We start from the raw sequence: 56,180 nt of genomic DNA on the forward strand, positions 1-56,180 counted from the left end.
GCGTCACTCATCGGCGCACCCGGTAGGTTGTGAAGAGAAGGGCAACCAGCATGGTCAGAAGGCAGAGCGCCACGATCACATCGGCGATGAAGCTGGGAACGCCAGTAGCGCGGCTCATCGCATCGGCGCCGACGAAGACGGTGGCCACGAAGACGGCGGCAGCGACCACGCCCGCAGGGTGTAGCGCGGCCAGCATCGCGACGACGATCCCCGCGTAGCCGAAGCCGGGGCTCATGGTGGTGGTGACACCCGCCGTGACGCCCATCACCTCGACCGATCCGGCGAGGCCAGCCAACGCGCCAGAGAGCAGCGCGACGCCCATGATGGTCCGTGGCAGGGAAATGCCCGCGAAGGCCGCGGCAGAGGCATTGAGGCCAGCGGCCCGCGTCTCCGCCCCGAACACCGTGCGCGCCAGCACCAGCCAGACGGCCCCGGCGGCGGCAATGGCGAAGAGGAGCCCGATGTGCAGCCGCGTGCGCGGCACCAGATCGGGCAGGCGGAAATCGCCATCCACCGGCACGGAGGAGGGCCAGCCGAAGGCCAGCGGGTCGCGCAGCGGGCCTTCGATCATCAGGCCCACGAAGAGGATCACGATGAAATTGAGCAGGAGCGTCGTCACCACCTCATCCACCCCGAACCGCAGCCGCAGGAAGGCGGGCCCCGCCAGCAGCGCCGCGCCCGCCGCCATGCCCGCGAGCATCAGAAGCGGCACGCCGATCCAGCCCGGCACGCCAAGGGAATGGCCGATCCACGCAGTGACAAGCGCACCGACGAAGAACTGCCCTTCGCCGCCGATATTCCACAGCCGCGCGCGGAAGGCGACGGCGGCGGCAAGCCCGGTGAAGATCAAGGGCGTTGCCCGCGTCAGCATCTCGGTGATCGAGAGACGAGAGCCGAGCGCGCCGCGCAGCATCTCACCATAGGCGGTCAGCGGGTTCACCTCCGCCGCCGCGATCAGCCCCGCAGCCAGCAAAAGCGCCGCGAAGACGGCCGCCAGCGGCGCGAGGATGACAAGGTGCAGGGGCACATGGGCGCGTCGTTCAAGCCGCATGATCGTCCTCCGTCCAGACACCGGCCATCATCAGGCCCAATCGTTGCGGGTCGGCCTCGTCCGCCGAAATGGGCTCCGACAGGCGGCCTTTCACGATGGCCTGAATGCGGTCCGACAGGGCCACGGCTTCCTCCAGTTCTTCTGATATAAGAAGGATCGCGGCGCCCTCGGCCCGCGCGGCCAGCAATTCCGCATGGACGGCGGCAATCGCGCCCTCGTCGAGGCCCCGCGTCGGCTGGTTGGCCAGCACGAAACGCGGCCCGTTGGACAGGACGCGGCCAAGAATGAGCTTTTGCATATTGCCGCCGGAAAGCAGCCGGATCCGCGTGTCGGGCGCCGCCCCGCGAATGTCGAAGCGCTTGATCAGGTCATTGGTGTAGGCCTTCGCTGCCCCCTGCCGCACGAAGCCCCGGCGCGAAAACTCCGGCGTGCGCAGCCGTTCCAGCACGGCGTTTTCCCAGAGGGACAGCTCGCCCACCACGCCCTCTGCATGGCGGTCCTCCGGCACCCGGCCCGCGCCTGCCCGGATCATGCCGCGCGGGCCCAGATGGCCCACGTCCTGATCCGCCAGCGTCAGCGTCCCCGACGCCGGATGCGCCAGCCCCGACAGAAGCGCGCCAAGCGCGGCCTGCCCGTTGCCGGACACGCCGACGATGCCCAGGATCTCGCCCGCATGAACGGTGAAGGACACGTCATCGAGCCGGGTTTCGCCACCATCCTCCACCCGCACCTTGTCCGCCACCAGCACCGGAGCGCCGATCTGGTGGTCGTGGCGCACGGGCCGTTCCACCTTGCGGCCCACCATCAGTTCCGCGAGTTCACCGGGGGTCGTTTCCCTTGTGCGCCGTTCGGCCACCATCTTGCCACCACGCAGCACAGCGACCCGGTCCGAAGCCGCCATGACCTCGTGCAGCTTGTGGCTGATGAAGATGAGCGACAGGCCTTCCTTGGTCATGTCGCGCAACGTTTCGAAGAGCCGCATCGCCTCCGGCCGGGCCAGAACCGCCGTGGGTTCGTCGAGAATGAGCACCCGCGCATCACGGTAGAGCGCTTTCAGGATCTCCACCCGCTGCCGCTCGCCCACGGATAGCGAACTGATCTTCGCCTCGGGCTTCACCGGCAGGCCGAAGCGGTCGGCGATCGCCATCAGCTTCCTCTTCGCTTCACCCCGCGCCGATTTCAGCCGCGTCAGCGGCTCCGACCCAAGCATCACGTTTTCCAGAACCGTCAGGTTGCCCGCCAGCGTGAAATGCTGGTGCACCATGCCCACGCCCGCCGCGATGGCCGCGCGGGGCAGGCCGGGGGGCAGGTCCTGCCCGAAGACGCGCACGGTGCCCTCGTCGGCGGCGTAATGGCCGAAGAGGATGTTCATCAGCGTCGTTTTCCCGGCGCCATTTTCCCCCAGAAGCGCGAGGATCTCGCCCTGATCGAGCGTCAGGGTCACGTCATCATTGGCGGTCAGCGCGCCGAACCGCTTGGTGATGTTGTGAAGCTCCAGAACCTTGGTCATGCGGGCAGGCCTGCGATTGGGAAGGGGAAGGAAAGGGCGGGGGCGCGGGCCTCGATCATCCGCGCCAGCGAAAGCAGCGCGAAATCCGATCCCGGCGGGCCGATCAGTTGCACGCCAAGAGGCAGGCCATCGGCCAAGCCGAAGGGCAGGGCCATGGCCGGCAGCCCCGCGACATTGGCGAGCGCGGCATTGGGGGCGAAAGCCTCCAGCTTGGCCATATGCGCCTCGGGGTCGCTTCCCGACAGGTCGAGCGCGCCCACGGGCAGGGGGGTAGAAGACAGGACCGGCATCAGCACCGCGTCAGCCGCGACAAAGAGCTTGCGGGACCGGTTCGTCAGGCGCGCCAACTGCCGGGAAGCGGCGAAAAGCGCGGTTGCGGGCGTCGCGCGTCCTTCGGCGGCCATGGCAGCAGCGAGGGGCGGAACGGCGTCATCGGGGATTTTCAGCGCGGCCAGCCACTCGGCCAGCGACACCGCCAAAATGGTGCGGGCGATGGCATGGGCCTCTGCCCCCATTCGGTCGGGTGCGGGCACGTCATGCACTTCGCAACCCGCGTCGCGCAGCGCCTCGGCGGCCTCTTTCGCTGCGCGCTGCTGATCGGGGCCACAGCGCTCGGGCAGGGCGAGGGCAATGCGCGGGCGCTCCGACAGATGGAAGGGCGCGAGAGGCTGGTAGACCGCGCCGAAGGCGGTCTCCACGTCGCGGACAGACCGCGCCAGCACCAGTTCCGACGCGATCCCCATCAGGTGATTGGCGAAATCGGGGCCTCCGGGGATGGCCCCGCGCGAGGGCTTCAATCCGGTCAGACCACAACAGGCGGCGGGCACGCGGATCGACCCGGCGGCATCGGTCGCATGGGCGATGGCGACGATCCCGGCCGCGACCGCCGCCGCCGCGCCGCCCGACGATCCGCCGGGGGTGAGGTCGGGGTTCCACGGGTTGCGGGCGGGCGGCAGGCCCTCGGGTTCGCAGGTCAGCGACAGGCCAAACGGGGGCGTCGCACTGATGCCAAAGGGGATGAGACCCGTGCGCCGCAGGTCTTGCAAGAGGTGACTGTCGGCCTCTGGCATGCGCGCCTGAGCCCGGATCGCGGTGGACCCGGCACCTTGCGGCAGGCCCTTGGCAACCCCGCCCAGGTCCTTCACGAGGAAGGGCACCCCATGAAACGGTCCGCGCTGATCCATTGGCAGCGCATCCGCCGCCGTAGCCCCCGCGCGGGCCATGTCTTCATCCAGATGCACCACGGCCCCCAAAGCCTCCTGCGCATGGCAGGCGGCAAGGCTGGCCTCCATCACGTTAGCGGCGGAGACCCGCCCCTCGGCAATGGCGGCGGCAAGGGCCGTGGCGTCAATCACGTCTGCGTTCCGATCAGGCCGGTTCGCTTTCGTCGATCGGAACATCCCATTCGCCCGCGGCGATGGCCGCCTGCTTGGCCTCCATTGCCGGGATCGCGTCTGCGGGCACCTCGTCGGCCACGTAGATCAGCTCGTTCCCGCCATGGGCCATGAAGGAATATTCGGTGTAGTTCCGGCCTGTTGCGTTGCCCGCCTGCACATCCGCCACGATTGCCGCGATGGTCGGCCCGTAGTTCCAGATCGCGTTGGCGAAGACCGTGCCGGGATAGCGCGGCGTGTAGTCGATGAGCGAACCAATGGCCTTGACGCCACGCGCCTGCGCCGCGTCTGCCGTGCCAATGCGCTCGCCAAAGAGGATATCCGCGCCCGCGTCGATCTGGGCAATCGCGGCTTCCTGTGCGCGGGCCGGGTCGAACCAGGCGCCGATGAAGCCGTTGAGGAAGGTCGCATCGGGGTTCACCTCGCTCACACCCATGCGGAATGCATTGATCAGCAGATTCACCTCGGGGATCGGGTAGCCGCCGACCGAGCCGTAGACATTGCTTTCCGACATATGGCCCGCCAGCATCCCCGCCAGATACGCCGCCTCGTGGTTGCGGGTGCCGAAGACGCCGAAATTGTCGCCATCCGGCCCGCCGGAGGACCCCATCAGGAACGCCGTGTCAGGATAGTCGCCCGCCACTTCGCGCGCCTCGCGTTCCACGGCGTAGGACTCGCCCCAGACGATATCGGCGCCGCCCTCGGCATATTGGCGCATGGCGCGGGGGTAGTCGGTGGCAGCGACGCCTTCGGAGAATTCATACTCGATCAGGCCCGAGGCCGCGGCGTCCTGCATGGCCAGGTGGATGCGGCTGTTCCAGGCGTTTTCAACGGGGCTGGCATGGATACCGGCAATGCGGACCGTCGATTGCGCATTCACGCGGCGCACGAAGGCAGGCGTGGCGAGCGTCGCGGCGGCACCGATCATCAGCTGACGGCGGGTGGTGGTGAGTTTCATGGGGGAATCCTCTCTGTTGGTTCTCGGTTATTTCGGGTCAGTTGCCGATACCGGCGCGTAATCCGCCGGGTCGAGCGTTTCTGGGCGGCCGGGCAGGGACAATTCCGCCAGACGCGGGGCCGTTCGGGCCAGCACCTTGCCGTGTTTCAGAACGGCCAGCCTTGTGGCCTTCATCCGCACCGCCTCGATCGGGTCTTTCGCCTGCAGCACGACCATGCTCGCCGGGCCGCCCTTGCGGATCGTGGGGTCGGGCAGGCCCATGGCCTTGGCGCCGTTCTGCGTGACGGATGTAAAGGCCCATTCCATCGCCTCGCGCGAGGTCATCGGCACCGCATGCACGCCCATATGGGCCACTTCCAGCATGTCGGCGGACCCGAGCGAATACCAAGGATCCATCGTGCAATCCTGCCCGAAGGCCACGTTGACGCCTGCCGCGCGCAGTTCCGGCACGCGGGTCAGGCCGCGACGGCGCGGATAGCTGTCGGAGCGGCCCTGCAGTGTGATGTTGATCAGCGGATTGGGCACCACATTCATGCCGCTTTCGGCGATCAGCGGGATCAGCTTCGACGCATAGTAATTATCATAGGAATGCATTGCGGTGACGTGGCTGGCCGTGACCCGCCCGCCAAGCCCGAGCCGCGTGGTCTCATAGGCCAGCGTTTCCACATGGCGCGACATCGGATCGTCGCTCTCGTCGCAATGCAGGTCCAGCATCAGGCCACGTTCCGCCGCGATTTCGGCCAGCCGCGTGACCGAGCGCGCGCCCTCGGCCATGGTGCGTTCGAAATGCGGGATGCCGCCCACCACATCGACCCCCATATCGAGCGAGCGGATCAGGTTTTCCTCTGCCTTTTCCGCGCGATAGAGCCCGTCCTGCGGGAAGGCCACCAGTTGCAGGTCGATATAGGGCGCAACCTGTCTGCGCACCTCCAGCAGCGCCTCGACCCCCACCAGCGGTGCGGTGGACACGTCTACATGCGACCGGATCGCCAACAGCCCCTGAGACACCGCCAGATCGCAATAGCGCAACGCACGTTCGATCACCGCCTCGGGCGTCAGCAGCGGTTTCAGCTCGCCCCAGAGCGCAATGCCCTCCAGCAGCGTGCCCGAGACATTCATGCGCGGCAGGCCGAGGCTCAGCGTCGCGTCCATGTGGAAATGCGTATCGGTGAAGGGCGGGCAGACGAGGCGGCCCGTCGCCTCGATCTCGTCCCGTGCTTCGGCGTCGATCCGGGGCGCGATCTCTGCGATCTTGTCGCCCTGGATGGCGATATCCACCGGCCCCTGTCCGTCCGGCAGGTTTGCCTGCCTTATGATGATGTCCAGCATCCCCCATCTCCCGATTTTTGACTATATGGTAAATAAATTTCGCAAAATCCCCAAACCTTTCGTGGAATTTGCCCGGAAAAATCGCTTCTGTCACATTTTCCGGCACTTATCAGTGGCGATTGCCTGCAAATAGGTGCCGTTGGGGAAGCTTTGCGCAGCTCGACCCCAGTTGAAAAGCCGAATCAGCTTGGCGGGTGCCCTTTTCTGAAAGGCCCGGATCGGCTATCAATATGCGCAGCTTCGATAGGAATCCTCTATTATGCTCGACAAGCTGGAGATGTTCATCGCGGTGGCGAAAGAGGCCCATTTCGGTCGTGCTGCCCAAACCCTCGGGATCACGCAGCCGACGCTGTCGGCGGGGATCAAACAACTGGAGGAACAGCTCGGTGTTCAGCTGATCTTTCGCGGCTCGCGCTATGGCGGGTTAACGCCGGAGGGGCAGAGCGCGCTGGTCTGGGCGCGCAAGATCGTGGGCGACGCGCGCCAGTTGCGCGAAGAGATGCGGTTTTCGCGCCACGGTCTGGCCGGGCAGTTGCGCATCGCGGTCATTCCCACGGCGCTGACCTGGGCGGGAAAACTGACCACGCGCTTCACCGAAAAGAACCCGAATGTGCGTTTCACAATCCTGTCGCGCACCTCGATCGAGATCCTGACGATGATCGAAAATCTCGATGTGGATGCGGGGATTTCCTATCTCGACAACGAACCCACGGGCCGCGTCAGCACCGAAGCGCTCTATGAAGAACGCTACATGCTGGTCTGCCGCAGCGATTCCCCCTTCGCGGGGCGAAAAGAGGTGCGCTGGCGTGATCTGGAGGGTCAAAAACTGTGCCTTCTGACGCCGGACATGCAGAACCGGCGGATCATCAATAAAAACTTCGAGAGTGCGGGCGTGGTGCCAGAGGCGACGGTGGAGTCGAATTCGACGGTGGTTCTGGTGGCAAACGTGCTGGAAGGGGGCTTTCTGACGGTGCTGCCCGCCGATATGGCGCGCTTCCTGACCGGGGGGAAACCCCTTGAAATCATTCCGCTTTCCGGGGCGGGCAGGGGGCATTCCGTGGGGCTGGTCGCGCCGTGGCGCGAACCCCATACCCCGGTGCTGGATGCACTCTTGTCCGAAGCACGCCGCATGTCGGAGGTATCTTGATAGAAAATTCCTATCAACCAACGGAAAAGCGATATTGAATCACGAAGGTCGCGCGGGTGAATACGGCCCTGACAAGACCGGAGCCAGCCATGTCCCTTTCCCAGCCCGCCCCGAGTGCAGAGGAGATCCGAGAGATCGTCGCCTCTCAACTGCATCTCGAAGGACCGCTTCTTCCCATTTTTCATGCGTTGCAGGATGCGTTCGGTTGTGTGCCGGAAGGCGCGCTGCCGGTGATCGCCGATGCGCTGAACATAACCCGCGCCGAGGTGCACGGGGTAATGAGCTTTTACCACGATTTCCGCGAGGTTCCGGCGGGCCGTCACGTGGTCAAGATTTGCCGCGCCGAAGCCTGCCAGGCCGTGGGCGCCGACGCGCTGGCCGCGCGCACGCTAGAGAAGCTGGGAACAGAATGGCAAGGCACGACCGCCAATGGCGCGGTGACGATCGAGCCGGTCTACTGCCTCGGGCTTTGCGCCTGCGGCCCCGCCGCGATGGTGGACAACAAGGTGGTGGGCCGCGTCGATGACGCGAAAATGGCGAAACTGCTGGCGGAGGCGGGCGCATGAAGATCTACGTTCCCCTCGACAGCGCCGCCAAGGCGCTTGGCGCGGATGAGGTGGCAGAGGCGATTGCCGCTGAGGCCGCTGCCCGCGGCCTTGATGTGCAGGTGATCCGCAACGGCACCCGCGGCATGATCTGGCTGGAACCGCTGGTGGAAGTGGATCAGGACGGCACCCGCGTGGGCTATGGCCCGGTTTCGGTTGAAGACGTGCCCGCGCTGCTCGACGGCAAGCTGGCCTCGCTCGGCCCCGTTGAAGAGATCCCCTTCCTCGCCAAGCAAACCCGCCTGACCTTCGCCCGCGTGGGCGTGATCGACCCGCTGGACCTCGCCGATTACGAGGCCCACGGCGGGCTCGCCGGTCTGCGCCGCGCGATTGCGATGAGCGGTGCAGAGATCGTCAAGGAAGTCACCGAGTCCGGCCTGCGCGGCCGGGGCGGCGCGGGCTTCCCCACGGGGATCAAGTGGAACACGGTTCTGGGCGCGGAAGCTGACCAGAAATACATCGTCTGCAACGCCGATGAGGGCGACAGCGGCACCTTCGCCGACCGCATGGTGATGGAAGGCGACCCCTTCTGCCTGATCGAGGGCATGGCCATCGCGGGCCTCGGTGTCGGCGCGACCAAGGGCTATGTCTACTTGCGCTCCGAATACCCCGACGCGATTGCGGTGATGGAAGAGGCCGTGCGCAGGGCACGGGCGGCGGGCGTTCTGGGCGCGGATGTTCTCGGCTCCGGCAAGGGTTTCGACATGGAAATCCGTGTGGGCGCGGGGGCTTACGTATGCGGCGAGGAAACCTCTCTGCTGAACTCCCTCGAAGGCAAGCGCGGCATCGTGCGCGCCAAGCCGCCGCTGCCTGCGCTCGAAGGCTTCCTCGGCAAGCCCACTGTGGTGAACAACGTGCTGTCGCTCGCGACGGTGCCGGTTATCTTCGAGAAGGGTGCCGCGCATTACGCGGGCTTCGGGCTTGGCCGGTCCAAGGGCACCATGCCGATCCAGATCGCGGGGAATGTGAAGTTTGGCGGGCTGTTTGAAACGGCCTTCGGCATGCCGATTGGCACGCTGGTGAACGACATCGCAGGCGGCACCGCCTCTGGCCGTCCGGTGAAGGCGGTTCAGGTGGGCGGGCCTCTGGGCGCCTATCTGCATCCCGACCAGTTCGACACGCCCTTCGGCTACGAGGAGTTTGACCATGCGGGCGGGCTCATTGGCCATGCGGGTGTGGTGATCTTCGATGAGACCGCCGACATGCTGAAAATGGCGCGCTTCGCCATGGAATTCTGCGCGATTGAGTCTTGCGGGAAATGCACCCCCTGCCGGATCGGTGCGGTGCGCGGCGTCGAGACCATCGACCGGATCGCGGAAGGCGACGCCTCTGCCATCCCGCTGCTGACGGACCTGTGCGAGACCATGAAGGACGGCTCGCTCTGCGCGCTTGGCGGCTTCACGCCCTTCCCGGTGATGTCGGCGCTCACGCATTTCCCCGACGATTTCGCGCGCCAGAAGGAGGCCGCGGAATGAGCCTGTCTATGAGTGGTTTCGCCGCCTTCGGCGTCGATCAGCCGGGGGGCGCTGCCCCCCGGACCCCCCGAGGTATTTTCGCCAAGATGAAGGCGATGGAGGTTGTGGCATGAAAGACCTGATCATTCCCTGGGACGCCGATCGCGATTTCGGCACCCCCGCCAAGGAAGGCAAGCCCGTCACCCTGACGATCGACGGGTTCGACGTGACCGTGCCTGAAGGCACCTCGGTCATGCGCGCGGCCTCCGAGGCCGGGATGCAGATCCCCAAGCTGTGCGCGACCGACAGCCTGGAGGCTTTCGGGTCCTGCCGCCTGTGCGTGGTGGAAATCGAGGGGCGTCGTGGCACGCCTGCCTCCTGCACCACGCCGGTGGCCGAGGGCATGGTGGTTCACACCCAGTCCCAGAAGGTCAAGAAGATCCGCAAGGGGGTGATGGAGCTTTACATCTCCGACCACCCGCTCGACTGCCTGACTTGCGCGGCCAATGGCGATTGCGAGCTGCAGGACATGGCGGGCATGGTCGGCCTGCGCGACGTGCGCTACGAAGAACCCAAATCGGGCGGTTTCGCCAACCATTTCATGGCACGCGACACCAGTGGGCAGGCAAACCCCGAATGGCTGCCCAAGGACGACTCGAACCCCTACTTCACCTATGATCCGTCCAAATGCATCGTCTGCAGCCGCTGCGTGCGTGCCTGCGAGGAAGTGCAGGGCACCTTCGCGCTGACGATTCAGGGCCGGGGCTTCGACAGCCGCGTCTCCGCCGGGGCCGCGACGGATGATTTCCTGACCTCCGATTGCGTCAGCTGCGGCGCCTGCGTGCAGGCCTGCCCGACCGCGACCCTGCAGGAAAAATCGGTGATCGAACTGGGCACGCCCGAACGCTCCGTCATCACCACCTGCGCCTATTGCGGGGTGGGCTGTTCCTTCAAGGCGGAACTGAATGGCGATGACCTCGTCCGCATGGTGCCTTACAAGCACGGCAAGGCGAACCGGGGTCATTCCTGCGTGAAGGGTCGCTTCGCCTATGGCTACGCCACCCACACCGACCGCATCCTGAATCCGATGATCCGCGACAGCATTGATCAGCCGTGGAAGGAAGTCAGCTGGGACGAGGCGCTGAGCTTCGCCGCCACCAAGATGCGCGGTCTGCAGGAGACCTATGGCAAGAAGTCCATCGGCGTCATCACCTCCAGCCGCTGCACCAACGAGGAAACCTACCTCGTGCAGAAACTGGCGCGCGGCGTGTTCGGCAACAACAACACCGATACCTGCGCGCGGGTCTGCCATTCGCCGACTGGCTATGGTCTGGGCCAAACCTTCGGCACCTCGGCGGGCACGCAGGATTTCGACAGCGTCGAACATACCGACGTGGTGATCGTGATCGGCGCGAACCCCACCGATGGCCACCCGGTCTTTGCCTCGCGGCTCAAGAAGCGCCTGCGCGCCGGGGCACAGCTGATCGTCATCGACCCGCGCCGGATTGATCTGGTGAAATCGGCCCATATCAAGGCCGCCCATCACCTGCCGCTGCGTCCGGGCACCAATGTGTCTGTCGTGACCTCGCTCGCCCATGTGATCGTGACCGAAGGGCTGATGGATGAGACCTTCATCCGTGAACGCTGCGATTGGGAGGAATTCCAGGAATACGCGGAATTCGTCTCCGATCCGCGCCACAGCCCCGAGGCCAATGAGATGTTGACCGGCGTCCCGGCCGAGGAACTGCGCAAGGCCGCGCGGCTCTTCGCCACCGGCGGCAATGGCGCGATCTATTACGGTCTGGGCGTAACGGAACATAGCCAGGGCTCCACCACCGTGATGGGCATCGCCAACCTAGCCATGCTGACCGGCAATCTCGGTCGCAAGGGCGTGGGCGTGAACCCGCTGCGCGGGCAGAACAACGTGCAGGGCGCTTGCGATATGGGCAGCTTCCCGCATGAACTGCCGGGCTATCGCCATGTGAAGATGCCCGAAGTGCGCGAGATTTTTGAGAAGGCCTGGGGCGTCGAGATCGACCCCGAACCCGGCCTGCGCATTCCCAACATGCTGGACGCCGCCGTCGATGGCACCTTCAAGGGGCTCTATTGCCAGGGCGAGGACATCCTGCAATCGGACCCCGATACCAAGCATGTGGCGGCGGGTCTGGCGGCGATGGAATGCGTGATCGTGCATGACCTCTTCCTGAACGAGACCGCGAATTACGCCCATGTCTTCCTGCCCGGCTCGACCTTCCTCGAAAAGGACGGGACCTTCACCAATGCCGAACGCCGCATCAACCGCGTGCGCAAGGTGATGGCACCGCGCAACGGCTATGCCGACTGGGAAGTCACCCAGATGCTGGCCAATGCCATGGGCGCGGGCTGGCACTACACCCACCCCTCCCAGATCATGGAAGAGATTGCGGCGACCACCCCCGGTTTCGCCAATGTCACCTACGAGATGCTGGAGGAACGTGGCTCGGTCCAGTGGCCCTGCAATGACAGCGCGCCGGAGGGCACGCCGCTCATGCATGTCGACGGGTTCGTGCGCGGCAAGGGGCGGTTCATCGTCACCGAATACGTGGCGACCGATGAAAAGACCGGCCCGCGCTTCCCGCTGCTGTTGACCACCGGGCGCATCCTGTCCCAGTACAATGTGGGCGCGCAGACCCGGCGGACCGACAACGTGGTGTGGCACGATGAGGATGTGCTGGAAATCCACCCCCATGACGCGGAGAACCGTGGCCTGAAAGACGGCGATTGGGTGCGGCTGGCCTCGCGGTCGGGCGAAACCACCCTGCGCGCGAAGATCACCGACCGGGTCAGCCCCGGCGTGGTCTACACCACCTTCCACCACCCTGACACGCAAGCCAATGTCATCACCACCGATTTCTCGGACTGGGCCACCAACTGCCCGGAATACAAGGTGACGGCGGTGCAGGTCGCGCCCTCGAATGGGCCGTCGGAATGGCAGGAAGACTACAACGCGCAGGCGGCTCAATCGCGCCGCATCCTGCCCGCGGCGGAATAGCGATGGCGCTGCCCCTGTCACGATCTCTGGCGGGCCTCTCGGTCCAGGCGGACGGCCAGCTGGCCGTCCGCCGCAACCTGCCCGAAGAGGTGCCGGTTGCGATGGTCTATGATGGCTCCACCCAGGCCGTGATGATGGCAACCCCCGGCGACATCGCCGATTTCGCCCATGGCTTTTCCCTGACGGAAGGGTTCATCACCCGGCTCGACCAGATCGAGGATTTCGAGGTGGTGGAGCATGAGGCCGGAATCGAAGCCCGGTTCTGGCTTGTGGGCGAGCGGTCGCAGGCGCTGGAAACCCGGCGCCGCCGGATGATGGGGCCTGTGGGTTGCGGCCTCTGCGGCATCGACAGCCTGGAGGAAGCGACCCGCACGCTGCCAGTGGTGCAATCGGATCTCCGGCTTCCTGCCGGGGAAGTTGCGAGTGCGACCGACGCGCTGCGCGGCCTTCAGCCCCTGCATGACCAGACCCATGCGGTTCACGCGGCGGGGTTCATGGTTCCGGGGCAGGGGATCGTTCTGGCCCGCGAAGACGTGGGCCGGCACAATGCGCTCGACAAGCTCATCGGTGCGTTGGCCCTGCAAGGCATCGACCCGGCCAGCGGCGCGTTCGTGCTGACCAGCCGCATATCGGTCGAACTGGTGCAGAAGGCCGCGATGGCCGGTTGCCCCATGCTGATCGCCGTGTCCGCCCCCACGGCCCATGCCCTGACGCTTGCCGACGCCGCTGGCATTACCGTTGCCGCCTTTGCCCGTGGCGGCGGCTTCGATCTCTATTCCCATCCGCATCGCATCATCCCCGAGGCCCAAGATGTCCCCTGAGAAAATGGTCACCATGGCCAACCAGATCGCCACCTTCTTCAAGACCCAACCGGGCACCGATCAGGCCGACCGGATCGCCGCCCATCTGAGCGATTTCTGGGACCCGCGCATGCGCGCACAGCTGCAATCCTATGTCTCCGAAGGTGGCAAGGGTCTGGATGCGCTGGTGCTGGACGCGGCACAGAAGATCTGACATTTCTGACGCCTATCGGCATCAAATTATCCTTTATAGGGCGCAGGTTAACGCCCTGCGCCCTTGCAATGGCTTGAAGCTGCCCACACGTCATGACAGAAGGCGCCACCCGATCCGTGCAGGGGGTCGTCACCTGGAGGGCTGAGATGCTCGATATCACTGCCATGCGCGATAGCCTGACCGAGGCTTATGATCTCGCGCCCAATGCAGACCTGGCCGAAGAGCTGGCCCCGATCTATGCGAAGATGGACCGCGTGGTCAGCCCCATGGACTGGGTACGCCATGCGCCCTATGTGGCCGCGATCAACCGGTTGAAGCGGGAACGGAACGCGGTGATCCTCGCGCATAACTACATGACGCCGGACATCTATCACGGGATTTCTGATTTCGTCGGCGACAGCCTGCAACTGGCGATGGAAGCGCAGCGCACCGATGCCGAGGTGATCGTGCAATGTGGCGTGCATTTCATGGCCGAGACCTCCAAGATCCTCAGCCCCGAAAAGCGTGTGCTGATGCCGGATATGGAAGCGGGCTGTTCTCTGGCTGAAAGCATCACCGCCGAGGGCATCGCGGAAATGCGCGCCAAATACCCCGGCGCGCCGGTCGTGTCCTACGTGAACACCACGGCCGAGGTGAAGGCCGCCTCCGACATCTGCTGCACCTCATCCAATGCTGCGCAGATCGTGGCCGCGATGGACAGCGACACCGTGATCATGACCCCCGACCAGTATCTGGCCCAGAACGTCGCCCGCGACGTGCCGCAGAAAAACGTGGTCTGGTGGGAAGGATCGTGCATCGTGCACGAACAGTTCACGGCGGAAGACATCAGGGATTTCCGCGAATGGAACCCCGGCACCCGCATCATCGCGCATCCCGAATGCCCGCCATCCGTCGTGGATGCCTCCGATTTCTCTGGCTCCACCAAGGGGATCATCGACTACGTCGCGCGCGAAAAGCCCGAAAACGCGATGCTGCTGACGGAATGCTCGATGGCCTCCAACATCGCCGACGCGCTGCCCGAGGTCGAATTCGTCGGCCCCTGCAACATGTGCCCCTACATGAAGAAGATCACGCTGGAAAAGGTGCTCTGGTCGCTTCACACCATGTCGCCCGAGGTGCATGTGGATGAGGAGGTTGCCGTGAAGGCCCGGTTGGCCGTCCAGCGGATGATCGACCTGTCTCGGCAGTTGGGGATCTGAGCCAAGTGATCCGCACCAAGCGTATCGTGATTGTCGGCGCGGGCCTCGGCGCGCTTTATGCCGCGCTGGAACTGGCGCCGCGCCCGGTCCTGATGATCTCGCCGGAGGCCTTGGGCGACGGGGCCTCCAGTGCCTGGGCGCAAGGGGGCGTGGCCGCTGCCATGGCGGTCAGTGACAGCCCCGAGGCGCATGCCGCCGACACGGTGAAGGCCGGGGCAGGGACGGTAGACGCCGAGGTCGCCGCGATGGTCACCCGCGTCGCACGCGACCATATCCTCGACCTCACCAGCCTTGGCACCCCCTTCGACCGCGACGCCGAGGGCGGCTATGTCATGAGCCGCGAGGCCGCCCATTCCGCCGCCCGCGTCGTGCGCGTGCAGGGCGATCAGGCGGGCAAGCAGATCATGGAGACGCTGATCGCCGCGCTGCGCGCCACGCCGTCCGTTCAGGTCATCGAAGGCGCGTTGGTGACACGGCTGGAAACGGAGCGCGATTTGGTCACCGGGGTCTGGATTGCCTCCTCCGGCGCGCCGTCAGGCGAAGTGCTGATAGAGACTCCCGCCGTGCTGCTGGCGGGCGGCGGCTCTGGCGGGCTCTACGCCCATACCACCAACCCGCCGCGTATTCGCGGGCAGGTGATCGGCATGGCGGCGCGTGCCGGTGCGCTGATGGCCGATCCGGAATTCGTGCAGTTCCATCCCACGGGCTTCGATATCGGCGAGGACCCTGCGCCGCTGGCGACCGAGGCCCTGCGTGGCGAAGGTGCCACGCTCATCAACAAGACGGGCGAGCGCTTCATGCTCGACGTGCACCCCGATGCGGAACTTGCCCCCCGCGATATCGTCGCCCGCGCGATCTTTGCTGAAACCCAGGCCGGGAACCGCCCGATGCTGGACACCCGCACAGCGCTCGGGGCGCGTGTGCTGACAATGTTCCCCGCGGTTGCCGAAACCTGCGCCCGCGCCGGGATCGACCCGGTGTCGGAGCCCATCCCGGTGGCCGTGGCTGCCCATTACCACATGGGCGGAATCGCGGCGGATAAGGCCGGTCGGACCAGCCTGCAAGGGCTCTGGGTCTGTGGCGAGGCGTCGTCGACCGGCCTGCATGGTGCCAACCGGCTGGCCTCGAACGGGCTGCTGGAGGCACTGGTCTACGCCCGCAACGCCGCGAGTGACATCGCAGACAGCGTGCCTCTGACCGAAGCGGCACCCGTGGCCATCCGCTTCCCCGATGGCGGCAGCATGCCTGACCCTGACGCGGTGGCGGACCTGCGCCAGACCATGACGACATATGTCGGGGTACGCCGCACCGCCGAGGGACTGAAAACGGCCCTTGCCACCATCGCGCGGCTGGAAGCGGATCACGCGGACGACCCCAGCTTTCTCAACATGACCGCCACCGCCACGCTAATTGCCGCCGCAGCCCTCGCGCGGGAAGAAAGCCGGGGCGGCCACTGGCGAGATGACTTTCCCGAGCCCAACCCCGATCTCGCGCATCGCACCCTGATCCACCTGCCGGACGCCATAGCGATCCGAGATGCCGCCGCAAAGGACACCGCGTAATGCAGCATGCCGACCTGCCCGACCTGATCCTGGAACCGCTGGTGCGCGCCGCGCTGATGGAAGATCTCGGCACCTATGGCGACGTGACCACGCGCGCCGTGATCCCCGCCGATGTCACCTATGATGCCCGGCTGAATGCGCGGGCAGAGGGCGTCGTATCCGGCATGCAGATCGCGCGGCTGGCCTTTCACCTCGTCGACCCGATGCTGGAGGTGGCGGTGCTGCGCCCCGACGGCTCGCCCTGCGCTCCCGGCGACACGCTGATGACGATCAAGGGCAGCGCCGCCTCGATCCTGTCGGGCGAGCGGGTGGCGCTCAATTTCGCGGGCCGGCTGTCGGGGATCGCGACTCTGACCGCACAATTCGTCACGCAAACCAAGGGCACCCAGACCCGCATCACCTGCACGCGCAAGACCACGCCGGGGCTGCGCATCGTCGAAAAACAGGCGGTGCTGCATGGCGGTGGCTTCAACCACCGCTTCAGCCTGTCGGATGCCATTCTTATAAAAGACAACCATATCGCGGCCGCGGGCGGCGTGCGCGCGGTGCTGGAGGCGGCGAAGGCGAGCGCGTCCCACATGATGCGGGTGGAGATCGAGGTCGATACGCTCGACCAGCTGGCCGAGGTGTTGGAGGTCGGCGGGGCTGATGTGGTGCTGCTCGACAATATGGACACGCCAACCCTGCGGCAGGCGGTGAACATGGTTGCAGGCCGCATGGTCACCGAAGCGTCGGGCAACATGACCTTGCCGCGCATCGCAGAGGTCGCCGCGACAGGGGTCGACTACATCTCCTCCGGGGCGCTGACCCATTCCGCCAGGACCCTGGATCTCGGTCTCGATTTCTGATCACCGGAGACGCAGAGAAAAGTTTTCCAGAAAGCTTTTCGAATGCGGGCGCGTCTGGCGCAAAAATCTTCCAGAAGATTTTTCACGCCCTGCTCAGAGGTCGTAAACCAACCGGAATCCCTGATGCGGCGTGGCTGTATCAGGCGCATTCCCGTGGCGGGCCGCGATGCGATATCGGTAGCAATAGGAGATATGGCAGAGGAACGAGCCGCCCTTCTGCAGCTTGTAGCCGTCCTTGCCCCGATGCGCCGCTTGGCTGGCTTTCTTGAGCGACTTCACCCGGAAGGGCTCCGCCGTCCATTCCCAGACATTGCCCACCATGTTGTAAAGCCCGTAACCATTGGGCTGATAGGATCGGGCAGGCGCGGTGGCAAGAAACCCGTCAGCGCCGGTGTTGCGATGCGGGAAGCTGCCTTGCCAGATGTTGCAGGGCATGTAATCGGTGTCGTCGGGCTCCGCGTCGCCCCAGGGAAAGCGCACGTCGCCAAGCCCGCCACGCGCGGCGTGTTCCCATTCCGCCTCGGTTGGCAATCGCCCCCCGGCCCAGGTGGCAAAGGCCTGTGCGTCAGTCCAGCTGACCTGCACGACAGGGTGATCCTCGTGATACGCGTCGGGCACTGATGGCCCATGCGGCAGTCGCCAGCTGGCCCCGTCGACCATGCGCCACCATTCGGTTCCGACCACGCCTTGGGTGGGCGGGGCATCTGGTGGCAGGAAGCTGAAGAAGACGAAGGAGTTCCCAAAACGCTCCGCCTCCGTGACATAGCCGGTTTCGGCGACAAACTGGGCGAAGCGGGCGTTGGTCACAGTGGTCGCGTCGATGGCAAAGGGCTTGATCCGTTTGCGCCGTAGTGGGCTTTCCCCATCCATCGGCAGTCCTGGTCGGGCGGTTCCGACGAGGGCGCTGCCGCCCGGAATGGGCACTGCCTCGGCCTTGCCACTGTCACCCTGACTGCGCGTGATGGCAGGGGCAGGGGATGCCGTCCCGTCTCGGGCCGGGGTGCAGCAGGGCTTTGGGGGGTCGGAGGCGGTCATCGGGGATTTCGTGGTCATGTTTCCGAAGTCATGAAGGGAATCTGCGGCCGCGTCCAGTCCGGCTGTCCCTAGCGTTTGTCGCGTGGCGCCAGCGGGGCGCGGCTCTTGCCATTGCCCGCGTCGGTGGTCTTTTTCAGCAGCGCCAGAAGCTGTGCTTTTTCATCCTCGTCGAGCCCAGAGAGGATATCCCCCTGCAGATCCCGCACCACGGGGCGCACCCGCGCCAGCAGGTCTTGCCCGGACCGTGTGACCGTCAGAACCCGTGCGCGGCGGTCCGTCGGGCTGACCTCGCGCGCGACGAAGCCCTTCTGTTCCAGCCGGTCGATCACGCCGCCAAGCGTCGTCTGGTCATAGGCAATCGCGCCCGCAAGGGCCGCCTGCGCAATGCCGGGACGGGCGTCGATTGCCGACAGCGCCGCGAACTGCACAGGCGTCAGCTCCACACCCTCAGCCGCCATCCGGTCCGCGAAGATCGCCACCGAGATCTGGTTCAGCCTGCGCACAAGATGCCCGGCCATGTTGTAGATTTCGACCATCCCGGCCTCCTGCTTGGATCATCAGGATAGGCGAAACGCGGGAGAGTTGACAAGCATGCTAATAATCAGCATGCTTATTATATCGAATCCAAGGGAGGACGCCATGGGCGAGCAATTGGGCACGTTGGAAGAGCTGCCGCAGGACTATCGCGATGACATGACCGCAGCGGGGGTCGCGCCGCTCTGGCCGATGATGCGCAACGTGTTGCCCCATGGTGCCCCCAACCCGGTCACCAGGCCGGGGCACTGGAGCTATGCCGCCGTCCGCCCGCTGTTGCTGCGCGCGGGCGAGCTGACGCCGGTCGAAAAGGCCGAGCGTCGGGTTCTGGTCCTCTCGGATCCCGGTCGCGGGGCAGGGGCGATGCAGGCGACCGCCTCGATCTATCTCGGGCTGCAACTGCTGCTGCCGGGTGAAACCGCGCCGGCCCATGTCCATACGCCCTCCGCCGTGCGGATCGTGGTGGAAGGCACTGGCGGTTATACCGTGGTGGACGGGGAGAAGCTGCCGATGGAGGAGGGCGATCTGGTGCTGACCCCCGGTGGCGAATGGCATGATCACGGACATGAGGGAACCGAACCCGTTGTCTGGCTCGACGCGCTCGACCTGCCGCTTTTCGTTTATCTCGAAGGCTCCTACGCCACCGAAGGCCCGCTTCAGGCGCAGCGCAACCGCCCCGATGCCAGCCAGGTGGAGTACCTTTCGTCAGGCCTCGCCCCGAGCCGCAAACTTGGCGCAGGCCCGCGCCGCTACCCGATGATGCGCTACCCCTGGGGCCGGACCGAGGCCGCCTTGAACGAAATGGCCGCCTACACCGATGGTGACTGCGCCGAACTGGACTATGTGAACCCCGAAACCGGGGCCGATGTGCTGCCCACCATGGGCTTCACCGCGATGCGGATCGGGGCGGGTCAGCGCCACGCGCCGCCGTTGCGGTCTTCCTCTGCGGCCTTCCATGTGGTCAAGGGACAGGGCAAAACCACCATCAACGGCGAAACCATCGAGTGGGGTCCGAAAGATACCTTCACCGCCCCAGTTTTCGCCGAGATCACCCATGAAGCGGGGGAAGACGCCTATCTGGTGCGCGTCCATGACCGCCCGCTTCAGGAAAAGCTAGGTTACTACGAGGAACGCGCGCGATGACCGATTATCTCTTCGACACCCCTAAGGTGCAGTCCCTTCCGGTGAAGGGCGAGGTGGCCCAATACCCGGTGCACCGCATCTTCTGCGTGGGGCGCAACTACGCCGCCCATGCCGCCGAGATGGGGGTGGAGGTCGACCGCGAGGCGCCCTTCTACTTCACCAAATCGCTACAGGCAGTGCTGGCCAGCGGATCGACCCTGCCTTACCCGCCGGGGACCGAAAACTTTCACTATGAAATGGAGCTGGTGCTGGTCATCGGCAAACCCGTCTTCCGCGCCTCGGTCGCGGACGCGGCATCAGCGATCTACGCCTATGGCTGCGGTCTCGACATGACCCGCCGCGACCTGCAGCTGGCCGCCCGCGCCAAGCAGCGGCCCTGGGATCTGGGCAAGGATGTGGAAGGGTCTGCAGTGCTGACCGGTCTGACCAAAGCCGAGGAGATGGGAGAGATCGGCCCGCAACGCATCCATTTGGAGGTGAATGGAGAGGTCAGGCAGGACGCTTTGCTGTCCGATCTCATCCACGGCGTGGCCGAAATCGTCGCGGACCTGTCGAAATTCTACCACCTCGCCCCCGGCGATGTGATCATGACCGGTACGCCCGCAGGTGTTGGCCCCGTGGTGGCGGGCGACGTGATCACCGGCGGCGTGGATGGGTTGGAGCCGATTTCCCTCACCATCGGCGCACCGGAATGATCCACGTTCACGGATATTTCCGCAGCTCCTCTGCCTACCGGCTGCGCATTGCGCTGAACCTCAAGGGCGTGGCGCATGACTTCACCTCGGTGCATCTGCGCCGGGGCGGGGGGGAGCAGAAAAGCCCTGCCTTCCGCGCGCTGAATCCGCAGGCGCTGGTGCCCGCGTTGGAGGCCGACGGGCTGGTCTTGACGCAATCGCTGGCCATCGTGGAATGGCTGGATGAGACCTATCCCGACCCCGCGCTGCTGCCCTCTGACACGGATCTGCGCGCGCAGGTCCGGGGTTTTGCACAGGTCATCGCCTGTGATGTGCATCCCCTGCAAAATCTGCGCGTGCTGGACTATCTGGAACAGCATTTCGGCGCCGATCAGGCGGTGAAAGACGCCTGGTGCCAGCGCTGGATCGGCGACGGGCTGGAGGCGTGTGAGGCATTGCTTGCCAAGCAGACCCATGGCGGCAGCTTCTGCTTTGGCGACACGCCGGGGCTCGCTGATATCTGCCTTGTCCCGCAGGTCTTTTCAGCGGCGCGGTTCAAGCTTGATATCAGCCATCTCAAACGGGTGAACGCGGTCTATGACGCCTGTCAGCGGCTCACCGCCTTCGCCGACGCGGCCCCCGGCCTGCAACCCGACGCGGAGCCGTAGGGCCCCGCAACAGATCACATCAGTTTCCCGAAACGGAAACCATCCCGCCCAAACTGTCAGTTTACTTGGGCGAACGGGAAAGTCATGCTTCGAGAAGGAGTGCACGACATGGCACAAGACAGGATCATCATCGCCGGCGGCGGCATTGGCGGGCTGGCGACGGCCATTGGGCTGGCGCAGAAGGGCATCCGCTCGCTGGTGCTGGAAAAGGCCCCGGAGCTGGGAGAGATCGGCGCGGGCATTCAGCTTGGCCCTAATGCCTTTCATGCCTTCGACTACCTGGGCGTTGGCGACGCGGCCCGCAACATGGCGGTCTATATCGACAACCTGCGCCTGATGGATGCGATCAGCGGGAATGAGATCACCCGCATCCCGCTGGACGATGCCTTCCGCACCCGCTTCGGCAACCCCTACGCGGTGGTGCATCGCGGCGATCTGCACGGGGTTTTCCTGCGGGCTTGTATCGAGCATGACCTGGTGGAACTGCGTACCAATGCGGGCGTTGCCGATTATGAACAGGACGACAGCAGCGCAACGGCAATCCTTGAGAACGGCGAACGGGTTACGGGCAGCGCGCTGGTTGGGGCGGACGGGCTCTGGTCCAACATCCGCAAGCGGGTGGTGGGGGACGGCAAGCCGCGTGTGTCGGGCCACACCACCTATCGCAGCGTCATTCCGGTCGAGGATATGCCCGAGGATCTGCGCTGGAACGCCGCCACCCTTTGGGCCGGGCCGAAATGCCATATCGTGCATTATCCGCTCTCGGGCTGGAAGCTCTTTAACCTCGTGGTCACCTATCACAACGACGCGCCGGAGCCTGTGGCGGGCAAGCCTGTCAGCCATGACGAGGTGCGCCGGGGCTTCGAGCATGTGAATCCGGTCGCGCGCCAGATCATCGAGAAGGGCAGGGACTGGAAGCTCTGGGTCCTGTGTGACCGCGACCCGGTAATGAACTGGCAGGATGGGCGCGTGGTGCTGCTTGGCGATGCGGCCCACCCGCAGCTGCAATATTTCGCGCAAGGCGCCTGCATGGCGATGGAGGACGCGGTGGCGCTGGCCCACCAGATGGAGGCCTGTTCCGGCGATGCCACTCGCGCCTTCCCCGCCTATCAGGAGATGCGCCGCCTGCGCACCGCGCGCATCCAGCTGCAATCGCGCGAGATCGGGGACCATATCTACCACGCCTCCGGCGCCCATGCGGAACTGCGCAACGCGGTGATGAGCGCCCGCAGCCCCGAGGAATGGTACGACATGATCGCCTGGCTTTATGGCTCCACCGGGCTCGATGGGGCGGTGTCGTCGGAAACCCTGCGCAACAGGCTTGCATGAAACCCGTTGCGCGAGACAGAAAATTAGGTTACCGAACGGTTGGTCGTTTTATTTGAAACGAAATCGGGGAATAAATGCGCCGGTTGAAATGGTATCGACAAAAATAGTTATGTCGTATATCTAAATTGGCGGAGGAAGATCTGTTCGAGATAGAATCATGTGTATCCGCTCGAATTTGCGGCTACGCTTCGGTCAAAAGGGAGGAAACCGACAATGACCATTACTCGTCGTAACCTGATGAAGACCACCGGCGCCGCCGGTATGGCCGTCATTGGCGCAACCGTTCTGCCCAAGGCAGCGCGCGCCAATGAATTTACCCTGCGCCTGCACCAGTTCCTGCCCGCGCAGGCCAACATCCCCGCACAGGTGCTGGACCCCTGGGCCGATGCCATCGAGGAACAGTCCGGCGGCCGCATTACCGTGGAACGCTACCCCTCCATGCAGCTCGGCGGCACGCCCCCCGATCTGATCGACCAGGCCATCGACGGCATCGCCGATGTGGTCTGGACCGTGGCGGGCTACACCCCCGGCCGCTTCCCGCGCACCGAGGTGTTCGAACTGCCCTTCATGATGACCTCCGCCGGGCCGACCAGCCGCGCCTACTGGACCATGGCCGAGCGTCACATGATGGATGCCGATTTCGCAGCCTTCAAGCCGATCGCCGTCTGGGTCCATGGCCCCGGTCTGATCCACTCCGCCGATCCGATCCGCACCCCTGCGGACCTCAACGGCGTCAAGCTGCGCGCACCGACCCGCGTGACCAACGCCATGTTCTCGAACCTCGGCGCCACCACCGTCGGCATGCCGGTTCCGGCGATCCCGGAAGCGCTGTCGCGCGGCGTGGTCGATGCGACCGTCATCCCGTGGGAGGTCGTGGGCATCCTGCGCGTTCAGGAACTGGTGGAAAACCACACCATCTTCCCGAATGCCTCGCTCTACACCACCTCGTTCATCTTCGCGATGAACCAGGCCAGCTATGACGCGCTGCCCGCCGACCTTCAGGCGGTGATCGACGCCAATTCCGGCGCGGACACGTCCGAATGGGCCGGTCGCACCATGCAGGAGTTCGACGAACCCTCGCGCATGGCGGCAGAGGACCGTGGCAACAACATCATCGAACTGACCGAGGCCGAAGTGGACATGTGGCGCGAAGCGGCGCAGCCCACCATCGACAACTGGGTCGCCGAGATGGACGAAGCCGGCATGGACGGCACCGGCCTTCTGGCCGAGGCCCGCGCGCTGATCGCGGAATACAGCGCCTGATCGAACCGGCCCCCGTGCGCCTGAAGGCATGCGGGGGCCGTATTCTATCTGCAAGTGATGGGGGGTGAGATGCCCAATCTGGTGGACCGGCTGGCCCGTGGCATGGCCGTTCTCGGTGGAATGATCCTGACCGTTCTGGTGATCCTCGTTTTCGTCAGCGTCCTTGGGCGCGGGCTGAACACGTTCGGTAATTCCGATTGGCTGACCGGCGTCGCGGGCGGCTTTGCCGAATGGCTGATCGGCACCGGTGTCGGCCCGATCGAGGGCGATTTCGAGGTCGTCGAATCCGGCATTGCCTTCGTGATCTTCTGCTTCCTGCCCATCTGCCAGCTCTATGGCGGCCATGCAGCGGTGGATGTCTTCACCTCGCTGATGCCCTCGGGCGTCAACAAGTTTCTCCAGACGCTGTGGGAAGTGGTTCTGACCGGCGTCCTGATCCTGATCACCGTGCAGCTTTATGAAGGCATGATGGACAAATACAATAACGGGCAGACCTCGTTCCTGCTGCAATACCCGGTCTGGTGGGCCTATGCCGCCAGCCTCGTCGCGGCCCTCGTGACCTCTCTGGTCGGCCTTTATTGCGCCGTGGCCCGCGTGATCGAGCTGGTCAGCGGTCGCGCCATTCTTCCTGGCTCCGGGGGGGCGGTCCATTGACGATGTTCGAGCTTGGGGCCTGGTCCTTCCCGGTCCTTCTTCTGCTGATCTTCCTGCGTATGCCCATTGGCCTAGCCATGTTCCTGGCGGGCGTGGGCGGGCTGTGGATGGCCACCGGCGACACCTCGATGTTCATGGCGCGGCTGAAGACGGAAACCTTCACCACCTTTTCCAGCTATTCGCTGTCCATCGTGCCGATGTTCTTGCTGATGGGGCAGTTCGCGACCCTGTCGGGCATGTCCACGTCGCTTTTCAAGGCTGCCGAAAGCTGGCTTGGTCATCGCAAGGGCGGGGTCGCCATGGCCTCGGTCGGGGCCTGCGCGGGCTTTGGGGCGATCTGCGGCTCATCGCTGGCCACCGCCGCCACCATGGGCCGCGTGGCATTGCCTGAACTCAAGCGCTACGGCTATTCCGGCGGCTTTTCGACGGCCACGCTGGCCGCGGGCGGCACGCTTGGCATCCTGATCCCGCCGTCGGTCATTCTGGTGATCTATGCGATCCTGACGGAACAGAACATCGCCTCTCTCTTCCTCGCGGCACTGGTGCCGGGCATCCTCGCGGCGCTTGGCTATATCCTGACCATCTCGATCTATGTGCGGGTGAACCCCAAGGCGGCAGGCACCCGCCCGCCCGTGCCCATGGCCGAGCGCTTCCGCGCCATGGTCGATGTCTGGCCGGTGATCCTTGTCTTCGGCCTTGTTGTCGGCGGCATCTATCTGGGCTGGTTCACACCGACCGAGGGCGCCTCGGTGGGGGCGTTCGGGACCGGTCTGATTGCCTTCTTCAACGGCACGCTGACTTGGAAAGTGTTCAAGGAAAGCATCATCGCCACCGCCATCGGCACCGCGATGATCTTCTTCATCGTGCTCGGCGCGCATCTCTATAACGGCTTCCTTGCGCTCAGCCAGGTGCCGCAGACCCTGTCGGAATTCGTGCTGGCGCAGGGCTTCAGCCCCTGGATGATCCTCGCGCTGATCCTGATCTTCTACCTCGTCTTCGGCTGCCTTATGGACTCGCTTTCGATGATCCTTCTGACGATCCCGATCTTCTTCCCGGTGATCTCGGTGCTGGATTTCGGCCTTGTCGACATGATCGGCCTGCAAAGCGTCCGGCTGGATGCGGCCATCGCGCAGGGGCTGGATGCAGCGCCAGAGCTGATACGACAGGCGCAGGATCTGCTCGCGGCAGGCACCGAGCTGACCCGCGACCAGTTCCGCGAACTGGGCATGCGCCCGGTCACGCAATTCCAGCTGGAGGACGTGGCCACCACCAGAACCGCGATCTGGTTCGGTATCCTCGTGCTGATCGTGGTCGAGGTCGGGCTGATCACCCCGCCGGTTGGCATGAACCTCTTCATCATCAACGCGATGGACCGGGAAACGCCGATGGTCGAGACCTACAAGGCGGTGATGTATTTCGTCACCTCGGACCTGGTGCGCGTGGTGATCCTGGTTCTGTTCCCGGCGATCACACTGTTTTTGCTGCCGCTTTAGGCGGTCTCGGACCCCCGATGCCCTGGTGCCGGGGGTTCTTGCGTCGCATATCGTTATGTGACATAACTATTATGAGATGAAAGAGAAAGGCAAAACCCATGCGCATTCAGGATCAGGTGGCCATCGTCACAGGCGGCGGGTCGGGGCTCGGGGCCGCGACCGCACGGCATCTGGCGGGGCAGGGGGCGAAGGTCGCGATCCTCGATTATGACGGCGCGCGGGCCGAAGCTGTCGCGGCAGAGATCGGCGGCATCGCCGTGCAACTGGACGTGGGCGACGAACCCGCCGTCGGTGTGGCGGTGGCGCAGGTGGCCGCGCATTTCGGTCAGGCGGCGCGCATCGCGGTCAATTGCGCGGGTGTGGGCCTTGCGGCGCGGATCGTCGGGCGCGAGGGCAAGCTGTCCTTCGACGTCTTCGAACGCACCCTGCGGGTCAACCTGTTCGGCACCTATAACGTGATGAGCCACGCCGCCCGGCTGATGTCCGATCTTGACCCGACCGAGACCGGCGAACGCGGTGTCATCGTCAACACAGCCTCCGTCGCCTATCAGGACGGTCAGTTGGGTCAGGCGGCCTATGCGGCCTCCAAGGGGGCGATTGCCGCCATGTGCCTGCCCGCCGCACGAGAGTTTGCCAAGCAGGGCATCCGCGTCATGGCCATCGCGCCGGGCCTTTTCCACACCCCGATGATGGAGGGTCTGCCGGAAGAGGTCACCGCCCAGATCACCGCGAATATCCCCTTCCCGGCGCGGCTCGGCCAGCCGCAGGAATATGCGTTGATGGCGGCCCAGATCATCGAAAACCCCTATCTCAACGGCACCACGATCCGCCTTGACGGCGCGGTCCGGCTGCCGCCGCGCTGAAGGTTACCCCATGTCCGACATTCTGAAGATCGAGATCGAGGACGGCATCGCCACCCTCACCATGAACCGCCCCGGCAAGCGCAACGCCATGTGCGATGAGCTGCTTACGGCCATCGACGCCTTCTTTTCCAACCCGCCCGAGGGGGTGAAAGTGGTCATCCTGACCGGGACCGAAGGCCATTACTGCTCCGGCCTCGACCTGTCGGAACATCAGCAGCGCGACGCGGAAGGCACCATGCGCCATTCGCGGGGCTGGCACGCGATCATGGACAAGATCCAGTATGGCGGGCTGCCGGTGGTCTCGGCCATGTTCGGCGCGGTGATCGGCGGCGGGCTGGAAATGGCGACCTCCACCCATGTGCGGATTGCAGAGCCGTCGACGATCTTCCAACTGCCTGAAGGCAAGCGCGGCATTTATGTGGGTGGTGGCGCCTCCGTGCGTGTCGGCCGCATTCTGGGCGCCGACCGTATGGTCGAGATGATGCTGACGGGCCGCAAATACGGGGCGGACGAGGGGCTGGCCCTTGGCCTCACGCATTACAGCGTCGGCGAGGGCGAGGCGCTGCCGCTGGCGCGGAAACTGGCCGCACAGATCGCATCGAACGCGCCCCTGTCCAACTACATCATGATCCAAGCGATTTCCCGCATTGAGGATATGGCCAAGGCGGATGGGCTCTTCACCGAAAGCCTCTGCGCCGCGCTGACCCAGACCAGCCCGCATGCGCTGGAGGGGTTGCAGGCCTTCCTGCAGAAACGCGCGCCCGATTTCGGATGACCCGCATGAGCAAGCCCAATCCCGCCCCGCCTGTCGTGGACCATGTCTCCGACGCCACCCTGCGCGGCTTCGTCGGCTACCACATGAAGCGCGCCTTCAACGTGGTGCAGGCGGATCTGGCCAACACGCTGAAACCCTTTGACCTGCGGATGATCACCTATTCGGCGCTTGTCCTGATCGTCGACAACCCCGGCCTGCGCCAGTCGCAGCTGGCCGACGCGATGGATATCGAACGCCCCAATCTGGTCGTCATCATCGACGAGCTGGAGCGCCGAGAACTGATCCTGCGCGAGAAGGTGCCGACCGACCGGCGCGCTTATGCGCTGGTGCCCACATTGGCCGGGCGGCAGCTTTGCGCGCGCGCGATTGAGGCGGTGACATCCCATGAGGCGCGGCTGCTTCAGGGGGTGGGGATGACGGAATACGCGCAGGTTCTGGACGTTCTGCGCCGGATCGAAGCCAAAGGCACAAAGGAATGACCGCCATGAAGCGCACCACCGATTTCCTGCCCCATTCCGTGACACGCAACGTGCGGCCTGACGGGTCGATCCTGCTGCACTCGGACATCCCGCTTGGCCCCGTGATGCGGCGCACTGGCGACTGGCTGCACCGTTGGGCCATCGAAGCGCCCGACCGGGTGTTCCTGGCCGAACGCAGCGGCGCGGGCTGGCGGACCGTGACCTATCGCGAGGCGTTGCAGATGGTGCGGGCGCTGGCCGAAAGCCTGCTGGCGCGGGGGCTGGATGGTGATCGGCCGATCCTGATCCTGTCGGGCAATGGGGTGGACCATGGCTTGCTGTCGCTGGCAGGCCAATATGCGGGTGTGCCCATTGTGCCGGTGGCCGAGCAATACTCGCTGATCCACGGCGCCCATGGCCGGTTGCGCCACGCGGTCGAACTTGTCCGCCCCGCCATGGCCTTTACCGTCGATGCCGCGCATTACGGCGAGGCGCTGGAGCTCGACTGTTTCGACGGGGTGGAGATTGTCGCGAGCCACACCCATGGCCGCCCCGGCGTGACGGCGTTCGAGACGCTGTTGCAGGGCGATGACAGCACCGATATCGACGCCGCCTTCGACGCGGTGACACCTGCGACCGTGGCCAAGATCCTGATGACCTCGGGCTCCACCTCCTCGCCCAAGGGGGTGCTGACGACGCAAGCCATGATGTGCGTGAACCAGACGCAGCTGGCCGATGCCCTGCCGATGCTGCGCGCCCGCCCGCCGCGCATCGTGGACTGGCTGCCTTGGAACCACGTCTTTGGCGGCTCGCATAATTTCAACATGATGCTGGCCAATGGCGGTTCGCTCTATATCGACGATGGCAAGCCGGTGCCGGGGCTGTTCGAGCGGACGGTGGAAAACCTGCGCCTGACGACCGGCACGCTCAGTTTCAACGTGCCCGTGGGCTACGGGATGTTGCTCAAGGCGCTGAAGGCCGATGATGCCTTGCGCCGCCGCTTCTTCGAGGATCTCGACCTGATCTTCTACGCCGGCGCGTCCCTGCCGCAGGAGGTCTGGCAGGGCTTCGAGGCAATGGCGATGGAGATCAAGGGCGAGGTGCCGATGATCACCACAAGCTGGGGCCTGACCGAAACAGGCCCCGCCGTGATGCTGCAGCACGAGCCGATTGACCGGTCGGGCGTTGTCGGCGTGCCGCTGCCGGGCTGCACGGTGAAACTGCTGCCTAACGCCGAGATGCGCTGTGAGGCGCGGGTGAAGGGGCCGAACATCATGCCCGGCTATTTCGAAGCGCCGGAGAAATCGGCGGAGGCCTTCGACGATGAGGGCTTCTTTGTCACCGGCGACGCGATGGTGTTCATCGACCCTGACACTCCCAACAAGGGCATGAAGTTCGACGGCCGGATTTCCGAGGATTTCAAGCTGCTCACGGGCACCTGGGTGCGCGCGGCGCAACTGCGCATCGACATGCTGACCTGCCTGTCGCCGCTGGCCGCCGACCTCGTGATCACCGGGGCGGACCGCGACCAGATCGGGGTGATGATCTTCCCCAATATGGGCGAGCTGAAATCCGAGGGATTCTCGGACGCGTCCGATGCCGGTGCACTGTCGGACCCCGCGCTGCTTGGTGAGATCCACCGCCGCCTGGCCGAACGCGCCCGCGAGATCAGCGGCAGTTCCACCCGCGTCGCCCGCGCCATCGTGCTGGCCGAACCGCCCTCGATGCCCGAAGGCGAGATGACCGCCAAGGGCAATCTCAATTTCCGCAAGGTTCTGACCCGGCGGGCCGATCTGCTGGCCCGGCTCTATGCCGACAGCGATCCTTGCGTCACCACGATCTGAAGGGCCAAACCCATGGTAGACCTGACAAAAATCCGCGCCATCGACATCCACACCCATGCCGAGGAACCCTGCGGCTGCCACGCCGATGACGGCTATGACGACCTGCAGGCCACGATGGCGCAGTATTTCCGCGCGCCCTGGCAACACCCCCCAACCGTGCCGGAAACGGCCCAACACTACCGCGAACAGAACATCGCCGCCGTGATCTTCCCCGTCGATGCGGAACGCGAAACCGGCTACCGGCGCTACAAGAATGAGGAAGTGGCGGAGCTGGCGGCGGAGAACTCCGACGTGCTGATCCCCTTCGCCTCCATCGACCCGTGGAAGGGCAAGATGGGCGTGCGCGAGGCCAAGCGCCTGATGCGCGACTTCGGCATCAAGGGCTTCAAGTTTCACCCCACGATGCAGGGCTTCTACCCCAATGACCGCATCGCCTACGACCTCTACCGCGCGATCGAGGAGGAAGGCGGCATCGCCCTGTTCCACACCGGCCAGACCGGGGTCGGCAGCGGCATGCCCGGCGGCAACGGGATGCGCCTGAAATACTCGAACCCGATGTATATGGATGACGTCGCGGTCGATTTCCCCGACCTCAAGATCATCCTCGCGCACCCCTCTTTCCCCTGGCAGGAGGAGGCGCTCGCCGTCGCGCAGCACAAGCCCAATGTCTATATCGACCTCTCCGGCTGGTCGCCCAAGTATTTCCCCGAGATCCTCGTGAAATACTGCAACTCGATCCTTCGAAAGAAGGTGCTCTTCGGCTCCGACTGGCCAATGATCACGCCCGAACGCTGGCTCTCGGATTTCGAGAAGATCGCCATCAAGGACGAGCTGCGCCCGGATATCATCAAGGGCAATGCCGCCCGGCTTCTGGGGCTCGAATGATGGAGGCCCCGCGCCTGACGCCCTTCTGCACCCTTCACGTGCAGCTTGGCCCCTTGCGCGAGATGGGGCCGGGCCGCGCCGGGCAGCGGCGGATCATTCCGATCACCGGCGGCACGGTCACGGGGCGGATCGCGGGCACGATCCTGACCCTCGGCGCCGACTGGCAGACGGTCTTTGCCGATGGCGCCGCCGATATCGACACGCGCTACGCGATGGAAACCGATGATGGCGCGCTCATCGAGATCGTCAACAAGGGCGTTCGCCACGGCCCGCCCGAGGTGATGGCGCGGCTCGCCAAGGGCGAGGCCGTGGACCCCGCCGATTACTATTTCCGCACCACCGCAAGGCTGGAAAGCGGCGATCCGCGCTACACTTGGGTCAATCACCTGATCCTCGTCGGCCGCGGGGCGCGCGGTGCCGCGGGCGTCGAGATGCATCTTTTCGCGGTGGAGTAACCCCGATGAAACCCTTCACCGCCCCGCTTGACGATATCCTCTTCACGCTCACCCACGTGGCCGGTGCGGACAGCACGCCAGACTGGGACGCGGAGATGGCGCGTGAAATCGGCGCCCATTTCGCGGCCTTCGCAGAAGGGGAAATCGCACCCCTCGATGAACCGGGCGACCGGCAGGGCTGCCGGCTGGAAAACGGCCGGGTGCGGATGCCCGATGGCTTCGGCGCGGTCTACAAGGCCTATGCCGAGCAGGGCTGGCCCGGCCTCACCGCGCCCGAGGACCATGGCGGACAGGGCATGGGCGCGCTGATGCTGGCGATCACCTCCGAGATCTTCTCCGGCGCCAACCATTCCCTGCAGATGGTCACCGGCCTTGTGCCCGGCGCGATCCGCGTGCTGACCCGTTTCGGCACCAATGAGCAGCAGGCGCGCCATATCCCGGGCCTGGCCAGTGGGAACACGCTTGCCACCATGTGCCTGACCGAACCGGGCGCGGGATCGGACCTCTCCCGTATCCGCTGTCGCGCGGTGCAAGACGGGACCACCTGGCAGATCAGCGGCGAGAAGATCTTCATCTCCGGCGGTGATCAGGACATGAGCGAGGAGATCCTGCACCTCGTCCTCGCCCGCACCTCGGATAATGGCGTCAAGGGCCTGTCGCTCTTCCTCTGCCCGTCCACGAAGGCCGACGGCACCCGCAACAGCGTCACCGTGACCCGGATCGAGGAGAAGATGGGCCTTCACGCCTCGCCCACCTGCCAGCTGGCCTTCGATGGCGCTGAAGCGGAGCTGATCGGGGCCGAAGGGCAGGGTCTTCACGCCATGTTCACCATGATGAACCACGCCCGCGCCGATGTGGCCCTGCAGGGCGTGGCCCATGCCGCGCGCGCCTATGATGTGGCGAGCCACTACGCCGCTGAACGCCAGCAGGGACGCAAGCCCGATGGCAGCCCCGCGACGCTTGCCGATCACGCCGATGTGCAGCGCATCCTGACCGAGATCGACACGCGCGCCATGGGTGGCCGCGCGATCTGCCACCTCGCCTTTGTGGCGATGGACCGGGGCGACGCGCCCGATCTCGTGGACTTCCTGACCCCCGTCGCAAAAGTCGCCTGCACCGAAGCCGGCATGCGTGCGGCGGAACTGGGGATGCAGGTGCTTGGCGGCTATGGTTACCTGTCGGAATACCGGCTGGAACAGACCTATCGGGACGCTCGCATCACCGCGATCTATGAGGGCGCGAATGGCATTCATGAACGGATGCTCGCCACCCGGCTTCTGACGGGCGCGCCGGGGGCGGCGTTTGACGCCTTCCTGCAAGGCGAAGATCATGCCGGGTTGCTGCCGCTCTGGCAGCGCGCCCGCGCGTATCTGCAAAAGGCAGCGGATCCGACGCCCCTTGCGCATGATGTCATGGCGCTGACGATCCACACGCTTCTGGCGGCGCTCTACGCCCGGATCGCGAAGGCTGCGGATCATCACCCCGACCCCACGCGGATCAGGCAGCTGGCCGAGGAAGGGATCCGCACCGCCCGCAGCTTTGCCCCGGCACATGCCGCGAGGCTGGGGCTCTGATCCTTTCAGCTTGGGAAAAATACCTCGGGGGAGTCGCCCTTGGGCGACGGGAGCAGAGCCCCCTTTCCCAGAACCGGATCGCGGCCCGTCAGGGCCGCGCGGATCGACGTGCCGAAGGCACGGCGAAATCGCGGTTACATATGCACGGGGGGTGTATAGGGGGTGTACGGGGGGTGTACGCCCGGCACCCCCCCGTTTTCAGGCGTGCTCTAACGGCAGGCCAAGGATCTCCCGCGCCTGCTGCCAGCTGGCCACCGGACGCTCGTATTTTTCACACAGCTCCACAGCCCGCGCGACCAGTGCCGCGTTGGAGGGGGCGAGCCTTTCGCGGTCGAGCCGCATGTTGTCTTCGAGCCCCGTGCGCGCGTGACCACCCGCAGCAATCGCCCATTCATTCACCACGATCTGGTTGGGTCCGATCCCTGCGGCGCACCAGGGCGCGTCTTCTCCGAACAGCCGTTTCACCGTGCGGATGTAGAAGTCGAACACCTCGCGGTCCACCGGCATGGCGTTCTTCACGCCCATGACGAACTGCACATATGGCGTGCCTTGCAGTTCGCCCCGGTCCTGCATCAGCTTTGCTTGGAAAATATGCGACAGATCAAAGGCTTCTATCTCGGGCTTCACGTTATACTTTATCATCTCCGAGGCGAGCCATGCCACCAGATCGGGCGGGTTTTCATAGACCCGCGTCGGGAAGTTGTTCGACCCAACCGACAGCGACGCCATGTCGGGCGCCAGTGGCAGCATTCCACCCCGCGCCTGTCCCGCGCCCGAGCGACCACCGGTCGACAGTTGCACGATCATGCCGGGGCAATGCTTTTGCAGCCCCTCCATCAGGCGGCCGAATTTCTCCGGGTCGCTGGTGGGCGTCCCGTCATCGTTGCGCACATGGCAATGGGCAATGGACGCGCCCGCCTCGAACGCCTCCTGCGTGCTCTCGATCTGTTCCTCGACCGTGATCGGCACCGCAGGATTGTTGGCCTTGGTGGGGACCGATCCGGTGATCGCCACGCAAATGATGCAAGGGTTATTCATGTCGCGATTCCCGATAGCTTGGCCCGGCGATCCTGCCGCCGGGCCGGTCATTCGTCAAATGTCGAAGAAGACGGTTTCTTCCTCGCCCTGCAGCCTGATGTCGAACCGATAGACCGTTTGCCCGTCGCGTTCCGTTCGCTTGGCGATGAGCGTCGCGCGGCGGCGTTCCCATTCGATCAGGTTCAGCACCGGGTCGGCGGCATTGGCTTCGGCCTCGTCCTCGAAATAGAGCCGCGTATTCAGCCCGATATTGATGCCGCGCGCCACGATCCACAGGTTGATATGCGGGGCTTGCGGGCCGATATTGCGACCGGGCGTGGATCCCGGCTTGACCGTGTCGAACCCCCATTCGCCGGTGGCGAAATCGGTGATCACGCGACCCCAACCGCGAAAGCCGTCTTCCACCTCGCCGCCGCCTTCGGGATGCGCGTAGATGCCATCCGCGTTGGCCTGCCACGCCTCCAGCAGCACATCCTTGACCGGGCTGCCGGTGCCGTCGATCACGATGCCCTCGACGCGGATACGCTCGCCCCTGGCATTGGGTCCGGCGATGTCCCAGCCCAGTTCCTGTCGGTAGATGTCAAAGCCCGCCGCGCCGGGGGCAAGTCCGATATGGACGTAAGGTCCGGCGGTCTGAGAGGCGGTTTCCTTCAGGTAATCGAGAGATTGGGTCATCAGTTCCCCTCCAGCCGGTTTTCGAACATGGTCGACCGCCGCCCGCGCAGCACGATGTCGAACTTGTAGGCGATGCTGTCGAGCGGGATCGTCGCATTCTTGTCGAGCGCCGCGATCAACTGGCCGACGGCGGCCTTGTCGCGGATCGTGTTGACGATGGGACAGGACGCGATCAGCGGATCGCCCTCGAAATACATCTGGGTGATCAGCCGTTGTGCGAAAGCGTGCCCGAAGATCGACAGGTGGATATGTGCAGGCCGCCAGTCATTGACCCAGTTGCGCCATGGATAGGCGCCGGGCTTGACCGTGCGGAAGAAGTAATAGCCGTTTTCGTCGGTGATCGTGCGTCCGCAGCCGCCGAAATTCGGGTCGATCGGGGCAAGATAGGTGTCTTTCTTGTGGCGGTAGCGCCCGCCCGCATTGGCCTGCCAGACCTCGACCAGCGTGTTCGGCACGGGGCGACCGTTTTCATCCAGCACACGGCCATGGACGATGATCCGTTCCCCGATGGGGCTTTGACCCGGCTGTGCGTAGTTCTTGATCAGGTCGTTATCGAGCGGGTCCACATCGTTGTGACCGAAGGTCGGCCCGGTGATCTCGCTGACCGAGTTCTGCAGCGAGATCAGCGAATATTGCGGACTGCGCGTAACGCTGGTCTTGTAGTCCTTGTCATAGGCGGGGGGATGCCACATCCGGTCCCGCTGATAGTATTCGCCTGGCTTGGTCATTGCGGCGCTCCTCCTTCAAGGCTGGGAAATATCGCGCGTTTCCCGGATTACTCTTTTTCCATCTCGTCATAGGTCTGCTTGGCCAGTTTCAGCGCGTGATTGGCACGCGGGACACCGGCATAGATGGCGACGTGCTGGAAGGCTTCCAGCACATCCTGTTTGCTGGCCCCGGTGCGCGCGGTGGCGCGGATATGCATGGGGATTTCCTCGAAATTCCCAAGGGCGGCCAGCAGGGCAAGGGTCAGCATAGACCGTTCCCGGTCGCTGATCCCGTCGGAGGCCCAGACCGTGCCCCAGGCCCCTTCGGTGATCAGGGTCTGGAAGGGGGTGTCGAAATCGGTCTTGGCAGCCTCGGCCCGGTCCACATGGGCGTCGCCCAGGATCTTGCGGCGCACGGTCATGCCGGTCTCAAAACGGTCAGACATGGGCATGCTCCTTCAGGAAATCGGTCAGCAGGGCGGCATAGGTGGCGGGGTCCTCGACGCAAGGAAGATGTCCCGCGCCCTCGATCACGGTAAAGCGGCTGCCCGCGATCATCCCGGCGGTGCCCTGCACCAGATCGGGCGGGCTGGCCCCGTCTTCGCTTCCCGCGATGGCCAGCGTGGGCAGGGTCAGGGCCTTTGTGCTCTCTGTCAGGTCTGCCCCCGCGATGGCGTGGCAGCAGCCGACATAGCCCTCCAACGGCGTGCGCGTCAGCATATTACGCCAGGCGATCAGCTCCGGTCGGGCGAGGAAGGCGGGGGAAAACCAGCGTTCCATCACCGCATCGGCCAACGCCTCGATCCCGCCCGCGCGGATCGCGTCGATACGGGTCTGCCACATCGCAGCGTCCCCCATCTTGGCGGCGGTATTGGACAGGACCAGCGCGCGAATGAGGTCTGGCCTGCGCGCGGCCAGCACCTGACCGATCATGCCGCCGATGGAAAGACCCACGAAGACGCAGGCGCTCACACCCAACCCATCCAGCAGCGCCTCGGCGTCGTCGATCAGATCCGCCATCGCGTAAGGGGCATGGGGGCAGTCCGACAGCCCATGCCCGCGCTTGTCAAAGCGGATGATCCGCAGGCCAGAGGGCAGAAGCGGCAGGATCTGGTCCCACAGCCGCATATCGGTGCCGAGCGAATTGGCGAAGACCACCGGCACTCCCGCCGGGTCGCCATCCTCGCGCCAGTTCAGCTTGACGCCATTTGCTTCCAGGACGTGCATCAGAAGGGCAGCCCCACATAGTTGGTGGCGAAGACCTTCTGTGCGTCATGATTGTCGCGCAGGAATTCCAGATCGGCGCGCTGCATCTTCAGGTCGAACCCGTTCATGTCGGGGAAACGGTGCAGCATCATCGTGGTGTTCCAGCTGAAACGTTCCGCCTTCCAGATCCGCGCCAGCGCCTTTTCGGAATAGCGGTCGATGCCCTCGCTGTCCTTCTCCTCGTAGAACTGCATCAGCCCATGGTAGAGGTAATGGATGTCGGAGGCTGCCGTGTTCAGCCCCTTGGCCCCCGTGGGCGGCACGATATGGGCGGCGTCCCCGCACAGGAACAACCGGCCCCACCGCATCGGTTCCGTCACGAAGCTGCGCAGGGGGGCGATGCTCTTTTCGATCGAGGGGCCGGTGACCAGCGTTTCGGCGGTTTCCGCCGGCAGGCGGCGGCGAAGCTCGTCCCAGAACATCTGATCGGACCAATCCTCGGCATGATCGGACAGCGAACACTGGATGTAATAGCGGCTGCGCGTCCAACTGCGTTGCGAGCAGAGGGCAAAACCGCGCTCGGAGTTGGAGTAGATCAGTTCCTCATGCACCGGCGGCGTGTCGGACAGCAGCCCGAGCCAGCCGAAGGGATAGACCTTCTCGTATTCCTTGCGGACGGTCAGCGGGATGGTCTGGCGGCTGACGCCGTGGAACCCGTCGCAGCCAGCGATGAAGTCGCAGTCGATCCGCTTTTCGGTGCCCTCATGGGTGAAAGTGACGTAAGGCGCGTCGCTGTCGGCCCCGTTGATCACCACGTTGTCGACGTTGAACAGCGTCTCAGCCCCACAGGCCTCGCGCGCATCATAGAGGTCGCGGGTCAGCTCGGTCTGGCCGTAGACCAAGACGCTTTCGCCGGTTGCCTCAACGAAATCCACCCGGAACTGATCCTCGCCATAGGCGATCACCGTGCCGTCATGGACGATGCTTTCGGCATCCATCCGCTCGGCCACGCCCGCCTCGCGCATCAGGTTGACGAAACCGGTTTCCAACACGCCCGCGCGGATGCGACCCAGCACATAATCGCGGGTCTTGCGTTCCAGCACCACCGCGTCGATGCCCTTGCGGTGCAAAAGCTGACCCAGCAACAGCCCCGACGGTCCGCCCCCGATGATCACAACCTGACTGCGCATGACATCCTCCCAAAGATCAGCCTAGACCTGTTGGATTGGATTTAGCATAACTGTTTATGCGTGAATAATGACATGTTGGGCGATATGCTTTCCCAAATGGATAACAAAGCGATCCGCAGCCGCATCAAGCTGCGCCATATCCAGTGCTTTACCGAGACCGTGCGGCAGGGCAGTCTGAAACGCGCTGCGGAACGGTTGAACCTGACGCAGCCCGCCATTTCCAAGACCCTGAAAGAGCTGGAGCAGATCCTCGGCAAAACCCTGCTTCTGCGCAGCCGTGCCGGGGTCAGCCTGACCGATGCGGGGCAGGTCTTCGCCCATTTCGCGGATATGAGCCTGTCGGCGCTCGATCACGGGCTCGATGGCATTGCGCAGCTCGATGCCACCGGCAAGCGGGCCCAGATCAGCATCGGCGCGCTGCCCTCGGTCGCCGCCGCGCTGCTGCCTCGCGCGGTGGTGGAGTTCGAGCGGCTGTCGCCCTCGTCCTCGCTGCGCGTTCTGGACGGGCCGATTGCCTATCTGGTGGACCAGCTGCGCAGCGGTGCGGTCAGCATGGTGATCGGTCGGCTTGGCGATCCGTCGATCATGCAGAACCTCAGCTTCACGCAGCTTTATCAGGAAGAGGTGGATTTCGTGGTGCGCCCCGGTCACCCGCTGCTCGACGCCCCCCGGCTGGAGGATATCGTCGATTGGCCGGTCATCTACCCGCCCGCTGCCGCCGCGATCCGGCCGCTGGTGGAACGGTTCCTGATCGGCCATGGCATCGGCGCGCTGCCCAAGGCGCTGGAAACGGTTTCGGGGGCCTTTGGCCGGGTCTACACCCGCGAAAGCGATGCGGTCTGGATCATCTCTCGCGGGGTGGTCTGGAACGAACTGGCGGAGGGTCGGCTAGTGCGGCTGCCGTTTGATACCGGGCTGACGCGGGGGCCGGTCGGGCTGCTGCGCCGCGAGGATGCGGATCCGGGGGCCGAGGAGGGGCTGTTCGTGACCGCCCTGACGCGGGCGATCACCCAGATGGGGCTGGCAGGCTGATCTTCCTGCGCGGCTCTGTGATGCGGGCCGAGCTGGCGAAACAGGGCTGACAGGGGCGCGGGGGAGGCGCTAGTCTCGGCCTATCAGGCAGGCAGGCGAACCGGACCCATGGCGATCTACAATCTCGGCTCGATCAATATCGACCACTCTTACCGGATGGACCATCTTCCCGCCCCCGGCGAAACCATTGCGGCGCGGACGCTCCAGACCGGGCTCGGCGGCAAGGGGGCAAACCAGTCCATCGCCATCGCCCGTGCGGGCGGGGCCGTGCGCCATATCGGGGCCATCGGGCCGGAAGGGCAGTGGACGGTGGACCGGCTGGCGGCGGACGGGGTGGATGTGAGCCATGTGGCGCGGGGCGAGGTGCCGACGGGCCATGCCATCATCGCGGTCGATGACGCGGCGGAGAATGCCATTATCCTCTTTCCCGGTGCGAACCGGCAGGTAACAGAGGATCAGGTGGAAACGGCGCTTGGCAGCGCTCAGCCCGGCGACTGGCTGCTTTTGCAGAACGAAACAAGCGCGGGGGTCGAGGCCGCCCGGCTGGCGCGGGGCAGGGGGCTGAGGGTCTGCTATTGCGCCGCCCCCTTCGATCCGGAGGCGGTACGTGACATCCTGCCCTTCACAGACCTTCTATCCGTCAATGAGGTGGAGGAGGCGCAGCTTCGTGCCGCCCTGCCGCAAGGCGCGCTCGACGGGATCGACCTGCTGGTGACCTATGGCAGCCGGGGCGCGGCCTATATCACGGGCGCGGCGGCAACGCGGGTCGATGCCTTCAAGGTCGCCCCCGTCGACACCACCGGCGCGGGCGATACCTTTTTGGGCTATGCGCTGTCGGGGATTGATGCGGGCCAGCCGCTGGATCAGGCCCTGACCCGTGCGTCGGCGGCAGCGGCCATTCAGGTCACCCGCCCCGGCGCGGCAGAGGCGATTCCCATGGGCGGTGAGGTGGATACGTTCCTGTCGGAGCGCGGCTAGGGACGGGGCTGGTCCCGCGCCTCTCGCGGGGTCATGCCGGTCCAGCCGCGAAAGGCGCGGTAGAAGGAATTGGGGTCGCGGAAGGCCAGCAGGTACGAGATTTCCTCGATGCTGACATCCTCACGACGCAGGTAATGCAGGGAGAGTTCCGTGCGCGTGGCGTTCAGGATTGTCTGAAAGCTGGTGCCTTCCGTGCTCAGCCGCCGGTGCAGGCTGCGGGTGGACAGGCCCAGATGACTGCCGACCGCATCCGCCGTGGCGTGACCTGCCGGCAGCATCTCGATCAGCGCCGCCCGCACCCGGTCCGCGCAGGCCTGCCGCGCACCAAGCGCATTGAGGTCCCGGCGCAGCCGCGGTTCGAACATCTGCCACAGCTCGTCATCATGGCTGATGAGCGGCCGGGTTGCATCCCGCGGGGCAAGGCGCAGGCCCGAGCCATGCCCGTACTGCACCGGGGTGCCAAGATAGCTGTCCAGTCGCGCCCGGTCGCCGTCATAGGCGGGCAGGTCCACCCGGTCGGGCACCACCTGTTCGCCGGTCAGGTTGCGCAGCATGTTTACCAGGAAAACAAGCTCGAAGGCCGCAAGGCTGTCGGGCAGGGGATCATGGGGCGACAGCGAGGCAAAGCGCAGGGACAGCCCGTCGAGGTCGCTTTGAAGGCTCAACCGGAACGGCCCCGCCAGCGGTTTGAACAGTGACAGCCGCTGAAAGCCGATCTCAACGGTCGGGCTACAGGAAAAGGCGAAGAGGGCGGGGACGAACTGGCCCCTGGCAGAGATCATTGCAAGGTCGAACGCCATCTCCGCGCTGCCATGTTCCGCCTCTGCCGCCCGCCACAGGGCAAAGACCTGCGCAGCCGTCGCGCCGCGCCCCTCGTTGGCGAAGAAGTCGGCCGGCAGACCGGCGCGCGCCAGCACCCTTTCGGAGGGCAGTTTCAGCCCGAGGCAAAGGCGCTCCATATGCTTGGCAATGGGGAAACACTCGGGGGTGGACATGGGCGGCTCCGGGATTGGCAGGGCCAATATAGGGGCGCAGGCCGACAAGGACACTTGCAAATCCTGCCAATCCGGTTGCGAACCCTGCCAGTGGCGTGTCAGCCCGGATCGCCGCCGCTGCCGGCGCTGGCCAGGTAAGGTTCCAGGCTGCGGGTGAAGGCGTCGATGAAATCCAGCACGATAGGCGTGCGGCTGCCGGTGGCCGGGCGCAGGATGGTCAGCCGGTGATGGATGGGCGGAGAGAAGGGGCGAATGACGAGCCCTCGCCCCTCGAACTGGGCCGCATCCAATGCGCTGACCACGGACGCGCCCATGCCTTCGGCCACGATGGTGCAGGCGGCGGTGAACTGGCGCACTTCGATCCAGGAATTGATCTCGACCCCGTAATTGGAAAACGCCCGGCTGAGGCGGTGAAAGAAGCGGCTGTCGCGGCGGGTGTGGATCATCTTCTCATCGGCCAGATCGAGCGGGGTTATGTGGCTCTTTGCAGCTAGCCGGTGGCCCTTGGGCAGGATGCAGACCGATCGGATCAGCACGTCGCTGCTTTCCGTGGCGGGATGGCCGGGAAAGGCGTCGGTGATCCCGCAATCATATTGCTCGCCGATGATCCATTCGAGGATGCGTTCGGGCCGGTCGGGTTCCAGCGTCACCGTGACGCCGGGCCGGTCCGCCAGAAACCGCATCAGCACGCCGGGCAGGTGGCTGGTGGCGAACCCCGGCAGGCAGGCGATGCGGATGTGCCCGGCGGTGCGTTCGGTCAGGTCGCGGCGCAGGTCTTCGAGATGCTCCAGCCCGTCCAGAACCCGGCGCACCTCGGTCAGCAGGTAGCGCGACTCACTTGTCGGGTGCAGCAGGCCCTGTCGGCGCTCGAACAGTTCGAAGCCGATGGATTTGGAGAAATCCGATAGCAGTCGGCTGACGGCGGGCTGGGATACGCCAAGCGCCTGCGCGGCCTTCGTGACATTGCCGGTCTCTGCAACGGCGCGGAAGGCTTCTAGCTGTCTGAGCTGAAATTTCAATGGGTTACCTGATTTTCTGCTACTGCGAAAGCAACTGTTTTCAAACGCAGAATATAACATGATGTTATGAAGATGGGAATAAAAAATTCACTTGAATTATTTCCCGCTCTCCCGAAAGCTGCCGCGCATATCAGCTGCATTTCTGTCAGGGAGAGAAGAAATGACCTTCACCAAGACGCTACTGGCGAGTTCCGCCCTTGTGGGCCTGATGGCCGGGGCCGCCGCCGCACAGACCGAGATTCACTGGTGGCACGCCATGGGCGGTGCCAACGGCGAGCGGGTCGACCGTATGGCTGCCGAGTTCAACGCCATGCAGTCCGACTACGTGATCGTGCCCACCTACAAGGGCAACTACACCGAGACCATGACTGCCGCCATCGCCGCCTTCCGCGCCGGGGAGCAGCCGCATCTGGTGCAGGTCTTCGAGGTCGGCACCGCCACCATGATGGCCGCCGAGGGCGCGATCTACCCGGTCGAGGAAATGATGGCCGACGCGGGCGAGCCCTTCGACGGGTCCGACTACCTGCCTGCCGTCGTCTCCTACTACGAGACCCCGGAAGGCGAGCTGCTGTCGATGCCCTTCAACAGCTCGTCCCCGGTGATGTGGTACAACGCAGACGCGCTGGCCGCCGCCGGTGTCGAGGTGCCCACCACCTGGGATGACGTGGAAGCCGTCGCGCAGGCCCTGGTCGACAACGGCATGGCCTGCGGTCTGGCCATCGGCTGGCAAAGCTGGGTGATGATCGAGAACTTCTCGGCCTGGCACGATATGCCCATGGGCACGCAGGAAAACGGCTTTGCCGGGTTCGACACCGAGTTCACCTTCAACACCGAGGCCGTTGCAAACCGCCTTCAGCGTCTTGCCGACATGCAGGAGGGCAATCTCTTCGTCTATGGCGGTCGTCGCGGTGACTCGCTGCCGATGTTCACCAATGGCGAATGCGGGATGTGGATGAACTCCTCGGCCTATTACGGGTCGATGGTTGCACAGGCGGATTTCGAGTTCGGCCAGACCATGCTGCCGCTTGACACCGACCTTGCGGATGCGCCGCAGAACTCCATCATCGGTGGCGCGACCCTGTGGGCGCTGCGCGGTCACGATGCCGAGGAATACGAAGGTCTGGCCCAGTTCCTGACCTATCTGTCCTCGCCCGAAGTGCAGGCCTGGTGGAGCCAGGAAACCGGCTATGTGCCGATCACCACGGCGGCCTACGAGCTGGGGCAGGAGCAGGGCTTCTACGCGGAAAACCCCGGCACCGACACCGCCATTCAGCAGCTCAGCCTGAACACGCCCACCCCGAATTCCCGTGGCATCCGCTTCGGCAACTTCGTGCAGGTGCGTGACGTGATCAACGAAGAGCTGGAGGCGCTTTGGGCCGGTGATCAGACCGCTCAGGAAGCGCTCGACAATGCGGTTGAACGGGGCAACGAACTGCTGCGCCGCTTCGAGCGGTCCGTGAACTGATCGCGTCCCCCTAGCGCGATCCTGCCCGGCGGCTCGTCTCGGCCGCCGGGCCTTTCCCTTCCGCACCCGGTTCCTTCCCGATGCTCAAGCGCGTTCACTTCCCGGCCTCCCTGCTGCCCTATCTTCTGGTGGCACCGCAGGTCATCATCACGCTGATCTTCTTCATCTGGCCCGCAAGTCAGGCGGTCTACCAGTCCTTTCTGATCGAAGACGCCTTCGGGTTTTCGACGGAATTCGTCTGGTTCGAGAACTTCGAATACCTGCTGCAGGACGACCATTACCGCGACAGCTTTGGCCGGACGATCTTCTTCTCCGCCGCCGTCGCGTTCCTCTCGATGAGTTTCGCGCTGATCCTCGCAGGCTTTGCCGACCGGGTGATCCGCGGCTCGACCACCTATCGCACGCTTCTGATCTGGCCCTATGCGGTGGCGCCGGTTCTGGCCGGGGCGCTCTTCCTGTTCATGTTCAATCCGACCATCGGGATCTTCCCCTATCTACTTGAAATGGTTGGATATGACTGGAACCACTACCTGAATGGAAGTCAGGCGATGTTCCTTGTGATCATCGCCGCCGCGTGGAAGCAGGTGGCCTATAACTTCCTGTTCTACCTTGCCGCCATGCAGTCCATCCCTCGCTCGATCATCGAGGCCGCCGCCATCGACGGGGCAGGCCCGATTCGGCGCTTCGCGACGATCATCTTCCCGCTGATCTCGCCCACCACCTTCTTCCTGCTGGTGATCAACGCGGTCTACGCCTTCTTCGAGACCTTCGGGATCATTCATGCCGTCACCCAAGGCGGCCCCGCCAATTCCACCACAACGCTGGTCTACAAGGTCTATAACGATGGCTTCATCGGCCTCGACCTTGGCGGATCGGCGGCGCAGTCGGTCATCTTGATGTTCCTGGTCATCGTCATGACGGTGATCCAGTTCCGCTTCATCGAAAAGAGGGTTCAGTACTGATGGTTGAGAATCGTCCCCTCCTGTCGATCCTGGCCCATATCGTGCTGCTGCTCGGTGTTGCCATCGTGGCGCTGCCGGTCTGGATCACCATTGTCGGGGCCAGCCACGAGGCCGAGCGGATGCTGCAAACGCCCATCCCGATGCTGCCCGGCGACCAGTTCTTCGTGAACCTGCGCCAGACGCTGTGGGGATCGGGGCTGGAAGGCACCAATACCGCGCCCGTGTGGATGATGCTGATGAACTCGATGATCATGGCGCTGATGATCGCGATCGGCAAAATCGCCATTTCGCTCTTATCGGCCTTTGCCATCGTCTATTTCAAGTTCCCCTTCCGCATGGGGTTCTTCTGGATGATCTTCATCACCCTGATGCTGCCGGTGGAGGTCCGCATCCTGCCCACCTTCGAGGTGATCGCGGACCTTGGCATGCTGAACAGCTATTGGGGCCTGACGGTGCCGCTGATTGCCTCGGCCACCGCGACCTTCATGTTCCGGCAGGTCTTCCTGACCATTCCCGACGAGATGCTGGAAAGCGCGCGGATCGACGGGGCGGGGCCGATGCGGTTCTTCTGGGACATCGTCATTCCGCTGTCGCGCACCAATATCGCGGCGCTCTTCGTGATCCTCTTCATCTATGGCTGGAACCAGTATCTCTGGCCGCTTCTGATCACCACCGATACCGACATGATGACCATCGTGGTCTCGATCAAGCAGATGCTGGAGGCGGCAGAACAGTCGCCCCAGTGGAACATCATCATGATGACGGCCCTTCTGGCCATGATCCCGCCGATCTTCGTGGTGATCGCAATGCAGAAGCTCTTCGTGCAAGGGCTGACCGAGACCGACAAATAGGACGCGCCAAATGGCTGGAATTACGCTCGACTCCCTTACGAAATCCTATGGGCCGACCGAGGTCTTGCATCACATCAGCGCGGACATCGAGGATGGCGAGTTTGTCGTCATCGTGGGCCCCTCGGGCTGTGGCAAGTCCACGCTTCTGCGCATGGTCGCGGGGCTGGAAAGCATCACCTCGGGCGAGGTCTCCATCGGTGGCAAGGTGGTGAACACGCTGGAACCTGCGGACCGCGACATCGCCATGGTGTTCCAGAACTATGCGCTTTATCCGCATATGACGGTGCGACAGAACATGGCCTATGGGCTGAAGATCCGAAAGATGCCCAAGGCCGAGATCGACCGCCGCGTGCAGGAAGCCGCCGAGATCCTGGAAATCGCGCAGTATCTCGACCGAAAACCCCGGCAATTGTCGGGCGGTCAGCGTCAGCGGGTGGCCATGGGCCGCGCCATCGTGCGCGATCCGCAGGTGTTCCTGTTCGATGAGCCTTTGTCCAACCTCGACGCCAAGCTGCGGGTGCAGATGCGGCTGGAAATCCGCAAGCTGCAAAAACGGCTTGGGGTGACGTCGATCTTCGTGACCCATGATCAGGTCGAGGCGATGACACTTGGCGACCGGCTGATGGTGTTGAATGGCGGTTATGTGGAACAGTTCGGCACCCCGATCGAGCTTTATGAACGCCCCGCATCCGTCTTCGTGGCAGGCTTCATCGGCAGCCCCGCGATGAATTTCTTCCGCGCGACCGCCGATGGCCTCTCTGTCACGCTTCCCAATGGCGCGGTTGTGCCCACGGCTCAATCCGCGCGCGGCGGCGTGATCTGTGGACTGCGGCCCGAGCATCTTGTGCGCGATCCGTCCGGCCCCATCGAGATGGAGGTCGAACTTCTGGAACATCTGGGCGGAGTCACCCTGCTGCATGGGCCGCTTCAAGGCACGGATCAGCAGATGGTGATCAGCCTTGAGGGCATTTCAGAGGTTCAGATCGGCGACAGGCTGCGGTTCTCGCTGCCGCCTGAGCTGGTGCATCTCTTTGACGCGCAGACCGACCGGCGGATCGGCTGAAATGGTGGACCGGCTTTCCCCCCTGCGCCGGGCCCCCGGCATCGTGCGGCTCCACGGGCACCGGGCCGCGCGCGGGGTGCTGCCGGAAAACACGCTGCTGGCCTTTCGCAACACCTTCGATATCGGGGTGCAGGTGGTGGAGCTGGATATCCTCTCCACCCGCGATGGCATTCCGGTCATCACCCACAATCCCCGGCTCATGTCCGCCTCGACCCGCGATGCGGAGGGCAACTGGCTGTCGGGGGAGGGTCCGCGCATCCACGATCTGACCTATGAGGAACTCAGCCGCTACGACGTGGGCGGGCTGCGGGCGGGCACCGCCTATGCCGCGCGCTATCCCGATCAGGCCTTCCTGAACGGCCTAAGGATCCCCCGTTTCGAAGATCTCGCGCGGATACTGGCAGAACCCGCCTATCGGGAGATCTGGCTGAATATCGAGATCAAGAGCCACCCCGACAGGCCGGACGATACGCCGCCTCTGCCGGATTACGTAGCCGCGGTCCTGTCGGTGCTGCGCGGACACGGGCTGGAGGAACGGTCGATCGTACAAAGCTTTGACTGGCGGGTGCTGGAAGAGGTGGCGCGCAAGGCGCCCGATCTGCCGCGCTCCTATCTCAGCTACCTGCCGCGTCTGACGCCGACGATGGAGGTGAACGTGTTCGAGGGATCGCCCTGGATCGGGAACGCCCCCTGGGCAAGTGTGGGCGGGTCCTTGCCGCGCATGATTTCACACATCGGGGGGCTGATCTGGTGCCCCTATCACGAAGACCTTGACCCGAAAGAGGTGGCGCTGGCCCATGATCTGGGACTGATCGTCAACACCTGGACGGTCAACAGCCCCGAGGACATGCATCGCGCCATTGACGCGGGCATTGATGGGATCATCACCGATTACCCGGCCCGCGCGCAACGCCTCTTGCTCGACCGGGGGCTGAGCTGGCGCGAAGATGTCCAGCCAATCCGGGCGACGGGCTGAGCGTCCTTTTCCTCGATCGGATCGCGCGGGTCGCGCCCGAAGGCGGTGAACCCTCCCGGCCGGGTCAGGCCGCCAGCTCGATCCAGACCGGCACGTGGTCCGACGGCTTTTCCCGCGCCCGGATCTCCTTGTCGATCTGGCAGGCTTCCAGCAGGTCCGCGGCCTGTGCGCTCAGCAACAGGTGGTCGATGCGGATGCCGTCATTCCTTTGCCAAGCGCCTGCCTGGTAATCCCAGAAAGAATAGTGATCCGGCCCCGCGACCCGTGCGCGAAACGCCTCTGTAAAGCCAAGGTTCAGAATGCGGCGATAGGCGGCGCGGCTTTCGGGCCGGGCCAGCGCATCGTCCTTCCAGGCCTCGGGCCGGGCGGCGTCCTCGTCCTGCGGGATGATGTTGTAATCGCCCGCCATCACCACCGGCATTTCCTCGGCCAGCAGGTCCCGCGCCCGTGCCTCCATCCGGGCCATCCACGCGAGCTTGTAGTCGTATTTGGGGCCGGGGCAGGGGTTGCCATTGGGCAGGTACAGCCCACAGAGCCGCACCGCATGGGCCTCGCCCACCACCGTGGCCTCGATCCAGCGCGCCTGTTCGTCTGCGTCATCGCCGGGCAGGCCGCGTGTGACGTCCTCCAGCGGCAGCTTCGACAGGATCGCCACGCCATTGAAGCTCTTCTGGCCGTGGGTTTCCACGTTGTAGCCGCGTTCCTCGAACATCTCGCGGGGGAAGTTTTCATCCACCGATTTGATTTCCTGCAACAGCGCCACGTCGGGCTGTGATTCGTCCAGCCAGTCGCACAGCGCCGGATAGCGCGCCTTGATTCCGTTGATGTTGAAGGTGGCGATCTTCATGGCGCGGGTCCAGTTCGTGTTCAATGTACAGATATTGCACTCATTTTTGCCGGTCTGGCCGGTAAAGCCAAGGGGGGTTGCCATTAAAGTGTCAATGTGACACTATTAATTCAAGCGATGTGACCCATAGAGTGGACCAGACCCATGCGTAATTTCCTGACTGTCCTATTCGTGATCTTCCTGATCCTGCCGATGCGGGTTATGGCCGATGATGACGCGACGGCAGAAATTGCTCCGCTGGTCACCGGCGTGGAGATCTCGGCACAACAATAAATTCGAGCGACCAGACCCATGATCAGACAGACCGTCCTTATCATCGCCATCCTGCTTGCGCTGCCCTTCGCCGCGCGGGCACAGGAGGATTCGCTTGTTGAAGGCTACCGCGCCGACCTGACCGAGCTGCGCGAAGAGGCTGCGTCAACCCCGGCGCTCGGCATCGTGCGGGGGCAGCTCAGCCGCGCCTTCATCGAGAGCGACATCGTCTTTTCCCGCCGTTATCTCGACAATTGGAGCCAGCTTTTGCAGGATCGGTGGGCGCAGCATGACACGTTCTTTTCCACTCAGCTTCAGACCCTGAATTCCTGGGACGTGGCCCTGACCGAAGGCCGCGTGACCCGTGCAGAGGCCGAGGCCGCGCTGGCCCCCGCCATGGAACAGGTCGCGCTGATTGCCGGACATATCCCCGACTGGCTGGAAGACGATATCGCGCGCATGGCCGAACGGGGCTTGTGGACCGATCTGGCGCAGGAAATCGGCTGCTGCGATGCGCTCTATTATCATGCGCTGTCCGAGGCCGATGCGGTTTGGGGTGTGGCGCTCAGCCCCGATCCGTCGGCGATTGCCGCCTTGCAGATCATCCCCGCCGTGCCCACGCCCGACAGCCCCGATGCGACGACCGCCGACATGGCCTTTGCCTGGCTTGCCTCGCGGGCCGAGGGCCTTGTGGCCGATGGGGCGGCCAGCCCCGCCCGCCGCCGGGCTCTGCTGATCGAGGCGCGCCTGCTGGAAGAGCTGTTCGGCCTGCCCGGTGATGTGCAACTGGAACGCAGCCTGACCACGCTGGCCACCCGCGAGGGCTTTGCCGCGCAGCCGGTTGCCCCGCTGATCCGCATGGCCGCCCTGACCGAACCGGGGTCGCTGCGCGACCTGCTGCTTGGCCATGCCGCCGCCCGGCTGGACAGCCGCGCCGACCATCTGCGCGCCGGGGCCGAGGCCGAAGGGCGGGTGCTCGACCGCATGGTCACCGCCGATGCCACCCCGGCCCGCCAGATGGCAGCGTCCAGCAGCGGAAATACCGCAGCGTCCCCGATGATCCCGCCCTCGGCCATGCCCACGCCCGCACCCCTGCCGGAGGCTGTGCAGAACACGGACGCGGAGGCCGCGGACCTGGTGGACGAAGCGCTGGCGGCGCTGTTGCAGGCCGGGTCCGGGGCAGGGGATATCGGGCTGTTCGTCAGCATCGCCGACATGGCCGAACGCGCCGATGCGCTGATCGGGTCGGGCACATCGCTCGGCCTCGTGGAAACCTTGTTGCCCGAAGCGAACTAGGCCACCTACGGCGTGACTCCGGCTTCCGGGACGCTGCCCGACAACCATGCCCGCGCGGCGGCCTCCGCATCGGGGGCGAAGGACCGGATTTCGAGGTTCGGGACCAGCAGGCTTTCCACGGCGGCCAGGTTCTGCACCCATCCCTGATCGGTCAGCACCGCGATCCTGTCCACCTTGCGGATCATTGCCATCAGCTGTGCCCAGTGGCGCAGTTCGACGCCGATGGCGCCAAGGGTCGGCCATTCCACCCCCTTGGCGTGCATCAGCGCCCCGCCATGGCGCATGTCCTTGACCACCGGCACCAGCATGTTGAGCGCGATTTCCATGGCCACGGAATCCATCTGCCCCGTGATCTCCATGACCAGCAGGTTGGGGGCGTCGAGCCTGGCGGTGAAGGTGGGTTGGGTCATGGGACAGCTCCTTTGTCAGCTGTCCCCAGACTGCGCCATACCAACGGATCGGGCCTTGATCGGGGTCAATCCCCGGGCCGCGAATGCGATCACATGGAAAAAGAGGTGCCGCAGCCGCAGGAGGATGTGGCGTTCGGGTTCTCGATGGTGAACCGCGCGCCGATCAGTTCTTCGGTGAAATCAATCACCGCATCCGACAGGAAGGGCAGGGACACGCTGTCCACCACCACCTTCTGGCCGCTGCCCTCCAGCACCAAGTCATCCTCGGACGGCGCGTCGAGCGTGATCTCGTACTGAAAGCCGGAACAGCCGCCGCCCTCGACGGCGACGCGCAGGGCCTTTTCCTCGCCCGAGGCCGCGTTGATCTCGGCGATCCGGGCAAAGGCGCGGTCGGTGACTTTCGGAGGCAGGGTCAGCATGGGTGGGCTCCCGGGGGGTCGGATTGAATCTGGTCGCGTGATACAAAAATAGGACGTGTAACATCCAGTCACAAGAGAGTGACGTTCCTAACCTGAACCCAGGTGACCGACGGGGCGACATATGGGCAGCCAGGCTGGGAATGATCCGGTGTTCTGGTCACGCCAGGAAGGGTCCGACATGAACACAGAGCGCATCAAAGCCAACCTTGTCAAAATCGTCCTGTCCGCTCTGGTCGCGGTCCTGTCCCTGACCGCCCCGGCCGGTGCTCAGACCGACAGCCTGCCGATCCAGGCGATCCGGGACCGTGTCGCGCTGCTCTATGAGGAACATGACGCGAATTACGATCTCGGCGTGTCGGAGGCGACCCTGCGGGCGGTCTTCGATCGGCGGGGCGTGACGGCGGAGGGGTATGATTACCTCTCATCCTCTTCCGGCGGGCTGTTCCAGTCCTGGTCGCATCTGCGCCCGCTCTATCGCTCTGCTGACCGCACCCTGTCGGGATGGGTGCGCGCCGTGCGTTCCGGGCGTTATACCACGGCCGAGGCCGACGCTATCCTGCGTCCCGCGCTGGACCGGTTCGAACGGCTGCATGACCAGATCGGCGACTGGCTGGAGGCCGAGGCAGAGGCCCGCGCCGTCAGCGCCCACTTGAATGGCCTGCATCAGTGGGAGGCCGCGCGCGGGGTTCTGCCCGCGCTGGACCGGCCGGACTATGCCCTGATCGGTCGGCTGGACATCTTCCCGCGCGAAGACGGCCCCCTCGACCCGCGTCCGGAGGCTGAGGCGCTGGCGCAGGCCGTCTCGAATGCCGCGCCTGAGGACCGCCGCCGTCTTGCGACCAGTGTCACAGCCCTGATCCGCCTGACCGATCCCGCCGCTGCCGATGCGTTGGAGGAGTTGATCGAGCTGCTGGCGGCCCGCACGGATCTGCTGCGCCAGCCGGTCTCGGCGATCCTCGATGAGGCCGAGGCGCTGCCGGATGACAGTCGCGCCCGTGCGGAGCTGCTGGCCCGCGCGCAGGACCGGTTGACCTATCACCTGTTGCACGAGACCCGACTGGCCGCCGGGGCCGCTACCTTGGCCGGAGAGGAGGAGCAGGAGGAGGTGATCGCCGCACTTCTGGCGCAGGCCCGTCGCCTGATCCGCCTGCGCAACGATCTGATCGACCCGACCCGGCCCAACTCGCCTGCCCTGCGCTTTGTGTCCGTGCTGCATGCCAGCCTTCTGACGCTTGGTGTCAGCGAGGATGCGGTGCCGGAAGTCCGTGAGCTGCGTTTCATCATCTCGGAGGTCGGCAGCGCCGTTGCTTTGGCCGGACAACGCCCGCCGACGGCGATTTTCGCGGGCGCTTTTGGGGCCGCCTCCGGGGTGGCGGGGCAAAGCGCGGCGGGCATTTTACAGGCAGCCGATTGTCTCGAGCTGCTCAATGCGGCCATTGCCAATGACGATCAGTCCGTCACCGGAAGCGCCGACTGCTCGCGAGAACTGGAGCGCATTTTGCAGGGGCGGGCCTTTGTTGCGGAAGCCGCACAGGGCTTTCTGGAAAGCACGGTCGCGCAGCTGCCGGTGATCGGCCCGCTGGTCTCGACCATGATCGGCTGGTTCTCGACCGAGTGACCTCTCGTCACCGCACCCGGCCCCTGCTATAGCCTGTGGACAAGTGCGGCCGGCAGAGCCGCGGGGACCAGATGGCAAAAGGAGGCAGGGCGATGGCAGCACCCTATGCCTGCAGACCGGATCACAGCCGGGGCCGGCTTTACCGGGAAGACGAGAGCGCCTTCCGCTCGCCCTTCCAGCGTGACCGCGATCGGATCATCCATGCGGGTGCGTTCCGCAGGCTCAAGCACAAGACACAGGTCTTCGTGGAACATGAGGGCGATCATTTCCGCACCCGGCTGACCCATTCCATCGAGGTGGCGCAGGTGGCGCGCACCATTGCCCGGGCGCTTGGCCTGAACGAAGACCTGACCGAGGCGGTGGCGCTGGCCCATGATCTGGGCCACACGCCCTTTGGCCATACCGGCGAAGATGCGCTGAACGCGCTGATGGCCCCCCATGGCGGGTTCGATCACAACGCGCAGGCGCTGAAGATCGTGACAACGCTGGAACGCAACTATGCGGGCTTCGACGGGCTGAACCTGACCTGGGAAACGCTGGAAGGGATTGCCAAGCACAATGGCCCGGTGCCCGCGCCACTGCCCTTCGCCCTGGCCGAGTACAACGCCCGCCACGATCTGGAGCTTGAAACCCATGCCAGCGGCGAGGCGCAGGTTGCTGCCGTCTCGGACGACGTGGCCTATAACAACCATGACCTGGCCGACGGGCTGCGGGCAGGGCTGTTCACCGATGCAGAGGCGGCGGAGCTGCCCATTGTGGGCGCGGCCTATGCGGAGGTCGATCGCGCCTGGCCGGGGCTGGAGAGGAAACGCCGCCGGGCCGAAGCCTTGCGCCGGGTTTTCGGTGTGATGGTGGGCGACGTGATCGACACCTCTCGCGCACGGCTGGCAGAAACGGCCCCGCAGAGCGTTGAAGAGCTGCGGGGGGCAGGGCGGCCCATGGTGAGGTTCTCGGACGGGTTGTTTACCGATCTGAAGGAAATCCGGGCCTTCCTGTTTTCCCGCATGTATCGCGCGCCGTCCGTGGTCGAGATGCGCCGGCAGGTGACGAAGGTGGTGGAAGAGCTTTTCCCCCTCTACATGGCGCGGCCCGACCTGTTGCCCGAGGAATGGCAGAGCGATGTGACGCAGGCGGCGGATGAAACCGCCCGCGCCCGGCTGGTGGCCGACTATATCGCAGGGATGACCGACCGCTTTGCCCTGCAGCAACACGCGGCCCTGTCAGGAAATGCGTGACTGACGGGGGCAGGCGTGCTCTGCTTTCATCTCAGATGTGATCCGAAGGGAGCTTGGAATGATACGGATGATTGGGTCGGCCTGCCTGGTGTCACTGGCGGCCACCGCCGCCCTGGCCCAGAACCTGCCCGCAGGTCGCTATGAACTGAACGCCTGCAGCGGCAATCCCTATAGCGATGGCGTCATGGAACTGAACGGATCCGAGATCCTGTTCTATGAAAGCGCCTGCACGGTGTCGAACCCCGAAGCAGTGCGCGGCATGACAGGGGCGTGGCTTTATGATGCGCAATGTTCGGGCGAGGGGGAAACCTGGGCGGCGCGCTACATGATCATGCCGGGATGGGACAATGACGTGGTCTTCGTGCAGGAGCATTGGGCCGGGATCTATGCCTATTGCGGGCCGGTGACGCCTGTTGCGCCTGCGCCAGCGGTTCCGGGCGGGTCCTCGAAATAAGGCGATTTCGCCGCCTGTGGCGTCGACCCGCGAACGGCCCGGCTCGACCCCCGCTTGCGCGGGGGCACTCGCCCGGGCCGTGTTGCCACGGGACATCCTTGACGGTTGGTGGCAGGACGGCGGCGGGGCAGGGGGCTCTGCCCCCGTCGCTTCGCGACTCCCCCGAGGTATTTCAGCCAAGATGAAAGGACAGGGCGGCTCGGTGATTGACCTCTCGCGCTTGCGTGATAAACCCGCGCTCAACCAGACAGGATCCGTAAGACATGACCCTTTTCGCCGATATCCGCGCGCTTGTGATCGAGAGCCTCGAGGCGCTGACCTCTGACGGGGCGCTGCCCGCCGGGCTGGATATGAAGAACGTCGCCGTGGAACCTCCGCGCGATGCGGCGCATGGCGATATGGCCACCAATGCAGCCATGGTGCTGGCCAAGCCTGCGGGCCTGAAGCCGCGCGATATCGCGGAGGCCTTGGCGGGCAAGCTGGCAAGCGATCCGCGCATCGAGACCGCGGAGGTCGCAGGCCCCGGTTTTCTGAACCTGCGCCTGTCGGAGGCCACCTGGCGGGGCGTGATCGCGAGCGTTCTGGCGGCGGGTGACGACTATGGCCGCTCTGCCATGGGGCAGGGGCAGAAGGTCAACGTGGAATATGTCTCCGCCAACCCGACCGGGCCGCTGCATGTGGGCCATACGCGGGGCGCGGTCTTTGGCGATGCGCTGGCGAGCCTGCTGGATTTCGCAGGCCACGAGGTGACGCGCGAATACTATATCAACGATGGCGGCGCGCAGGTCGATGTGCTGGCACGCTCCGTCTATCTGCGCTACCTGGAGGCCCATGGGCAGGAGGTGGCGTTCGAGGATGGCACCTATCCGGGCGACTACCTGATCGAGGTGGGCGAGGCGCTGAAGGACAAGGCGGGGGACGCCTATGTCGGCAAACCCGAGGCCGAGTGGCTGGTTCCGGTGCGCGACTATGCCACCGATGCGATGATGGAGCTGATCCGCGCCGATCTGCTGCAGCTTGGCGTCAAGATGGACGTGTTCTATTCCGAAAAGTCGCTTTACGGCACCGGGCGGATCGAGGCAGCCATCGAGGATCTGAAGGCCAAGGGCCTGATCTACAAGGGCGTGCTGGAGCCCCCCAAGGGCAAGACCCCCGAGGATTGGGAGCCGCGCGAGCAGACCCTGTTCAAGTCGACCGATTATGGCGATGACGTCGACCGCCCGATCATGAAATCGGATGGCGCCTGGACCTATTTCGCCCCCGATATCGCCTATCACTATGACAAGGTGCAACGCGGCTTCGATGCGCTCATCGACGTGTTCGGAGCTGACCATGGCGGCTATGTCAAGCGGATGAAGGCGGCTGTGTCTGCCCTGTCGGCAGGCCGGGTGCCGCTGGATATCAAGCTGACGCAGCTGGTGAAGCTCTACCAGAACGGCCAGCCCTTCAAGATGTCGAAGCGGGCGGGCACTTTCGTGACCCTGCGCGATGTGGTGGACCTGGTGGGCGCGGATGTGACGCGCTTCGTCATGCTGACCCGCAAGAACGATGCGCCCCTGGATTTCGACCTGGACAAAGTGCGCGAGCAGTCCAAGGACAACCCGGTCTTCTACGTGCAATACGCCCATGCGCGGATCTGTTCGGTGCAGCGCAAGGCGGCTGAGGCGGGGATCGCGGCGGATGCGTCCGAGCTCTCTGCCATCGCCCATCCGGCGGAGTTTGCGCTGGCCGCGAAGCTGGCGGAATGGCCGCGTCTGGTCGAGATCGCCGCCACCAGTCACGAGCCGCACCGGGTGGCCTTCTACCTCTATGATCTGGCCAGCGAATTCCACGGGCTGTGGAACAAGGGCAATGCAGAGCCCGCCCTGCGCTTCCTGCAGGAAGACGACCCTGTTGCATCGAAAGCAAAACTTGCCCTCATCGGTGCCGTTCAGGTTGTTATTTCCAACGGTCTTGGTATCTTGGGCGTGACACCGGTCGAAGAAATGCGCTGAGGGCAGCCCCGAACATAACGGGGCGTCTATCCAAAAAAGCGATGACCGGGGATCGAGCAGGCTATGAAATACCCGGTGTGCCGCATCATTTGCGGACTGCCCATGCCGGGAAGCGAGGGCAGGCATGGCAGATATTGAGTATTATGACGAACCCGCGTCCCGGTATGACACCGAGGGCGCAACCGCCGCGTCGGGCATGTCCATCATCGTAAACTGGATCGGCGCCCTGATGTCGGTCGCGCTGATCGTCGGGCTGGCGATCTGGGCCTGGCAGTTGACCGTGCGCGATGTCTCCGGCGTGCCGGTGATCCGGGCGCTGGAAGGGCCGATGCGGGTGGCCCCGGAAAACCCCGGCGGCACTGTGGCGGACCATCAGGGGCTGGCGGTGAACCGCATCACCGAAGGGGCGGAGGCCGCGCCGGCCGCAGACCGGATCGTACTGGCCCCGGCGCCGCTGGATATCGAAGAGATCGACCTGAGCTCTGCCAGCCTACCGGCAGACAGCACCGCGCCTGCGGACGCCGCGGGCGAGGAAACGCTGGCTCTGATCGATCGACTGCTGGAAGAAGCCACGCCGCTGGAGCCGCTGGAACCGGCCGCCGAAGCCGAAGCCGTCGCCGCTGGCAACCCTGTGGATGCTGCGGTGGCCGAAGCGCTTGCCGCGGCTCCGCGCCCGCTGATCGACGTGATCCCGGCCACCATTCCCGGCGTCAGCCGGTCCCTGCGCCCGCTGAGCCGCCCGGAAGAGG

Annotated in this window: 56 protein-coding genes (2 of these 56 running past the window's edge); 37 read left to right on the forward strand and 19 right to left on the reverse strand. The window is 64.8% G+C overall.

The window, feature by feature from the left end:
• The 6 genes in view from EP237_RS08620 to EP237_RS08645 are tightly spaced (at most 27 nt apart) and all read right to left on the reverse strand, a layout consistent with a single transcriptional unit that may run on beyond the window.
• Positions 1-11: the 5' end (the start) of an ABC transporter permease gene (locus tag EP237_RS08620; RefSeq protein WP_127560153.1), read on the reverse strand. Its footprint begins 931 nt before the window's first position; only the first 11 of its 942 coding nucleotides appear in the window; its start codon is at positions 9-11; its stop codon lies off the left edge, out of view.
• Positions 8-1,051, reverse strand: coding sequence for an ABC transporter permease (locus EP237_RS08625; RefSeq protein WP_127560156.1), 1,044 nt, complete (start codon positions 1,049-1,051; stop codon positions 8-10). Before EP237_RS08625 ends, EP237_RS08620 begins: the two co-directional genes overlap by 4 nt.
• A complete protein-coding gene (locus EP237_RS08630) occupies positions 1,041-2,561 on the reverse strand; it encodes an ABC transporter ATP-binding protein (protein WP_127560158.1) in 1,521 nt (506 codons plus the stop codon). Before EP237_RS08630 ends, EP237_RS08625 begins: the two co-directional genes overlap by 11 nt.
• Positions 2,558-3,916 (reverse strand): amidase, encoded by a 1,359-nt coding sequence (locus EP237_RS08635; RefSeq protein WP_164744666.1) that lies wholly within the window; start codon positions 3,914-3,916, stop codon positions 2,558-2,560. The genes EP237_RS08630 and EP237_RS08635 overlap by 4 nt, the downstream gene beginning before the upstream one ends.
• A 13-nt stretch (positions 3,917-3,929) precedes the next feature.
• Positions 3,930-4,913 (reverse strand): BMP family protein, encoded by a 984-nt coding sequence (locus tag EP237_RS08640; protein ID WP_127560162.1) that lies wholly within the window; start codon positions 4,911-4,913, stop codon positions 3,930-3,932.
• A gap of 27 nt (positions 4,914-4,940) precedes the next feature.
• Positions 4,941-6,242, reverse strand: coding sequence for an amidohydrolase family protein (locus tag EP237_RS08645; protein ID WP_127560164.1), 1,302 nt, complete (start codon positions 6,240-6,242; stop codon positions 4,941-4,943).
• 259 nt (positions 6,243-6,501) lie between these two features.
• Here EP237_RS08645 and EP237_RS08650 point away from each other — a divergent pair, with 259 nt between their 5' ends.
• The 9 genes from EP237_RS08650 (at position 6,502) to nadC (ending at position 17,102) form a co-directional block, all read left to right on the forward strand.
• Positions 6,502-7,389, forward strand: coding sequence for a LysR family transcriptional regulator (locus EP237_RS08650; RefSeq protein WP_127560166.1), 888 nt, complete (start codon positions 6,502-6,504; stop codon positions 7,387-7,389).
• An 89-nt stretch (positions 7,390-7,478) separates the two neighbouring features.
• Positions 7,479-7,955, forward strand: coding sequence for a formate dehydrogenase subunit gamma (locus EP237_RS08655; RefSeq protein WP_127560168.1), 477 nt, complete (start codon positions 7,479-7,481; stop codon positions 7,953-7,955).
• Positions 7,952-9,469 carry a formate dehydrogenase beta subunit gene (locus tag EP237_RS08660; protein WP_127560170.1) on the forward strand — a complete coding sequence of 506 codons (1,518 nt, stop codon included), beginning with the start codon at positions 7,952-7,954 and terminating at the stop codon, positions 9,467-9,469. Before EP237_RS08655 ends, EP237_RS08660 begins: the two co-directional genes overlap by 4 nt.
• A 109-nt stretch (positions 9,470-9,578) precedes the next feature.
• Entirely contained in the window at positions 9,579-12,479 is a 2,901-nt protein-coding gene (gene fdhF, locus EP237_RS08665; protein ID WP_127560172.1) for a formate dehydrogenase subunit alpha, read from the forward strand.
• A 2-nt stretch (positions 12,480-12,481) separates the two neighbouring features.
• A complete protein-coding gene (gene fdhD / locus EP237_RS08670; protein ID WP_127560174.1) occupies positions 12,482-13,300 on the forward strand; it encodes a formate dehydrogenase accessory sulfurtransferase FdhD in 819 nt (272 codons plus the stop codon).
• Positions 13,290-13,493, forward strand: coding sequence for a formate dehydrogenase subunit delta (locus EP237_RS08675; protein WP_127560176.1), 204 nt, complete (start codon positions 13,290-13,292; stop codon positions 13,491-13,493). The genes fdhD and EP237_RS08675 overlap by 11 nt, the downstream gene beginning before the upstream one ends.
• A 146-nt stretch (positions 13,494-13,639) precedes the next feature.
• On the forward strand, positions 13,640-14,692 hold the full coding sequence (gene nadA / locus EP237_RS08680; protein ID WP_127560178.1) for a quinolinate synthase NadA: 1,053 nt from the start codon (positions 13,640-13,642) through the stop codon (positions 14,690-14,692).
• A 5-nt stretch (positions 14,693-14,697) separates the two neighbouring features.
• Positions 14,698-16,254 carry an L-aspartate oxidase gene (locus EP237_RS08685; protein WP_127560180.1) on the forward strand — a complete coding sequence of 519 codons (1,557 nt, stop codon included), beginning with the start codon at positions 14,698-14,700 and terminating at the stop codon, positions 16,252-16,254.
• On the forward strand, positions 16,254-17,102 hold the full coding sequence (gene nadC, locus EP237_RS08690; protein WP_127560182.1) for a carboxylating nicotinate-nucleotide diphosphorylase: 849 nt from the start codon (positions 16,254-16,256) through the stop codon (positions 17,100-17,102). Before EP237_RS08685 ends, nadC begins: the two co-directional genes overlap by 1 nt.
• Before the next feature lie 93 nt (positions 17,103-17,195).
• Here the strand turns inward: nadC and EP237_RS08695 are convergent, their stop codons facing one another.
• Positions 17,196-18,155, reverse strand: coding sequence for a formylglycine-generating enzyme family protein (locus tag EP237_RS08695; RefSeq protein ID WP_240661579.1), 960 nt, complete (start codon positions 18,153-18,155; stop codon positions 17,196-17,198).
• 50 nt (positions 18,156-18,205) lie between these two features.
• The gene (locus EP237_RS08700; protein ID WP_127560184.1) at positions 18,206-18,673 is read right to left on the reverse strand and encodes a MarR family winged helix-turn-helix transcriptional regulator; all 468 of its coding nucleotides are present in this window, start codon (positions 18,671-18,673) and stop codon (positions 18,206-18,208) included.
• A 103-nt stretch (positions 18,674-18,776) separates the two neighbouring features.
• On the opposite strand from EP237_RS08700, the gene EP237_RS08705 reads away from it, so the two are divergent.
• The 14 genes from EP237_RS08705 to EP237_RS08770 all read left to right on the forward strand — a co-directional run bounded on the left by EP237_RS08705 (position 18,777) and on the right by EP237_RS08770 (position 32,749).
• Positions 18,777-19,814, forward strand: a complete 1,038-nt coding sequence (locus tag EP237_RS08705; RefSeq protein ID WP_127560186.1) for a cupin domain-containing protein — start codon at positions 18,777-18,779, stop codon at positions 19,812-19,814.
• Entirely contained in the window at positions 19,811-20,509 is a 699-nt protein-coding gene (locus tag EP237_RS08710; RefSeq protein WP_127560188.1) for a fumarylacetoacetate hydrolase family protein, read from the forward strand. The genes EP237_RS08705 and EP237_RS08710 overlap by 4 nt, the downstream gene beginning before the upstream one ends.
• Positions 20,506-21,156 carry a maleylacetoacetate isomerase gene (gene maiA, locus EP237_RS08715; RefSeq protein ID WP_240661580.1) on the forward strand — a complete coding sequence of 217 codons (651 nt, stop codon included), beginning with the start codon at positions 20,506-20,508 and terminating at the stop codon, positions 21,154-21,156. Before EP237_RS08710 ends, maiA begins: the two co-directional genes overlap by 4 nt.
• Positions 21,157-21,264: 108 nt before the next feature.
• The gene (locus tag EP237_RS08720; RefSeq protein WP_127560190.1) at positions 21,265-22,485 is read left to right on the forward strand and encodes a 3-hydroxybenzoate 6-monooxygenase; all 1,221 of its coding nucleotides are present in this window, start codon (positions 21,265-21,267) and stop codon (positions 22,483-22,485) included.
• 213 nt (positions 22,486-22,698) lie between these two features.
• Entirely contained in the window at positions 22,699-23,748 is a 1,050-nt protein-coding gene (locus EP237_RS08725; protein ID WP_127560192.1) for a TRAP transporter substrate-binding protein, read from the forward strand.
• A 69-nt stretch (positions 23,749-23,817) separates the two neighbouring features.
• A complete protein-coding gene (locus EP237_RS08730; protein ID WP_127560194.1) occupies positions 23,818-24,402 on the forward strand; it encodes a TRAP transporter small permease in 585 nt (194 codons plus the stop codon).
• A 2-nt stretch (positions 24,403-24,404) separates the two neighbouring features.
• Positions 24,405-25,895: a TRAP transporter large permease gene (locus tag EP237_RS08735; RefSeq protein ID WP_420812513.1), complete on the forward strand. Its 1,491-nt coding sequence runs from the start codon at positions 24,405-24,407 to the stop codon at positions 25,893-25,895.
• 98 nt (positions 25,896-25,993) lie between these two features.
• Positions 25,994-26,758 (forward strand): SDR family NAD(P)-dependent oxidoreductase, encoded by a 765-nt coding sequence (locus tag EP237_RS08740; protein ID WP_127560198.1) that lies wholly within the window; start codon positions 25,994-25,996, stop codon positions 26,756-26,758.
• A 10-nt stretch (positions 26,759-26,768) separates the two neighbouring features.
• Positions 26,769-27,533, forward strand: coding sequence for a crotonase/enoyl-CoA hydratase family protein (locus EP237_RS08745; RefSeq protein ID WP_127560200.1), 765 nt, complete (start codon positions 26,769-26,771; stop codon positions 27,531-27,533).
• A gap of 5 nt (positions 27,534-27,538) precedes the next feature.
• Positions 27,539-28,012, forward strand: a complete 474-nt coding sequence (locus tag EP237_RS08750) for a MarR family winged helix-turn-helix transcriptional regulator (protein WP_240661582.1) — start codon at positions 27,539-27,541, stop codon at positions 28,010-28,012.
• A gap of 5 nt (positions 28,013-28,017) precedes the next feature.
• Positions 28,018-29,835: a feruloyl-CoA synthase gene (locus EP237_RS08755; protein WP_127560204.1), complete on the forward strand. Its 1,818-nt coding sequence runs from the start codon at positions 28,018-28,020 to the stop codon at positions 29,833-29,835.
• Positions 29,836-29,847: 12 nt separating this feature from the next.
• Positions 29,848-30,720, forward strand: coding sequence for an amidohydrolase family protein (locus tag EP237_RS08760; RefSeq protein ID WP_127560206.1), 873 nt, complete (start codon positions 29,848-29,850; stop codon positions 30,718-30,720).
• On the forward strand, positions 30,717-31,175 hold the full coding sequence (locus tag EP237_RS08765; RefSeq protein WP_240661584.1) for a DUF3237 domain-containing protein: 459 nt from the start codon (positions 30,717-30,719) through the stop codon (positions 31,173-31,175). Before EP237_RS08760 ends, EP237_RS08765 begins: the two co-directional genes overlap by 4 nt.
• A gap of 5 nt (positions 31,176-31,180) precedes the next feature.
• A complete protein-coding gene (locus tag EP237_RS08770) occupies positions 31,181-32,749 on the forward strand; it encodes an acyl-CoA dehydrogenase family protein (protein ID WP_127560208.1) in 1,569 nt (522 codons plus the stop codon).
• Positions 32,750-32,947: 198 nt separating this feature from the next.
• On the opposite strand, the gene EP237_RS08775 is transcribed toward EP237_RS08770, so the two are convergent.
• From EP237_RS08775 to pobA, 6 genes are read right to left on the reverse strand one after another with little or no spacing between them, the layout of a single operon-like run.
• The gene (locus EP237_RS08775) at positions 32,948-33,787 is read right to left on the reverse strand and encodes a 3-oxoadipate:acetyl-CoA acetyltransferase (RefSeq protein ID WP_127560210.1); all 840 of its coding nucleotides are present in this window, start codon (positions 33,785-33,787) and stop codon (positions 32,948-32,950) included.
• 54 nt (positions 33,788-33,841) lie between these two features.
• Complete coding sequence (gene pcaG / locus EP237_RS08780; protein ID WP_127560212.1) at positions 33,842-34,462, reverse strand: protocatechuate 3,4-dioxygenase subunit alpha; 621 nt, start codon at positions 34,460-34,462, stop codon at positions 33,842-33,844.
• Positions 34,462-35,190, reverse strand: coding sequence for a protocatechuate 3,4-dioxygenase subunit beta (gene pcaH, locus EP237_RS08785; RefSeq protein WP_127560214.1), 729 nt, complete (start codon positions 35,188-35,190; stop codon positions 34,462-34,464). The genes pcaG and pcaH overlap by 1 nt, the downstream gene beginning before the upstream one ends.
• A 47-nt stretch (positions 35,191-35,237) precedes the next feature.
• A complete protein-coding gene (gene pcaC, locus EP237_RS08790) occupies positions 35,238-35,615 on the reverse strand; it encodes a 4-carboxymuconolactone decarboxylase (protein ID WP_127560216.1) in 378 nt (125 codons plus the stop codon).
• Complete coding sequence (pcaD, locus tag EP237_RS08795) at positions 35,608-36,396, reverse strand: 3-oxoadipate enol-lactonase (protein WP_127560219.1); 789 nt, start codon at positions 36,394-36,396, stop codon at positions 35,608-35,610. The genes pcaC and pcaD overlap by 8 nt, the downstream gene beginning before the upstream one ends.
• Positions 36,396-37,565, reverse strand: coding sequence for a 4-hydroxybenzoate 3-monooxygenase (pobA, locus tag EP237_RS08800; RefSeq protein WP_127560221.1), 1,170 nt, complete (start codon positions 37,563-37,565; stop codon positions 36,396-36,398). Before pobA ends, pcaD begins: the two co-directional genes overlap by 1 nt.
• A 96-nt stretch (positions 37,566-37,661) precedes the next feature.
• Between pobA and pcaQ the strand changes: the two genes are divergently transcribed.
• Together pcaQ and EP237_RS08810 are read left to right on the forward strand one after the other, a co-directional pair.
• Positions 37,662-38,597: a pca operon transcription factor PcaQ gene (gene pcaQ, locus EP237_RS08805; protein WP_127560223.1), complete on the forward strand. Its 936-nt coding sequence runs from the start codon at positions 37,662-37,664 to the stop codon at positions 38,595-38,597.
• 108 nt (positions 38,598-38,705) lie between these two features.
• On the forward strand, positions 38,706-39,575 hold the full coding sequence (locus EP237_RS08810; RefSeq protein ID WP_127560225.1) for a ribokinase: 870 nt from the start codon (positions 38,706-38,708) through the stop codon (positions 39,573-39,575).
• Here EP237_RS08810 and EP237_RS08815 read toward each other — a convergent pair.
• Both EP237_RS08815 and EP237_RS08820 read right to left on the reverse strand, forming a co-directional pair.
• A complete protein-coding gene (locus EP237_RS08815; protein WP_127560227.1) occupies positions 39,572-40,570 on the reverse strand; it encodes a helix-turn-helix transcriptional regulator in 999 nt (332 codons plus the stop codon). The genes EP237_RS08810 and EP237_RS08815 overlap by 4 nt on opposite strands.
• Positions 40,571-40,668: 98 nt before the next feature.
• Positions 40,669-41,589 (reverse strand): LysR substrate-binding domain-containing protein, encoded by a 921-nt coding sequence (locus tag EP237_RS08820; RefSeq protein ID WP_127560229.1) that lies wholly within the window; start codon positions 41,587-41,589, stop codon positions 40,669-40,671.
• Positions 41,590-41,749: 160 nt separating this feature from the next.
• Between EP237_RS08820 and ugpB the strand changes: the two genes are divergently transcribed.
• From ugpB to EP237_RS08845, 5 genes are all read left to right on the forward strand, one after another.
• On the forward strand, positions 41,750-43,054 hold the full coding sequence (ugpB, locus tag EP237_RS08825; protein ID WP_127560231.1) for a sn-glycerol-3-phosphate ABC transporter substrate-binding protein UgpB: 1,305 nt from the start codon (positions 41,750-41,752) through the stop codon (positions 43,052-43,054).
• An 80-nt stretch (positions 43,055-43,134) separates the two neighbouring features.
• A complete protein-coding gene (gene ugpA, locus EP237_RS08830) occupies positions 43,135-44,016 on the forward strand; it encodes a sn-glycerol-3-phosphate ABC transporter permease UgpA (RefSeq protein ID WP_127560233.1) in 882 nt (293 codons plus the stop codon).
• A complete protein-coding gene (gene ugpE / locus EP237_RS08835) occupies positions 44,016-44,867 on the forward strand; it encodes a sn-glycerol-3-phosphate ABC transporter permease UgpE (RefSeq protein ID WP_127560235.1) in 852 nt (283 codons plus the stop codon). Before ugpA ends, ugpE begins: the two co-directional genes overlap by 1 nt.
• 10 nt (positions 44,868-44,877) lie before the next feature.
• Positions 44,878-45,930, forward strand: a complete 1,053-nt coding sequence (locus EP237_RS08840) for a sn-glycerol-3-phosphate import ATP-binding protein UgpC (protein ID WP_127560237.1) — start codon at positions 44,878-44,880, stop codon at positions 45,928-45,930.
• Complete coding sequence (locus EP237_RS08845) at positions 45,899-46,906, forward strand: glycerophosphodiester phosphodiesterase (protein ID WP_127560239.1); 1,008 nt, start codon at positions 45,899-45,901, stop codon at positions 46,904-46,906. The genes EP237_RS08840 and EP237_RS08845 overlap by 32 nt, the downstream gene beginning before the upstream one ends.
• 64 nt (positions 46,907-46,970) lie before the next feature.
• Here the strand turns inward: EP237_RS08845 and xth are convergent, their stop codons facing one another.
• Entirely contained in the window at positions 46,971-47,753 is a 783-nt protein-coding gene (gene xth / locus EP237_RS08850; RefSeq protein ID WP_127560321.1) for an exodeoxyribonuclease III, read from the reverse strand.
• 144 nt (positions 47,754-47,897) lie between these two features.
• On the opposite strand from xth, the gene EP237_RS23690 reads away from it, so the two are divergent.
• Together EP237_RS23690 and EP237_RS08855 are read left to right on the forward strand one after the other, a co-directional pair.
• Positions 47,898-48,026 carry a hypothetical protein gene (locus EP237_RS23690; protein WP_276316985.1) on the forward strand — a complete coding sequence of 43 codons (129 nt, stop codon included), beginning with the start codon at positions 47,898-47,900 and terminating at the stop codon, positions 48,024-48,026.
• A gap of 18 nt (positions 48,027-48,044) precedes the next feature.
• Positions 48,045-49,301 (forward strand): hypothetical protein, encoded by a 1,257-nt coding sequence (locus EP237_RS08855; protein WP_127560241.1) that lies wholly within the window; start codon positions 48,045-48,047, stop codon positions 49,299-49,301.
• Between the two features lie 5 nt (positions 49,302-49,306).
• Here EP237_RS08855 and EP237_RS08860 read toward each other — a convergent pair whose 3' ends face one another.
• Together EP237_RS08860 and EP237_RS08865 are read right to left on the reverse strand one after the other, a co-directional pair.
• Positions 49,307-49,711, reverse strand: a complete 405-nt coding sequence (locus EP237_RS08860) for a SpoIIAA family protein (RefSeq protein ID WP_127560243.1) — start codon at positions 49,709-49,711, stop codon at positions 49,307-49,309.
• Positions 49,712-49,800: 89 nt separating this feature from the next.
• Positions 49,801-50,130 (reverse strand): HesB/IscA family protein, encoded by a 330-nt coding sequence (locus EP237_RS08865; protein ID WP_193600204.1) that lies wholly within the window; start codon positions 50,128-50,130, stop codon positions 49,801-49,803.
• Positions 50,131-50,308: 178 nt separating this feature from the next.
• On the opposite strand from EP237_RS08865, the gene EP237_RS08870 reads away from it, so the two are divergent.
• From EP237_RS08870 to EP237_RS08890, 5 genes are all read left to right on the forward strand, one after another.
• Positions 50,309-51,748 carry a hypothetical protein gene (locus tag EP237_RS08870; protein WP_127560245.1) on the forward strand — a complete coding sequence of 480 codons (1,440 nt, stop codon included), beginning with the start codon at positions 50,309-50,311 and terminating at the stop codon, positions 51,746-51,748.
• A gap of 92 nt (positions 51,749-51,840) precedes the next feature.
• On the forward strand, positions 51,841-52,983 hold the full coding sequence (locus EP237_RS08875) for a deoxyguanosinetriphosphate triphosphohydrolase (protein ID WP_127560247.1): 1,143 nt from the start codon (positions 51,841-51,843) through the stop codon (positions 52,981-52,983).
• Positions 52,984-53,041: 58 nt separating this feature from the next.
• Entirely contained in the window at positions 53,042-53,437 is a 396-nt protein-coding gene (locus EP237_RS08880) for a hypothetical protein (protein ID WP_127560249.1), read from the forward strand.
• A gap of 263 nt (positions 53,438-53,700) precedes the next feature.
• Entirely contained in the window at positions 53,701-55,431 is a 1,731-nt protein-coding gene (argS, locus tag EP237_RS08885) for an arginine--tRNA ligase (protein WP_127560251.1), read from the forward strand.
• A gap of 124 nt (positions 55,432-55,555) precedes the next feature.
• Positions 55,556-56,180, forward strand: partial view of an SPOR domain-containing protein gene (locus EP237_RS08890; protein ID WP_127560253.1) — the 5' portion only. The gene runs 344 nt beyond the window's last position; only the first 625 of its 969 coding nucleotides appear in the window; the start codon lies at positions 55,556-55,558; its stop codon lies off the right edge, out of view.

The organism is Nioella ostreopsis, from assembly GCF_004000255.1.
GTDB classification, from domain to species: Bacteria; Pseudomonadota; Alphaproteobacteria; order Rhodobacterales; family Rhodobacteraceae; genus Nioella; species Nioella ostreopsis.

Bases quoted from the DNA above. Each gene is read 5' to 3' on its own strand.
- EP237_RS08625 (WP_127560156.1), bottom strand. From the start codon at position 1,051: ATGCGGCTTGAACGACGCGCCCATGTGCCCCTGCACCTTGTCATCCTC.
- EP237_RS08630 (WP_127560158.1), bottom strand. From the start codon at position 2,561: ATGACCAAGGTTCTGGAGCTTCACAACATCACCAAGCGGTTCGGCGCG.
- EP237_RS08640 (WP_127560162.1), bottom strand. From the start codon at position 4,913: ATGAAACTCACCACCACCCGCCGTCAGCTGATGATCGGTGCCGCCGCG.
- EP237_RS08645 (WP_127560164.1), bottom strand. From the start codon at position 6,242: ATGCTGGACATCATCATAAGGCAGGCAAACCTGCCGGACGGACAGGGG.
- EP237_RS08650 (WP_127560166.1), top strand. From the start codon at position 6,502: ATGCTCGACAAGCTGGAGATGTTCATCGCGGTGGCGAAAGAGGCCCAT.
- EP237_RS08655 (WP_127560168.1), top strand. From the start codon at position 7,479: ATGTCCCTTTCCCAGCCCGCCCCGAGTGCAGAGGAGATCCGAGAGATC.
- EP237_RS08660 (WP_127560170.1), top strand. From the start codon at position 7,952: ATGAAGATCTACGTTCCCCTCGACAGCGCCGCCAAGGCGCTTGGCGCG.
- fdhF (WP_127560172.1), top strand. From the start codon at position 9,579: ATGAAAGACCTGATCATTCCCTGGGACGCCGATCGCGATTTCGGCACC.
- fdhD (WP_127560174.1), top strand. From the start codon at position 12,482: ATGGCGCTGCCCCTGTCACGATCTCTGGCGGGCCTCTCGGTCCAGGCG.
- EP237_RS08675 (WP_127560176.1), top strand. From the start codon at position 13,290: ATGTCCCCTGAGAAAATGGTCACCATGGCCAACCAGATCGCCACCTTC.
- nadA (WP_127560178.1), top strand. From the start codon at position 13,640: ATGCTCGATATCACTGCCATGCGCGATAGCCTGACCGAGGCTTATGAT.
- nadC (WP_127560182.1), top strand. From the start codon at position 16,254: ATGCAGCATGCCGACCTGCCCGACCTGATCCTGGAACCGCTGGTGCGC.
- EP237_RS08695 (WP_240661579.1), bottom strand. From the start codon at position 18,155: ATGACCACGAAATCCCCGATGACCGCCTCCGACCCCCCAAAGCCCTGC.
- EP237_RS08700 (WP_127560184.1), bottom strand. From the start codon at position 18,673: ATGGTCGAAATCTACAACATGGCCGGGCATCTTGTGCGCAGGCTGAAC.
- EP237_RS08705 (WP_127560186.1), top strand. From the start codon at position 18,777: ATGGGCGAGCAATTGGGCACGTTGGAAGAGCTGCCGCAGGACTATCGC.
- EP237_RS08710 (WP_127560188.1), top strand. From the start codon at position 19,811: ATGACCGATTATCTCTTCGACACCCCTAAGGTGCAGTCCCTTCCGGTG.
- maiA (WP_240661580.1), top strand. From the start codon at position 20,506: ATGATCCACGTTCACGGATATTTCCGCAGCTCCTCTGCCTACCGGCTG.
- EP237_RS08720 (WP_127560190.1), top strand. From the start codon at position 21,265: ATGGCACAAGACAGGATCATCATCGCCGGCGGCGGCATTGGCGGGCTG.
- EP237_RS08725 (WP_127560192.1), top strand. From the start codon at position 22,699: ATGACCATTACTCGTCGTAACCTGATGAAGACCACCGGCGCCGCCGGT.
- EP237_RS08730 (WP_127560194.1), top strand. From the start codon at position 23,818: ATGCCCAATCTGGTGGACCGGCTGGCCCGTGGCATGGCCGTTCTCGGT.
- EP237_RS08735 (WP_420812513.1), top strand. From the start codon at position 24,405: ATGTTCGAGCTTGGGGCCTGGTCCTTCCCGGTCCTTCTTCTGCTGATC.
- EP237_RS08740 (WP_127560198.1), top strand. From the start codon at position 25,994: ATGCGCATTCAGGATCAGGTGGCCATCGTCACAGGCGGCGGGTCGGGG.
- EP237_RS08745 (WP_127560200.1), top strand. From the start codon at position 26,769: ATGTCCGACATTCTGAAGATCGAGATCGAGGACGGCATCGCCACCCTC.
- EP237_RS08750 (WP_240661582.1), top strand. From the start codon at position 27,539: ATGAGCAAGCCCAATCCCGCCCCGCCTGTCGTGGACCATGTCTCCGAC.
- EP237_RS08755 (WP_127560204.1), top strand. From the start codon at position 28,018: ATGAAGCGCACCACCGATTTCCTGCCCCATTCCGTGACACGCAACGTG.
- EP237_RS08760 (WP_127560206.1), top strand. From the start codon at position 29,848: ATGGTAGACCTGACAAAAATCCGCGCCATCGACATCCACACCCATGCC.
- EP237_RS08765 (WP_240661584.1), top strand. From the start codon at position 30,717: ATGATGGAGGCCCCGCGCCTGACGCCCTTCTGCACCCTTCACGTGCAG.
- EP237_RS08770 (WP_127560208.1), top strand. From the start codon at position 31,181: ATGAAACCCTTCACCGCCCCGCTTGACGATATCCTCTTCACGCTCACC.
- EP237_RS08775 (WP_127560210.1), bottom strand. From the start codon at position 33,787: ATGAATAACCCTTGCATCATTTGCGTGGCGATCACCGGATCGGTCCCC.
- pcaG (WP_127560212.1), bottom strand. From the start codon at position 34,462: ATGACCCAATCTCTCGATTACCTGAAGGAAACCGCCTCTCAGACCGCC.
- pcaH (WP_127560214.1), bottom strand. From the start codon at position 35,190: ATGACCAAGCCAGGCGAATACTATCAGCGGGACCGGATGTGGCATCCC.
- pcaC (WP_127560216.1), bottom strand. From the start codon at position 35,615: ATGTCTGACCGTTTTGAGACCGGCATGACCGTGCGCCGCAAGATCCTG.
- pcaD (WP_127560219.1), bottom strand. From the start codon at position 36,396: ATGCACGTCCTGGAAGCAAATGGCGTCAAGCTGAACTGGCGCGAGGAT.
- pobA (WP_127560221.1), bottom strand. From the start codon at position 37,565: ATGCGCAGTCAGGTTGTGATCATCGGGGGCGGACCGTCGGGGCTGTTG.
- pcaQ (WP_127560223.1), top strand. From the start codon at position 37,662: ATGGATAACAAAGCGATCCGCAGCCGCATCAAGCTGCGCCATATCCAG.
- EP237_RS08810 (WP_127560225.1), top strand. From the start codon at position 38,706: ATGGCGATCTACAATCTCGGCTCGATCAATATCGACCACTCTTACCGG.
- EP237_RS08815 (WP_127560227.1), bottom strand. From the start codon at position 40,570: ATGTCCACCCCCGAGTGTTTCCCCATTGCCAAGCATATGGAGCGCCTT.
- ugpB (WP_127560231.1), top strand. From the start codon at position 41,750: ATGACCTTCACCAAGACGCTACTGGCGAGTTCCGCCCTTGTGGGCCTG.
- ugpA (WP_127560233.1), top strand. From the start codon at position 43,135: ATGCTCAAGCGCGTTCACTTCCCGGCCTCCCTGCTGCCCTATCTTCTG.
- ugpE (WP_127560235.1), top strand. From the start codon at position 44,016: ATGGTTGAGAATCGTCCCCTCCTGTCGATCCTGGCCCATATCGTGCTG.
- EP237_RS08840 (WP_127560237.1), top strand. From the start codon at position 44,878: ATGGCTGGAATTACGCTCGACTCCCTTACGAAATCCTATGGGCCGACC.
- xth (WP_127560321.1), bottom strand. From the start codon at position 47,753: ATGAAGATCGCCACCTTCAACATCAACGGAATCAAGGCGCGCTATCCG.
- EP237_RS23690 (WP_276316985.1), top strand. From the start codon at position 47,898: ATGCGTAATTTCCTGACTGTCCTATTCGTGATCTTCCTGATCCTGCCG.
- EP237_RS08855 (WP_127560241.1), top strand. From the start codon at position 48,045: ATGATCAGACAGACCGTCCTTATCATCGCCATCCTGCTTGCGCTGCCC.
- EP237_RS08860 (WP_127560243.1), bottom strand. From the start codon at position 49,711: ATGACCCAACCCACCTTCACCGCCAGGCTCGACGCCCCCAACCTGCTG.
- EP237_RS08865 (WP_193600204.1), bottom strand. From the start codon at position 50,130: ATGCTGACCCTGCCTCCGAAAGTCACCGACCGCGCCTTTGCCCGGATC.
- EP237_RS08870 (WP_127560245.1), top strand. From the start codon at position 50,309: ATGAACACAGAGCGCATCAAAGCCAACCTTGTCAAAATCGTCCTGTCC.
- EP237_RS08875 (WP_127560247.1), top strand. From the start codon at position 51,841: ATGGCAGCACCCTATGCCTGCAGACCGGATCACAGCCGGGGCCGGCTT.
- EP237_RS08880 (WP_127560249.1), top strand. From the start codon at position 53,042: ATGATACGGATGATTGGGTCGGCCTGCCTGGTGTCACTGGCGGCCACC.
- argS (WP_127560251.1), top strand. From the start codon at position 53,701: ATGACCCTTTTCGCCGATATCCGCGCGCTTGTGATCGAGAGCCTCGAG.